This window comes from Bacillus sp. FSL K6-3458 (assembly GCF_038005045.1).
GTDB lineage: Bacteria > Bacillota > Bacilli > Bacillales > Bacillaceae > Bacillus > Bacillus altitudinis.
On the sequence record NZ_JBBOSI010000001.1, the window covers coordinates 1324357 to 1382027 of the forward strand.

Here is a 57671-nt window from a genome sequence, read left to right on the forward strand (position 1 = left end):
GCAAATGAAGGGCACTCCTTCAAAGAGATCGCCAAACCGCTAGATGAAGAAACGGTCATACAAAAGAAAGTCAACAGCAGCTTTATAGGTACAAACTTAGAGGAACAACTAAGATCAAACGAGATCGACACTGTTGTGATTGCTGGACTCACAACACCGCACTGCGTATCTACAACAACAAGAATGAGTGGAAACCTAGGCTTTGATACATACCTCATGTCAGATGCAACAGCCGCCTTTGGTTTAACAGATCAAACCGGTACATATTATGATCCAGAAACGATCCATCGCCTTTCACTTGCAACACTGCATGACGAATTTGCGACTGTCCTGACAACAGAGCAGCTGATCACAAATTGGGCAAGCGAAAGCTCCTAGAATCATTTCTAGGAGCTTTTTGCTTGTTCATCCAGCGGCTGTTTTCGTTGTTCAATACTTGAGTAGATGAGATCAATTCCAATAAATAAGAAGCTGACAAAGAAAGATAAAATGAGTGTGCCGTGCTCCCAAATGGAGACATTGACTATGTTCATATTAAGTACAAACTTAATTGAGAAATGCACAACGATCCATGAGAGTAAAAATTCAAAGATAAACGTGAACCATTGAGGAAATCTTAGCAAAGAGGAAATTCCTTTACCAATGAATACTAAAAAGATCGACCAAAAAAGAACAATCCCACTGACGAATAGACAGAAGGTCAATAATGAAAGAAAGGATGCATAGGTAATATATTCTCCAAAAAGAAAATTCACTCCTAATGAAACAACATAAAGTACAGAACTTGGAATGATGATGACAAAACTAATCGAAATAAAGATGAGTAAAATGAGGAGAATTTCAGCGATAGCTCCAGGCGCTTCATCGACAACTTTTGTCTTTCTCAAAATCGTATAGATAATAATTGAAATGAGTATAAGTGCTAACATAAATGAAATAATCGACAAATTGCCTTCCTCCTTAACGTTCCTTACAGTATTGTCTTAAGTTGTGAGTTATCCATTAAATGTAATTGTAAGAGGAAAACAAAAAAGAGTAAAGAGTAATCGGTGTTCTAATTTTCTTGTGTGCAAATAAGTTATTTGTAGCTAGAGAGTATCATACAAAAGACCAAACAAAAAACCCTAGAAATCCTTGAACAATCAAGGTCTCTAGGGTTTGTTTGATCACTCTCTGAGAGAGTCATGAAATTAACGAGAGTAGAACTCAACGATTAGTTGTTCGCTGATTTCAGGCGCTAATTCAGAACGCTCTGGAAGACGAGTGAAAGTTCCTTCAAGCTTTTCAGCATCGAAAGTAAGGTATTCAGGTACGAAGTTGTTCACTTCAACTGATTCTTTCACAACTGCAAGGTTTTGAGATTTCTCACGAAGAGCAATCGTTTGACCTGGTTTCACAGAGAAAGATGGGATGTCTACACGGCTTCCATCAACAAGGATGTGACCATGGTTTACTAGCTGACGAGCTTGGCGGCGCGTACGAGCAAGGCCAAGACGGTATACTAGGTTGTCAAGGCGAGTTTCAAGAAGGATCATGAAGTTTTCACCTTGTTTACCAGGAAGTTTAGCAGCTCTGTCAAATAGTGTACGGAATTGACGTTCGTTGACACCGTACATGTGACGAAGCTTTTGCTTCTCTTGTAATTGTAAACCGTATTCAGATAGTTTTTTGCGTTGTCCTGGACCATGTGGGCCTGGAGCGTAAGGGCGTTTTTCAAGTTCCTTACCTGTTCCGCTTAATGAAATGCCTAAACGGCGGGAAATCTTCCAACTTGGACCTGTATAGCGAGCCATAATGTGACTCCTCCTTATTGTTTTTATTTGTGAAAAATAAAAACCGTCTGTTCTTTGTCTTTTCCGTCATTATGTTTTCATGCATCCTCGCTCCAGCAGCAGGGAGTTACAAGATGCACCTCCATATAGAAGGAACAAAATGATACAAAAAAGCCGAACAAAAAGGCTGCCATATTTCACACAAAATCTATTATATGACGCCAGATAGGAGAAGTCAACCTATTTAAAGAGGAGAATGTCAAACGTGGTCGCATTCATCCGGGAAGAAAGCAAAACAAAAAAGCAGACATATTGTCTGCTTTTCACGCATCATGACGCATCAGTAGAGGCTGATAACGCATTTTGGAGAACCTCTGTAAATTGAACTAAGTACGTTTCATCCACTTCATTGAAACGATCTTTCACTGGACTGTCAATATCGAGTACCCCAATGATTTGTCCATTTACTTTAAGTGGGATCACAATTTCAGATTGCGATGCTGCATCACATGCAATATGACCAGGGAATGCATGGACATCAGCGATACGCTGTACATCACCTGTCGCAAAAGCTGTACCGCAAACCCCTTTTCCAGAAGGAATGCGTACACATGCGGGCAGTCCGTTGAATGGACCAAGCACAAGCTCTCCGCCTTTTGCTAAATAAAATCCTGCCCAATTGACTTCAGGAAGCGAGTGATAAAGCAGCGCCGCAGCATTGGCTAGGTTGGCAATGAGATCAGGTTCACCATCCGTAATCGCTTCTACTTGCTTGATGAGTAATTGATAGTCTTTCGATGGATCACCAGACTGTTTTTCGACATGAAACATGAAAATCTCCTACTTTCTATCTCAAAAATACATAACTTGCGCTTCGCATGTGGGATTTGTCGAGCAATGATTAAAGGAACTTCTGCCTTCACCTTGAAGTATGTACACATGAAGAGGGGTGAGCGGATGAAAACATCAACAACCGTGCAAACAAAAGACCGTATTATTGAAGCTGCCATCAGACTTTTTAACCAAAAAGGATTTTCTGGAACCTCTGTCCGTGAGATTGCAAAGGAAGCAAACGTCAACGTTGCCCATATATCTTATTACTTTCAAGGAAAAGGAGGGCTGCTCGAGCAGCTCGTATCCGATTTTTATGAAGGCTATATTCAGATGATTGAATCGCACATCCAGCACATGGAAACCCGTCATGCAAAAGAATGTTTACTTCATGTGGTTTTTGATATTTTATCTTATCAGCATGAAAATCGTCAATTAACCCGTTTCGTTTATCGAGAGGTGACCATTGATTCAACGCTGATCAGGGAAATCATGTCCACCTATTTAACAAAGGAAAAATACTTGTTTCAGCTCATCATTGAAAAAGGAAAAAGCACCCATGTGATTTGTAAGCAGCTGTCACTCTCATCATTTATGATCCAGCTAAAATCACTTCTGATGATGCCATATTTACAGCCGCAATATTTAACAGAGGTGCTTTATATCAACCCAAACGAGCCTTACTTTTATCAAACGTACTATAAGGAACTGAGCCGGTCGCTTCATCACCTGTTAGAACCAAACGAACCCGCACTTGATCCTCACCTGAAACTCATGATGTCTTCAAATTGATCATACGCAAACCCGAGATCTTCCGCTTGATGGGCATCAGACCCGAATATGAGCGGAATTTTTTTCTGTTTTGCAAGATCAATCATCCATGGATCTAAATAGATACTTCTGGCATATGTTTTACGAAGACCTGATGTATTAAAATCTAAGGACATGCCTTTTTTTGCCGTTTCTTCAAGACAAAGGGTGACCCTTTGACATAGTTCTGGCGACATTTCGTATGGGAAAAGTTGTTTGAATTTCTGGACAAGGGTGATATGACCGATTCTCTTTGGCTTATATGGACCTAAAGATGATAGAATAGAAGAATGAATTTGGTCATAGTAGCTTTGATAGACGTGTTCGGTGCTGCCATAGATGCTGATCAGCTGCTTGAAGGCGTGCTCATCAAAATCAAGACAAATATAATCATTGCCAGCAGGAAGAAAGTGAACAGATAAAATGCTATCGTCTAGTTCAGGACCGTAGCAGTCTAAAAAGGCACTTGTTTCCTCTTCATACTCTTTGATATAGTCGACCTCAAGCCCAGTTTTTACTATTAACTGTCCTTTGTATTCCTGTTTCAGCTGATCCAGCTTCGTCAAATAGGCTTCCAGGTCTCGAAGCTTCATGGCGCTATCCTGCTCAGGCGTTGGATCTCGAAACGAAGGAGGCAGCGGGGCATGCTCGGTAAAGGTGATGGAATCAAATCCCTTTTTCATTGCTTTTTCAATATAAGAATGAAAAGGATCAAGCGTACCGTGCGGGCAAAATGGCGTATGTAAATGTGCATCTTGTTTCAACATGTCGTCACCTCTTGTCGATATTTTGAAAAACGTCATGTTTATCAGCGAAAATAATGAAAAATCATGACCAAAAATGCTGGTTACATGGTATCATAATAACAATGAAAACGACAGCTTCCGCATACATAAAAACAGGTCACATCAACACATGTGATCAAATGATAGAAAGCCTGAATGACTTTCTTGAAAAAACATACATAAAACCGTGAATGGATCGTATTGGGAAAAATACAATCCTGCTTATAAAAAACAAATGCAAAGCGGACACGAAAGGGTTCTCAGGTCTACTCGGGACACTACCCTGACATCACTTAGATCACAACAAGGGGGCTCATTATGGAGTTTATCATCGGTTTAATTGTCATTTTGCTTGCTTTGTTTTCAGTCGGTTATTTCCTCAGAAAAAATATATATAAAGAGATTGACCGATTGGAAGCATGGAAAATTGAAATTTTAAACAGATCAATTGTAGAAGAAATTTCAAAAATCAAACATTTAAAAATGACCGGAGAAACAGAGCAGTTTTTTGAAAGATGGCGTGCAGAGTGGGACGATATCGTCACAGCCCATCTTCCAAAGGTAGAGGAGCTATTATATGATGCAGAGGAGTATTCTGATAAATATCGATTCTCCAAAGCGAAGCAAGTTCTTGCACATATAGGAGATCTGCTCACCGCTGCTGATTCAAACATCGAAGACATTTTAAAAGAGATTGCAGACCTTGTCACAAGTGAAGAGCAAAACCGAAAAGACATCGAGAAGGTCAAAGAGCAATATCAAACGGTACGAAAAAATCTACTTGCTTACAGCCATTTATACGGCACCCTTTATGACAAAATGGAGCAGGACTTGGACGAGGCCTGGGAAGGGATTAAGCAGTACGAGGAAGAGACAGAAAACGGAAACTACATGACAGCAAGGAAAATTTTGCTTGAGCAAGACCGCAGACTCGATCAGCTACAATTATATATCAATGATGTACCGAAGCTCATCGCAGACTGCAAACAAACGGTGCCAGGTCAGCTAACGAAGCTGAAAGACGGTTATAAAGAAATGACAGACAAAGGCTACAAGCTAGAGCACATCCAGATCACAAAAGAGCTGGAGAACTTGAATAAACAGCTGACCCGGGCGGAGAAACTGCTGATTGATGAACTCAACTTAGATGAAGCATCAAGCATTCTGCAAATGATTGATGATGCGATTCAGACGCTGTATGATCAGTTAGAAGCAGAAGTAGAAGCAGGTCAGGAAATCAAGAGCAAAATGCCTGAGCTGACCGAAGCATTTGAAAAACTTGAACAAGACCACACGCAGACTAAGGCAGAAACGGCTCTTGTGAAAGAAAGCTACAAGCTGACAGCGGGAGAGCTGGATCAGCAGAAAGCCTTCGAAAAACGATTAGAAGAAATTGAAAAGCTCATGAAGCAAATACGAGAGAAGCTTGATCGTGACCATGTCGCATACACATTATTAATGGATGAAATCAATCAGCTTGAGACCTTTATTGAGGATGCAAAAACGCTTCATGAAGCGTTTAAAGATCACCTTCAATCGTTACGAAAAGAAGAATTACAGGCAAGAGAAACATTGGCTGAACTTAAAACCATGCTGACAGATACAGTGCGCCAGCTGCACAAAAGCAACATTCCAGGTGTACCTGCTGACATCAAAGACCGTGCTGAAAAAGCGCAGGAGATGATTCAGCAAGTGCAGGAGCAGCTAGAAAATTTGCCGCTGAATATGCCAGCAGTGAACCAGCAATTAAAAGAAGCCTCTGAAACAGTCAGACATGTCGTTGATGAAACACATGACATGCTTCGTAAAGTGGATCAAATTGAACGGATTATACAATACGGCAACCGGTTTAGAAGTCAAAACCACATTCTTTCAGAGCAATTAAAAGAGGCAGAACGAAGATTTTATGCCTATGATTATAACGATTCATTTGATGTGGCAGCAGCAGCTGTCGAAAAAGCATCACCTGGAGCCGTTCAGAAGCTTTTAACTCAGCAAGAAAAAGAATATCAGCATCAATAAAAAAGCTGAAGTCCATTTTAGGACTTCAGCTTTTTCCATGTTATGAAGCTTGCTTTTGGCGTTCTTCTGAAGCAGAAGAAGTGAATAGAGAGATAACAAATCCAATTACGATTCCGAGTATGGCAGGTACAATCCAGCCAATGCCAAGGTCATATAGCGGCAAGATCGTTTGAAAGAGATCTTTCACAGGACCAATCGGCAGTTTCGCCGCTGCTAAGCCGTCAAACAGACTGACGCAGCCAGTTAAAATCAAAGTAAGGACATACACAGGTCTTCTATGACCAAGCCATTTGTCAGCAAGTGATAAGACGATAATCACAATCGCTAACGGGTAAATCGCAGTTAACACAGGTACTGAAAAAGCGATAATATGAGCAAGTCCAAAATTTGAAATGATAAAACTGAATAATGTGACGAGTGTAACGACCATTTTATAAGAAAGTTTAGGTAATAAATTTGAGAAATACTCTCCGCACGATGTCACGAGACCGATACTTGTGGTTAAACAGGCAACCGTAATCGCCGCGCCTAACACAATATTACCTAAACTGCCAAAAAGAAATTGCGAAGACTGAGCCAAGATCTTACTGCCATCTCCAACAAAACCAATGGCGTGTGTACTTGAAGCACCTAAATAAGCAAGTGATAGATAAACAAATGTTAATCCGCAAGCTGCAATGAGGCCTGCTTTGATACAAGCAGATGTGAGTGCTTTTTTACTTGTTACACCACGTCCTTTAATGGCGTTGATGACAACAACTCCAAACACAATAGATGCAAGAGCGTCCATGGTTTTATAGCCTTCTAAAAACCCTTTGAAAAATGATCCATTGCTATAGGACACATCAGGTGTGCCAATGACGCCCATCGGTGTCAAAATGGCTTTGACGATAATAATTAAAATGATCGTAAATTTAATCGGTGTTAACACTTTCCCTACACGATCCACAATTTTCGTTGGATTTAGTGCAAGATAATACGTAATACCAAAAAAGGCCAGTGTAAATAAAAGAAGTGAGAGCCAAGCTGGTACACCAGCTAAAAAGGGTAGTGCGCCAATTTCATATGAAACCGTTCCTGTACGAGGAATAGCGAAAAGTGGCCCGATAGATAAATATAAAATGACGGTAAACGCTGTTCCAAAAGCTGGGTGAGCTTTATCAGCTAATCCTTTCGCATCTCGACCTGTCAAAGCGATTGCAATAATCCCTAGAAGAGGTAAACCGACACCTGTTAATAAAAATCCGCCCATTGCTTTCCACACATTTTGCCCAGCATATTGCCCAAGCTCTGGTGGATAAATCATATTACCGGCGCCGAAGAATAGAGCAAACAGCATAAAACCTATGATAACCGTATCTTTCGTCGACAAAGTTGCCTTCATTGCATTTAAAGCCTCCATTATTATGTTGAAATATTCTGTTAATTAGTTGCTAGGTAACCGTTCATCATTAACAATCACTAATTATAAAGGATGTATGCCTGATGTCAACATGTGTTTTCGTACAAAAGTCATGATTTTTTCTATTTTAGTATATGGAGGACAATAAAAAAACATCCCCTTCATCTTTGGAAGGAGATGTTTGAAGCTTGATTATGAAGCGAGCTGTTTAGGCGGGCTCATGAAGATGGAGATGAGAAGACCGACTATGGCTCCAATAACGGCAGGAATGGCCCAGCCGATTCCAAGACTGTATAACGGGACAGTAGCTTTTAACAAATTAGGTAACCCGCCAAGCGGAATTTTGGCAGCCACAAGTCCATCGATGACGGCAAAGATACCAGTGAAAATGAGGGAAACAATATAAATAATCCGCCTCCCATTAATCCATCGGTCAAGAAATGATAATAGAATGATCACAATAGCTAATGGATAAATAGCCACAAGAACTGGGACAGACAATGAAATGATTTGTGCCAGACCAAGGTTCGCTACAAATGTACTAAACAAAGAAACGATTAAGACAACCGTTCGATAGGAAAGCCTTGGGAATAGCGTAGAGAAATATTCTCCGCAGGAAGAAACAAGACCAATACTTGTTGTTAAACAAGCAAATAAAATAGCTGCTCCTAGCACAATATTCCCAGCAGAGCCAAATAAAAAGTTAGCGGCAAGGGAAAGTAGTTTCCCGCCATCATTTGCTCCGACCATACCCGTTGCATTAGGGCTTGATGCGCCTACATAAGCAAGAGATATATACACAAGTGCTAGTCCAACAGCTGCCACAAGTCCAGCTTTAATACAGGCTGCAGCAAGTGACTTACGCTCTGTAATGCCGCGTTCTTTGACAGCCGTGACCACAACAATCCCGAAAACGATCGAAGCAAGAGCGTCCATCGTTTTATAGCCTTCTAAGAAGCCAGTAAACAGAGGGCTTGTTTCATAGGAAGGATGAGGACTGCCAATTCCGCCCATCGGTGTTGCAATCGCTTTTATCACAATTAAAGCAATGACAGCGAGTAAAATTGGTGTTAAAATTTTACCGATTCGATCAACAAGTTTCGATGGATTTAACGCAAGGGCATAGGTAATCCCGAAAAAGGCAATCGAAAACAAGAATAATGGAATCCATGAATCAGACTGAGCTTCTGAAAGGAACGGCGCCAGTCCGATTTCATAGGAAACGGTTCCTGTACGAGGTATTGCAAAGAATGGCCCGATGGATAAATATAAAATGACGGTGAAAATCGTACCAAATGTGGGATGTGCTTTATCTGCAAGTCCTTTGGCACCTGTTCCTGTCAAGGCAACAGCTATGACACCTAAGAGCGGCAACCCAACGCCTGTTAGTAAAAAACCACCAATTGCAAGCCAAACATTTTCACCTGCGTATTGTCCGAGTACAGGCGGAAAGATCATATTGCCCGCGCCGAAAAAGAGTGCAAACAACATCAAGCCGATGGCTAATGTGTCTGACTGACTTAACTTATTGTTCATAAGAGGACCCCCTTATAGTTCTATTTTTCCGCCATGTTTAAATATTCTGTCAATTAAGAATGAAATATGACTATGGCACTATGCATGATATAGTGAATTGATTTGGTTGTCAATATACCGCTTTATTTTGAAAAAATAGGAATGAAATTCATGTCCTTTAAATGCAAGAAGAGAAGGAGTTCCGATATGATTTATCTTGATAATAGTGCCACAACAAAGCCTTATCCAGAGGTTTTACAAGTACATCAGCAAGTGAGTGAGCGTTTTTTTGGGAATCCGTCTTCGCTGCATCAACTTGGAATTGATGCGAGCCGTCTATTAAGTGAAACGCGAAAACAAATCCTTCACTATACAGGCTTTACACAATATGAGATTATTTTTACTTCAGGTGCAACAGAAGCAAATAACATTGCCATCAAAGGGGCTGCTCTTGCCAAGATGAACCGAGGCAGACATATTGTCACAACAGCGATTGAGCATCCATCTGTCATCGAATCGTTTGAACAGCTGAAAACATTATTTGGCTTTGATATTTCCTATATTCAAGTAAATGAGCATGGCCGTGCAGATATGACGCATTTAAAAGAAGTGCTTCGCCCTGATACAGTGCTTGTCAGTCTCATGCATGTAAACAATGAAACAGGCGCGATTCAGCCGATAGAGGAAGCGGCCAGCATCATTCGGAAGTATGCCAAAGAGGCGATTTTTCATGTTGACGGCGTACAAGGAATTGGCAAGGTTCCGCTGCCTAAAGAGATGGATATTGATCTTTTAACGATGTCAGGCCACAAGATTCACGGCCTGAAGGGAACAGGTGCCCTCTTTTTAAAGAAAGAGATCGTACTTGCACCTTTTATCACAGGAGGAGAGCAAGAACTTGGCCTTCGCTCAGGGACTGAGAACCCTGCTGGAGCTGTCAGCTTAGCAAAAGCCATAAAGCAATCATTTGAACATTTAAACAAGCATCATGATGAGATGATCGCTTTAAAAACGGAGCTAGAGCAGCAGCTTGGAAAGATAGAAGGCGTCGTCATAAACACACCGCTGACGCATAGCGCACCGCACATTGTGAATTTTTCAGTGCCAGGTATTCAAATCGAAGTCCTTCTGCATATGCTTGAAAAAGAAGGCATTTACGTTTCGACAACGTCTGCTTGTTCTGCTAAGAAAAAGGAACCAAGCCGTGTCCTGCTGGCGATGGGGAAATCAGAAGAAGCAGCCAAAAGCAGCATGAGAATCAGTTTGACATATGGACAAGGACCAGAGCTAGCGCCGCAAATCATCACATCGATCGCACAAAGTGTGAAAAAATTAAAGGGAATGAGATAACAACATGAAGTATGACCATATTTTAGTCCGTTTTGGTGAGATTTCAACAAAAGGGAAAAATAGAAAGAAATTTATCGAAAAACTAAGACAGCATATCCGGTTTGTATTAAAAGACTTTGAAGCATTAAAGTATGCATCTGATAGAGACCGCATTACGATCATGCTAAACGGAGAAGACCCTGAACCGATTTCAGAACAGCTTAAAGGTGTATTTGGCATTCAAAGCTTTAGCCTGGCTGTAAAATGTGAGACAAATCTTGATGCCATCAAAGAAGCGGCACTCTCAGCGGTTCAGGAAGTGTATGAACAAGGAAATACATTTAAGGTCTCAACGAAACGCTCTTATAAACAATTTGAGCTTGATTCAAATGAAATGAACCGAGAAATTGGTGGACATGTTTTAAGGAATACAGACAACTTAACCGTTAATGTGAAACAGCCAGATGTTCACTTGCGAATTGAAATAAGAGAACATGCGACGTACATTACATTTAAAGATGTAAAAGGTGCAGGCGGACTGCCAGTTGGTTCAAGCGGAAGAGCGATGTTGATGCTCTCTGGCGGCTTTGACAGCCCAGTGGCCGGCTATCAGGCAATGAAACGAGGCATTCAAATTGAAGCGGTTCATTTCTTTAGCCCACCTTATACAAGTGAACGTGCCAAGCAAAAGGTCATTGATCTAGCGGAATGCTTAGCTGCCTATGGAGGCGAAGTCAAGCTTCACATCGTTCCTTTTACGAAAATTCAAGAGCTCATTCACAAACAAGTACCAGAAAACTATACGATGACTTCAACGAGAAGAATGATGCTCAAAATTGCAGATAAAATAAGAGCCAAGCGTGATGCGCTTGCCATTATTACAGGGGAAAGCCTTGGGCAAGTGGCAAGTCAGACACTTGAAAGCATGTATGCCATTAATCATGTCACAAACACACCGATCATTCGCCCGCTGATTGCCGTGGATAAGAATGACATTATCGAAGAAGCGAGACGAATTGGCACATATGAGACGAGCATTCAGCCATTTGAGGATTGCTGCACGATCTTTACGCCGCCATCTCCAAAAACAAAACCAAAGCTTGAAAAAGTAGAACGCTACGAAAGCTTTGCTGAATTCGAGCCAATGCTTGATGAGGCAGTGGAGCAGATCGAAACAATCGTTGTCACAAATGAAAAGAAAGCAGCTGACAAATTCGCTGATTTATTCTAAATAAAAAATTTCATAATAATTACCATAAAATCAATCGCATGAAGTCATGTGTTTCTACACATTCTATATTCACAAGGAGGTGAGAACACATGGCTCAACAAAACAGACAAAGCAGTTCTAATCAATTAGTCGTTCCAGGCGCTGCACAAGCGATCGACCAAATGAAGTACGAAATCGCTTCAGAATTTGGCGTAAACCTTGGACCAGAAACAACAGCTCGCGCTAACGGATCAGTTGGTGGAGAAATCACTAAGCGTCTTGTATCTTACGCTCAACAACATATGGGTGGCGGATCTTTCTAAGACACACAATTAAAAAGCTATGGCTTATGAGCGGGTTCATTCCCGCTCTTTTTTTTGTGCATAAATTGTTAGAATATTTTTAAAAAAGGAGACGAAATGAAAAAATTATGGCATAATACTAGGAGTAGGTCCTAATTCAAGCATTTTTCAGTTATGAGTGTTAGAATAGGTAAATTGAAACATGATTCGTTTCATAGAAAGAGGCTAAAAGGAGCTGTACCATGAAAAGAGAAGACTTAATTGCACCAGAACAATATAACTTAGTCAGTGAGATTGAAGCGTTCAGTCATGACCAGGAGAAAATCGCCCTGCACTGGCAGGACGGAAATGGCCATGAAGCGCATGTGACATATGCAGCATTAGTGGAAGAGGCGAATAAAATTGGTCATGTTCTATTAAATGCAGGCTTTAAAAAAGGCGATAAAATCATTGTGATGGTGCCGCGTATGCTAGAGGCATACAGCATTTATTTAGCCATTTTAAAAACAGGAATGGTTGTGATTCCTTGTTCAGAAATGCTTCGCGCTAAAGATATAGATTACCGAATTGAACATGCAGAAGCAAAAGGAGCGATTGTTTACGCATCATTCATTCAATCGTTTGAAGGAACCAACCAGCCAAAAGATTTCAAAACATTCTCGATTGGTGAGAATGATCATGGCTGGACAAACATTGTTGCGCAAAAGGAAGAGCAGTCAAGCGAGTTGAAATTGGCAGACACAACAAGTACGGACATGGCGTTTCTCTCTTATACATCAGGCACAACAGGTAACCCAAAAGGGGTTGTTCATACACATGGCTGGGCGTATGCACATTTACGTACTGCGGCCAAAGCATGGCTCTCCATTAATGAGGGGGATAAAGTATGGGCAACAGCAGGACCAGGCTGGCAAAAATGGGTGTGGAGTCCTCTCTTATCTGTTTTAGGAAGCGGAGCAGAAGGTTTTGTTTATGGAGGGAAATTTAATCCGAATACGTACTTAGAGCTGCTTCAAAAAAATGAAATCAATGTTCTATGCTGTACACCAACAGAATATCGATTTATGGCAAAAGTGGATGACCTCAGTCAGTACGAGCTACCCAAATTGCATAGTGCTGTTTCTGCGGGAGAGCCGCTCAACCGTGAAGTCATCGATACGTTCAAAAAACATTTCGATATCGAAGTGCGAGATGGTTACGGGCAAACAGAAAGCACGCTGCTAGTCGGGGTGCTGAAAGGAATGGACATCAAGCCAGGCAGCATGGGCAAACCAACACCAGGCAATGAAGTAGAGATCATTGATGAGAATGGCCAGATCTGTGCTCCAGGAGAAATAGGTGACATTGCCGTTCATCTTGAAACGCCGGCTTTATTCAAGGAATACTACAAAGATGCAGAGCGTACAAAGGCGCAGCGCCGCGGGGATTACTTTATTACCGGTGACCGTGCGAAAAAAGATGAAGACGGGTATTTTTGGTTTGAAAGCCGCAGGGATGACATCATTGTCAGCTCAGGTTATACAATTGGTCCATTTGAAGTCGAAGATGCACTGATTAAACACCCAGCAGTGAAAGAATGTGCGGTTGTGGCAAGTCCAGATGAAATCAGAGGATCAATCGTGAAAGCATACGTCGTCCTGCGTGATGCATCTGCACAAAGCGATGAGCTGATTAAAGAACTGCAAACACACGTGAAAAATACAACAGCACCGTACAAATATCCAAGAGAAATCGAATTCATTGACGAGCTACCAAAAACTCCGTCAGCGAAAATTCGACGTGTTGAGCTGAGAGAAAGAGAGCTTGCACGAAAATCATCATGACAATAGAAACAATAAGCGTCTGGATGGAAAATCATCCAGCGCTTTTTTATTGGACAAATCAAATATGTAAAATTCGTTCATGATGTTTTATGTTAAAATGTGTAAGGATGACTTGAAAAGGAGAATGTTCTGAAAATGTCGATTGCGATAATTCATGGGATTGTGCTTGCCTTTGGTCTTATTTTACCTTTGGGCGCACAAAATGTATTTGTATTTCAGCAAGGAGCCCTTCAGCCTCGATTATATCGCGTACTGCCTGTGGTCATTACAGCTGCTCTCTGCGACACACTTTTAATTACTTTAGCTGTCATTGGGGTTTCGGTTGTTGTACTCACCATTCCTATCTTGCAAATGGGTCTTTTTATCATTGGATTTTTCTTTTTACTTTATATGGGATGGTCAGTTTGGAACACGAGCTCCGCAACAGGTAATCAAGAAAAGATGGACTTGATGCCTGTGAGAAAACAAATCATATTTGCCTGTTCCGTTTCACTTTTAAATCCTCACGCGATTCTCGATACAATAGGAGTGATAGGAACGAACTCTCTTCAATATCATGGGGCGGAAAAGGTGGCATTTACCACAGCCTGTATCATTGTCTCGTGGTTATGGTTTATGGGTCTTGCCCTTCTCGGGAAAATGTTAGGAAAGCTAGATACAAACGGCAAGTGGATGAACCGGATCAATAAAGCCTCTGCGGTCATGATCTGGCTAGTTGCATTATATATCGCCTATCAGCTTATTGGATAAAGGATACATAGAGCAAAAGAGACGTGATGTTGAACATGTCATTTGAAGAAGCGTTGGATGGAAAGCATCCGGCGCTTTTTTGTTGTCTACTGTCTCGGGGCAAGCATCAGTTACACCCCGTTCATTTATCTCAGACATACTGACGATTCAATTACCTGAAGGAAATGATATCAAGTAGGAGATATGCTACATTATTTATAGTGGTTTTTTTTGGTAAATAAGCCTCTTATGCCATTTTCCATAAAAAGGTATAATTTTTATGGGATTTATTAAAGGAGGCTACATAATGAAAGTAAGGAAGATGCTTGTTGTTTTATTATTCATTTCACTTCTATGCGGACAATATCCTGTGGGGAAAGCTGTTAGCATAGAAGAGGATATGCCTTTTGAAAAGATACAAAACAATAAAGTGGCTGAAAAGCTCATAAAAAAAACAAAAAAGAGCTTTCAATTTTTACAGGCAAAAGAAATAGCCTACAAAAAAGGGTATCAATTAAATGGAGAAAGTGTAGCAGTTCATTTGAATGATGCTAAAGCGAATGTTGTTTATTTTTATCTAACAAAGAAGAAAGCAGATAATCAGCTAGTAAGCACAGCATCATTTATTTCAATTTCACTAAGTCAGATAAAGTCCCATTATATTCAACTTGCGGAATACGATGAGCAAGGTAATTTACACTCATATTTCATTCAAAATGGAAAGTTGAAGAATGAGTTTCATATCAATCCAAATGGGGAGTTTTTAAAAGGATCTTTTACCTATGGTGAAAACGGTGCGAAAAAAGATATGATGGAATTAAATAGAAAAATTATGAATGCTGAAGATTCGGAAATTCAAACGAGCTTTAATTGGAACAAATTTTGGAGTTGTTTAAAAAAGAAAAGTGGCCCGAATGAATCTCTTCCGCTTCGTTCAATGGTTCTTGGGGCTTGTTATTATGTTTGTTTAACAGGACCTGTTGGTTGTATAGCATGTACAGTCATTAATGCAGGAATATCGGCTGGGATAGCAGGTTATTGTGTGAAAAAAGTTTGGTGAATTGGAGGTTTTCAAATGGCTCATAAAGAACAGCGTAAAGGGGCAGTGCTTGCTGTCTTTGATACATTGACGTTTGGTGTACCAGTCTTGTTGTGGAATTTATATAAGAATACGAATAAAACATTGAAGCTGATGATCCCGATTATTCCAATAGTAGGTTTCATCACGTATCTTTTAGCATCTCTTTACTAATGTGTTCAAAAATCATTTGCATGAGCGATACGCTCATGCTTTTTTCATTCGATCATTTTTTGAAGATGGTTTGATTTAATAGACGGAGAGCTTGTACGATATCATCCATTTGATTTTGGTCAGAGGAAGAAAGGCTGTCCATGAGCATGGATTCAATTTGTTGAAATGCTTTGTCCATACACGCACGGCCTTTTTTAGACAGCATAATGACATGTTTTCGCTTGTCATCTTTATCTTCTTGTCTATCAATGAATTGTTTTTCGTGAAGCTTTTTCAATTCTCTGCTGACATTCGGAAGAGACATGTGCTGACAATCGGCGATTTCACTAGGTGTTAGCGGCTCACTGACGGCTAACTGCTCCAGAATCAAATATTGTAGAGTGGTTAGATCAGATGGTTTGACCTTGCTCATCATGGCGTGTTTCAGCTCAGAAAAAGTAGAAGCAAATGTGACAAACTCTTTGAAAAAATGGGGGTTTTTCATCATTTTCACCTCCTACGTACCATACCAAATTTATTATCAAAAAACAATTATCATTTGACAACTAAAAAAGAGGGGTGTATGCTTTTTGTTATCAAATGATAACTAAAGGAGATAAGCCATGAATGTACTCATTATTTATACTCACCCCCATCACAATAGTTTAAATGGTGCTTTTTTTAAAGAAATCCTAAAGGGCAGTGAAGAAAATCCAAACGTTCAAGAAGTGAGAATCATAGATTTATACCAAGACAAATTTGATCCTGTACTTATTTTTAATGAAGAGAAAAAAAGACGTGATATGCATAAGGACCCTGAGATTCAAGAATATCAAGAGAAAATCAAATGGGCAGACAACATCGTGTTTGTTTATCCGATTTGGTGGGGGCGGCCGCCAGCCATGCTGCTTGGTTTTATTGATCGCATGTTTGCAGCGAATTTTGCTTACCGTCAAACAGGCGGGCTGCTTCCAGAAGGCTTGTTAAAAGGAAAGAGGGCTGTATGTGTATCGACAATGCAAGGACCGACCCACTACCCTTTCTTCTTTTTGCAAAATGCCCACAAGGTGTTAATGAAACGAGCTCTTTTACAATATGTCGGGATTAAACCGGTGAAGTTCTTTGAATTTGGCATGATGGAAAGTCCGAAAGGGAAGCATGACGTGAAATTAAAACGGATATACAACTATTTTCGGAATATCAGCTCATAAAACCACATTCCTTGAGTCACTTTTCTTCTAATTTGAACCTGTTATGTCTTAAAATGACAGAGAGAGTGAGTGACTCATTCTCTTTATTTGAAAAGGGGGATATGGATGAAGAAAACATTGTTTAAAGATGCGGCTCTTATCACACTTGATCCATCTTTAGGTTTTCTGGAGAAGGGAGATCTATTAATTGAAGGGGCACATATTTTAGAAGTCGGACCTTCGATTGAAGTAAGCGGTGCTGATGTTGTTGATGCGTCTGACATGGTCATCATGCCAGGGCTTGTGGATACCCATCGTCATGTGTGGCAGTCTGTCATACGGGGAATCGGAACAGATTGGTCTTTGCAAACGTATTTGAGCAAAATTTATTATGGCAATTATGGGGCGATGAGACGTCCATCAGATGATCGAATTGCTAATTATTTAGGCGCATTAGAGGCATTAGATGCAGGAGTAACCACATTTTTCGACTGGACGATGATCAATTCTATGGATCATACAGAAGAACTCATTGGAGGTTTAAAAGATGCGGGTATTCGAGCGGTCTTTGGTTTTGGTACCTCTGGAGATGCAGCGTATTGGGACAGAGAGAGTACGCTCACGAATATGGAAGACGCAGCCCGCGTGAAACAAAAACATTTTCAATCATCGGATCAGCTGTTGACGATGGGACTTGCCATTCGTGGACCTGAATTTTCTTCATGGGAGACGACCGTCTTTGAAATTGAAACAGCGAGATCACTAGATGCATTATGCAGTATGCACATTGGCTTTGGAAATTGGGGAGCAGCGGATCGATCGATTGAGCGGCTTCATCAAGCAGGGCTGCTCGGGCCTGATTTGAATATGGTGCATATCAATGCAATTGATGCAGATCAAATGAAGATGTTAGCTGACAGCGGAAGCTCCATCTCTATTACACCTGAGATTGAAATGATGATGGGACACGGATATCCTGTCACAGGGCTCGCCATTGAAAATGGTGTTCTGCCAACGCTTGGTGTTGATGTGGTGACAGCGACAGGCGGAGATTTATTTACCCAAATGAAATTCGGACTACAGGCGGAACGAGCGATTCAAAATCAATCTTTATTGATGGAAGGGACGATGCCAGGGCCTGAACTTGGATTGTCTGCACAGCAAATGCTTGAAGCAGCCACTATAAACGGGGCTCGTGCCTTGAAGCTTGATGACAAAATCGGCTCACTCACACCTGGAAAAGAAGCTGATTTTATCTTGATCGATCGGACAAGCATGAATCTTCTTCCGATGACAGATCCAGCTGGGGCAGTTGTGCAAACGGCACACCCTTCAAATGTTGATTCTGTCTATGTGGCTGGAAAAGCAGTGAAACAAAGTGGGAAGCTAGTTGGAGTGAACGTAGAAGAGATCAAACAAAAAGCTTATGCGGCAAGAGATCATATTTTATCGCATCAGTTTGAATCAACAAAATGACGTGCAATATCCCCATAGGCCACTGCCTATGGGGAATACTTTACAACGATTCTTTAATGACTTTTTTATAATATTGGACAGATAGGAATCCGAAGACGGAGTATAAAACGGTATAAATCGCCATGACAATCAGCATAGGTGTCCACAGTTCGCTGCCAAATAAAAACCAGCCAGATTGTACAGCAAAGTAGCTGTGCAAGAGCCCGACGAGAAGCGGAATGCCAAAGTTGAAAAGCTGTTTGAGCCGAATGCCTTTTAAGAGGTCTGTCTCAGTAAAACCAAGCTTACGCAGAATCGTGTATGAGCTTTGTTCCTCTTCGCTCTCATTCATCTGTTTGAAGTATAAAATACAACCTGATGTCACAAGGAAGCTGAGGCCTAAAAATCCAACTACAAACATCATCAGTCCGATGGTTTGTTTTTGCTGCTGAGTGGTAGCAAATCTAGACATGCTTTCATCACTCAATTTCGCAGACATAAAGACGTCATTGGCTTGTTCAACTTTTCCCTCATCTTTGATATTGATCGCAATATATTGGTTATTCTCAAGCTGCAGTTTAGGGTCTTTGTTTTGATCGAGCTGCTCAAAGACGTTTTGACTGACGACAGCAACAGGTAGGCCGCCAGAAGTAAACTGGTAAGAGATTAAATGATCCTTTTTCATATCAATTACTTTTAAATCAATTGGTTTTTTTATTAAAAGTTTCACATCACCAGAGCTTTTAATCGGCATGAATTTTTTCAATAAATCATTGTAGCCGCTTAGCATGACTTCGTTGTTCTCCACATGAATATTTGGTACGTTTTTCTCGCTGATTACAGGTAGTGTCAGAACTCCTGGAGCTTTATTCACACTGCTTAACTTTGTATCGATGATCTGATTTGCATCAAAATCGGCTTGAATGACCTCGAACTGCTTTTTCTCATAGGCAATATGCTGATTAGAAAGTGCACGAGTGAATGTGCCAGCATCTTTCTCTGATCCCATGACAAAATGTGCTGGAATTTGCTGTTCAGCTGTTTTTTCTGCTGAGTAGTAGGAAATATAGCTGAGTGATAACAAACCGATGGCAAGTGCAGATACGGTAGTAATAATCGTTAACAGCAATGCATTTGATTTTAAACGGAACATGATCGACGATAAAGACAAGACTTCATGAATGGCAAGGTAGCCATTTTTTCTTTTTCGTACGATATTGGCAATAAATGAAACAGAGCCTTTATAGAACAGGAAAGTACCAATAATGACAGAAGCTAAAATATAGATCATGGCTAAAGATAACGAAAACATCGATGTGTATGAGCCACTAAAAAGCTGAGAAGAAATGTAATAGCCTGAGCTGATAAAGGCAATGCCTAGAACCCCGATGATGATTTCAAAGACAGAGATTTTTTTAATACGCTGCTCTGTAGAAGAGGTTGTTCTAAACAAAGCTAAGATCGTTTGCTTCTGAATAAAACGTCTATTTCTTAGCATGATGACAACATAAATCAAGAGAAACACGATGATTGTTTGCAAAAGAGCCGTGCCAGAAAAATGAAGATTGGCAATTGCATGAACACCTGTCACTTTAAATAGAACCATCAGCATCAGCTTTGAACCGATAAATCCGGCCAATATTCCAATAGCCATCGAAATCATATAGAGGATAAAATTTTCTGCATGGAGCAGCTTGGCAATTTTTTGTTTCGTCATTCCAATGAGCTGCAAGAGACCGATTTCTTTTCCTCTACGTTTGATGAAAATGCTATTTGCATATAAAAGGAAGATGCCGACGATGGCGATCAGCAGAATAGAAGCGGCTTTAATGGATGCGCCGCCTTTAATAGACCCTTTCACATCATCAAGTGCTGGTGAGTACTGCAAGGTGACAAAAGAAAAGTAGAGCGCCACACTAAATACAAGTGCAAACACGTATAAATAGTAATTTTTTAAGTTTTTCTTCAGATTGCGGAAGACGAGCTGATTAATGTTCATGCTTCACACCGCCTAAAACACCTTGCGTTTTCATAATATCCTCGAAAAACATCTTTCTCTCTAGTGCGCCTTTATTCAATTGTGTATAGATCTGTCCATCTTTGATAAAAATCACTCGTCTTGAATAACTGGCTGCAACAGGGTCATGCGTCACCATGACAATGGTTGCTTTGCGCTTGTGATTGAATTCTTGCAGCTTGTTCAGTAAGTCAGACGCAGATTTGGAATCAAGTGCTCCGGTTGGTTCATCAGCAAAAATAAGGCTTGGTTCATGAATAAAGGCACGTACCGCAGATGTCCGTTGCTTTTGTCCACCAGATAGTTCATTTGGATATTTGTCTCTTAGTTCATAAATCCCCATATCTTCTGCAAGCTGTTGAAAGCGTTCAAAAGCTTCTTTTTTAGGCGTTTTGGAGATGGATAATGGCAAGAGGATGTTCTCTTTAACCGTGAGTGTATCAAGTAAGTTATAATCCTGAAAAACAAAGCCAAGCTGTTTCTTTCTAAATTCAGCGAGCTGCTGATCTTTCATTTGCGTCATTTCTGCATCTGCGATCCGAATCGATCCGCTGGACACATGATCAATCGATGACAATACGTTCAAAAGGGTCGTTTTCCCCGAGCCTGATGGCCCCATGATGCTGACAAATTCTCCAGCTTCTATCGTCAAATCAATGCCTTTCAGCACCTCTTGTTTATTGAATTTATTTCCATAGCTTTTATATAATTTACGAGCTTCTAAAATGTTCATCTGTCGAACCCCTTTTTTATTTAATTGATATCTCTAGTATAAAAAGAAGCCGATCAGACTTCCTGCGATTTGGCGAACAAAACAGACGTGCATGTGACATTGTTGTCACATGCTTGTTTTATATGTCAAAGCCTTATGTAGAATTCAGATGGATATTCAATTATTTTATCTGTTTTTCGCTATGATGTATCAAATTTCTTGTTTTTTTCTGATGAACCTTTACAGAGTATGTGATTTCATGTAAGATATGCATATCAAATATATGCATAGTAAATCTATGTATTAGAGGTGACGATGGATGAAAGTGAGTAAAGAGCTTCTAAAGGGGAGTACTGCTACCCTTATTTTAAGCTTGTTAAGTGAAAAACCAATGTATGGATATGAAATGATTAAGCAATTGGAGTCGAAATCCGAAGGAATTTTTAGCTTTAAAGAGGGGACGATATATCCTATTTTGCACACTTTGGAGGGGAAAGGATTCATTGTGTCTTACTGGGGCGAAGGGAATGGCAATCGAAAAAGAAAGTATTACAAGATTAATGAACAGGGCAAAGCGTTTATGAAAGAAAAGAAGGAAGAATGGAATGTCTTCAAAGATGCAGTAGATGGCGTTTTGAATGGGGAGAAAGTCGTATGGGACTAGAGAAAAAATTTGAACAATATATCAAAAATGTGTGTAAACGAATCAAAAATAAAGACGTACATGCAAGTATAAAGCTTGAGCTTCGTGATCATTTATACACACTGAAAGAGGAAGCGGTCAGTGCGGGCATGTCAGAAGAAGAGGCGATAGATCAAGCGCTCAATCAAATTGGAGATGCAGCCATACTCGGAATGCAGCTCCATGAAACACACAAAACTCAAGTGGACTTTAAAACGATACTTCTTGTATTAGCTACTTGTTCATTTGGGCTGTTTGTGATGTATTATTTTCAGTTTCATTCTCATTTACTTCATTTTCAAGACACGAATATCTTTTATAAAAGTCTCATTTACTATGTATTTGGTCTTGCGTTGATGCTTGGGCTGTTTGCTTTTGATTATCGGCGCTTTTTACCCTATTCATGGCATTTATACATAGGAACGATTGGAATGCTGATTCTTACAATGATGATTGGGACAAGAGTGAACGGTATTCTTTTTTTAAGCTTAAATAATGGATCGATCAATCTGACTGAAATTTTTCCATTTCTGATGATTATTTCGTTAGCGGGCATTTACCAATCTTGGAACTGGAAGAATGGTTTCAAGTCTTGGTTAGGATTAGCGATTGTCACTTTACCTATTATTTTATTACATATAGTCGGATCTCTTTCTGCAACCATCACCTTTATGGTCATATGCATAACGATGATGTATGTATCTCATGCAAGAATGAGACAGCTTATTCCGTTTACAGCAGCAGGTATTGTCTATCTCATTGTTCAATTATTTTCTCTTTATCAAGCTGGTATGTCCCACTTTTACCAATACTCACTTCATGAATTTAGCTCAAATGGTTTTCAGATAAACCCGTACGCATTGTATGATGTTCACACTGATTGGATGTTGACGTATATCATTTATTCATTCGGATGGTTTGCAGGATTGGCCGTTTTTATTTTGTTTGTGACTTTGATTTATAGAGTAGTTCATACAGCGAAACGAGTTCAATCTGCTTATGGCAAGATGTTAATGATTGGTTTGGCAACCACATTTGCAGCAAAATTTATCTTAAGTATTTTCACAAACTTTGGATTATTGCCTATATCAGGAGTTTCCATGCCTTTTATGAGCTATGGGGGATCTCATATTCTTCTAGAAATGATGTCAGTCGGGCTGCTAATGAGTATTTATAGAAGGAAACAGCTAGGAGAAATGTGTCGTGAAGTAGCGTGATATGGCTGTATAAAATAACCCAATCTCTTCAATGCATCGTTGGATGAAGAGATTGGGTTTCTTGAACTGCATGTTCACATGCTTGCAATATGCACAAAATCATTCTTTTTCGGAAAGATAAAGGTGAAAGTTGTCCCTTGATCTAATGTGGAGTTGACCTCGATTGTGATATGAAGAGCGTCAGCTCCCTTTTTTGTTAAATAGAGCCCCATGCCTGTGGAGGCCGTGTCATTGTGATGTCTTGTGGAGGTAAAGCCTTTTTCAAAAATACGGGACACGTCTCTTGGGTCAATTCCTCTGCCTTGATCTGTGATGGTGAGCACCACTTGTTCGTTCATTTGTTTGCTTTCGATGATAATGTCAGATGATTGGCTGTACTTGACGGCGTTTGTCAGCACTTGTCTGATCATAAAGGATAACCATTTTGTATCACTTAATACATCTCGCTCTTCTAATAAAAGGTCAAAGCCAATTCCTTTTTGCATACACCACGATTGGAGCGCTTTGATTTCTTTCGTTAGCATGTTTTGGAGATCCAGTTTTTCAATAAATAAATCATTTTCAATATGTTGGATCCTGCTTTGATGCAGCTGTGCATCAAGGAGTAAATGTATTCTAAGCCATTCATATGTCATATTTGATTTGAGCGGCTGTTCTGTTATGCGGTCAATCATTAAGTGCATCGCCGTAAGCGGCGTTTTCACCTCATGTATCCATGAGAGTAGTTCATCTTTTTCTTCTTCCAGCGCAGTCTTTTGCTTAGCCGTCATCTGGCGGTATCGGTCAATTTGCTCTGACGCTGCCTCCTGTACAATTTGTTCAAAGGGGGAAGAGGGTTTGAGACGTATTTGATGGTCTATGTTTTCATCCCATTCTTTCAGTTGCATGTAATAAGCAGTTTCTTTCCGATAACGAAAAAAAAGAAAAACAATGAAGAGTAATGTAGACAAAAGCACGATATAAAAAAGAGAAGCGAGTGGAATCGTTGTATCCAAATATGCAACAAAGAGAATGAGAAGCTGCAAACTAAGAAAGAACAAGATCCAGCTTCGTCGTTCTTTTAGAAATGCTTGCAGCATCATTGATCATCCTTTTCTTTTGCAAGATAACCTTGACCCACCTTTGTTTCAATGAAGGCGCCAAGAGAGATTTCGTCTAGTTTTTTTCTAAGGCGGTTGACGTTTACAGTGAGTGTATTGTCACTCACGAATCGTTCATCGTCCCATAAAGCTTGGATGAGAGATTCCCTTTTGACAATATGGTTTTTATGCTGAATTAATTCTTTGAGAATAAAAAACTCATTTTTTGTTAATTCAATCTCACCGTTTTCATTTGTCACTGTATTATTTTCGAGGTCAAGGGTAGCGCCGCACCAGACTTTTAAGTTGGCTGGTTCCGCATTATAATCATGGACTCGGCGAAGAACAGCACTTACTTTGGCGATGAGAACGTCAAAGTGAAAGGGCTTTTGTACAAAATCATCAGCTCCAAGCTGCATCGACATGACCATATCAGCAGGATGATCACGAGAGGAAAGAAAGATGATGGGCACATTAGAATGATGCCGAATCATCCGGCACCAATGAAAGCCATCGTACTTTGGCAGCTGAATATCAATAATGACTAAATCAGGCTGGGTGGAAGTGAACTCCTGCATGACCTGTTGAAAATTGTTGATCCCATACACATCATAAGACCAGTTGACTAAACGTTCTTTGATTTCTTGGAAGAGGGTTGTATCATCCTCAATCAGCAAAATTTTAAACAAAACGAGCACCACACTTTTTGAATTACTTGTACATCATTGTAGCGGAAAATAGGCACTCCCGCTAGAAGCAGACAGCAAAAAAGCAAGGGAAGAGATCCCTTGCTTCGGTTTATTTACCTAAAAAGTGCTTTTTAAAGAATGATAATTGATATTCAAGTGTGAGTGGGTCATTAAAGTAAAACTCTTCCGCATTTGCTTCATACACACGATGCTTTTTCACAGCAGGAATGGACTTATAGATTTCACTGTTTTGATAGGAATTGTCCATCTCGCTGTTTTTGCTAATGATCATATAGTCTCCGGCAAATTCAGGGATGACCTCTTGTGATACCGCATAATAACCAGCTTTTAATGCTTTTTCTTTTACTTTTTCCGGCATTTTTAGTTTCATTGCTTGGTAGAGGATTTCTGTTCCGCGTCCCCACGCATCTCCAAAGACGTAAAGGTCTTTTGTGCCGCTCTCAAAGACAGATACGGTTGCATCTTCACCGATCTTTGCTTTGATTTCTTTGCCAGCTTCAGCTGCACGCTGTTTGAAATCCTTGACCCATGCTTTTGCTTCTTTTTCTTTGTTTAAGACTTTTCCAATTTCAATATGCTGCTGAAGGTAATCGACTTTGTTATACGTGAATAAAACGGTAGGGGCGATTTTTTTCAGTTTTTCTACATTTTTTGCACCGCTTAAACCGATGATGACATCAGGCTTTAGCTTCATGATTTTTTCTACATTTTCATCGGATACTTCTTCCACATTTTTTAATTTCTTTTTGAAACGTGGATTCTTTTTTGACCAAGAGTCAACGCCCACAAGGTTCACACCAAGTGACAAGACATTTCCTGTATAAGAGGCGAGAACAACAACACGTTTTGGATTTGCTGGCAGCTTCACAGGTCCATTTTCAGATTGATATGTAATCGTGTCTGATGACGTTGATTGCTTTCCTTTATTTGAGGAAGAGTTGCTGCTATTGCCACATGCGCTCAACGCAAGTACGAAGATGAGCATCAGAGGGAACAATATTTTCTTCATGAATGTAAACTCCTTTGAAATCGGCACATCAGCCGTGTATTTGGTTGTATGAGTGATAATGATAATTATTATCACTCAGATATCATACCATAGAAGTGAGGTTTGTTGTCAATGATATTTTAGCAGTGGATAGAGGAATTCTGATAAAAAGAAAAAAAGATCAAGGCAGTGTATGACCTGATCTTTTTTCTTATTTAAACCAGCCTTTTTCTTTTGAACGTGTGATAGCTTCAATTCGGTTTTTGACTTCTAGTTTATCTAAAATAACGGATATGTAGTTTCGGACAGTGCCGCTTTTTATGCTGAGTTCCTTGGCGATTTCTTTTGTGTTTTTTCCATCTGCGACGAGTTCTAGAACCGACTTTTCTCGTTCAGTTAAAGGATTTTCGTCGCTGTACAAGTCTTCCATTAATTCAGGGGCGTACACCTTTTTCCCTTTCATCACGCTGCGGATGGCACTTGCCAAATCTTCGCTTGGGCTGTCTTTTAACATGTAGCCGCTAACGCCAGCTTTCAGTGCTCTTTGAAAATAGCCAGAACGGGCAAAGGTTGTTAAAATGATGATCTTCACATCAGACTTTTTGAGTTCTTCAGCGGCGTCGAGCCCAGATTTCCCGGGCATTTCAATATCCATTAAACAAATATCGACCGGGTGTTTTTGAGCAAAATCAATCGCGTCCTGGCCGTTAGTGCCTTTTCCAACAACCGTCATATCGTCTTCTAAATCAAGAAGAGATCCAAGAGCACCGAGCAACATTTGCTGGTCCTCTGCGATAAAGATGTTAATCATTTTATTTCCTCCTTATCTTTCGCTGCTGAATCATTTGGAATACTCATGATCAGCTTCGTCCCGTCTTTTGTTTCAATGTGCAGGCGTCCATTTGCAAATTCCAATCTTTCTCTAATTCCTAAAAGGCCATGTCCCTTCGTTTGAGAGGATGGATCACCGCCTTTAAATGTGCCGTTATCCTCAACTGTAATGACAACTTCCTTTGACTTTTGATGAATGGTGATTTGACAGACAGTGGCATCGCTATGTTTGACGACATTCGTTACGGCTTCTTTGATGCACATGCTCACAATGTTTTCGTTCAGAAGAGAGATGTGTTTCGGCGCTTCCTTTTCATCATAAATCATGTCAATATCGGCGGCTTCAAGGATTTGCTTGATGTTCAATATTTCATCTTTGATCCGAATACCTTTCATGGAAGAAACAATTTTCCGCACTTCATTTAGAGACGTTCTAGCTGTCTGCTGAACACTCTTTAGTTCGGCACGAGCCTGTTCAGGATCTTTATACACGAGTTTACGGGCAAGGTCACTCTTTAAACCAATAAGAGAGAGTTTTTGTCCAAGTGTATCATGCAGATCACGAGCAATGCGCTGTCTTTCTTCAAGTTTGACAAGATCGGCGATCCGTTCATTGGCATTTTCTAATTTCTCTTCAAGGCGTTCACGTTCTTTTCGGCTTCGAATGCTGAGAGGGAGGAGAATGGCGCTAATAAGTGTGATCACAACAAAAGGAATTTGTGTGAGAAACCATCCCTTTTTTAAAATCAAGCTAAAGTTCACTGCTACGGCGGCGCTCCCTAGATGAATATAGTATAAGATATAAAAAGGGACTTTTCTTTTAATGTGCCCATTGAAATAGGCGATGCAAAAAGCGAAATAAATATAGCTGTAGAGCATCACATAGCCTGTAGAAATCGCAATCAATAAAAGACCGAAGACATATAAAGACCAGCCTTTTGCGACAAAGGCAAAACGATACACTCCGAAAAAAACCACGTTCAAAATAATGCCAATGACAATACCTAAAGTCGTAGGCGTCTTTAAGATAAAATAGAAGGGCAGGATGAAAAAAATGGCCCATATATAGGGGGAAATCCCATGCAATTTTTGAATTTTAAACTGTTTTTTCATCCGTGTGCCACCTTTTCCGTTTTCGTTCTTTCCTTACTTTATCAAATTCAACTTACGGTTGCATCCTGTAAATGGCAACAAGCTCCTTCTAGAGTAAGAAAGAGCTTGCGCCAATTATGCATTCTTCTTCAGAATGTCTCCTTTAATGACAGGTGCGGGCATCTTCTTAGATTGCCGTGCTTCTTTAAAGGTAACGAATGCTTTCGTTTCTTCATCCCAAAGTCTAAATTTCATTGATTCGATACTTGTTTTTAAAGTGATGGTTGGCACATTTTGAAGCGGCTCACTATGATCATGTGCATGCTCCAAGTGATAATTCGGTACCCTCGGGCTTAAATGATGGACATGATGGTAACCAATATTGCCTGTTAACCACTGAAGAAGCTTTGGCAATTTGTAAAAAGAACTGCCTTCTACTGCCGCCTGCACATAATTCCAATGTTCATCTGCTTCAAAGTAAGAATCTTCAAATGTATGCTGCACATAAAACAGCCATACGCCGATTGATCCTGAGATCAGGAAGATTGGACCTTGGACAAGCAGGAACTCCTGCCAGCCAAAAAGAAGACACGTTGCAGTTGCTAGCGCAATGATGCTCACGTTTGTGAAATACGTGTTCCAGCGCTCTTTTTTACGAGCATTTTTGACGTTGAAACGGTTTTTTAAAAGAAAAACAAATATCGGTCCTAAAATAAACATCACAAAAGGATTACGGTAAAATCTGTAGCGGAATTTCGTCCAAGCTGATGCTTCTTGATATTCTTTGACTGTCAGGAGCCAAATGTCGCCAGTACCTCGTTTGTCTAGATTACTGCTAGTGGCATGGTGAATTGAATGATCTCTTTGCCATTGAAGATAAGGGAAAAGGGTGAGTACGCCCGTTACAAAACCGAACAGGTGATTCAGCGGCTTCTGTTTAAAAAAGGATTGATGGCAGCAGTCGTGAAAAATAATAAAGACACGTACTAAAAAACCAGCTGCAATCACCGCAAAGAAGAGGGTTAAAAGGTAGGAGATGTTCAGGCTATAATAGGCAAGAAACCAAAGCCCCAAAAATGGAATGAATGTATTAAAGAGTTGAATGATACTTTTTTTCGAATTAGCACCAGAGAATTGGCCAACTTGTTTTCTTAAAGTGGCTTGCTGCTGTGTGTTTGTTGAAGTCGTCATGAACGTTCAAGTCCTTTCCGTTTCTTTCTACTTCAAAGTATAGAAGGAAAGGTGTCATGCTCATAGTAGCACCCATCATGTATTCAATATGACATTTGTCATGTTGGATGCGGGGAAGGCTGATGGTTCAAGGGTTGTAAGCTTATTTTATTTTAAATAAAAAAGTAAAGGCGCTTAGCCTTCACTTTTTATGCACGTGCTTCATGTACTTTTAACTGCTTGCCTTTAATCGTTGTGTGGCGCATGGCTTTTAGCACAAGAGGGCCTTTGCCATTTAAAATATCTACATATGTTTTCGTTTCCTGAATGGTAATAATCCCAATGTCATCAAGGGCAACGCCTTCTATTTTGGCAATGGTCCCAACGAAATCAACTGCCCGGAGTTTCTTTTTCTTCCCGCCGTTAAAATAAAGCTTCATAATATCCTTTTCAACGCCAGCTTGTTTATTTTCCTTTTGAATCGGCGTTTCAATCTTTTCTTCAAAGCTTTCTACATGCTGTTCTGCGTCTTCTTTTGTAGGATAAGGCTGAGTCTGAAAATGAATGCCAGCTTCCTGCTTTAATTCTTCAATGAGCTGCTGCCCGTGCCTTGTCATAAACGCAATCGTTTTCCCGCTTTTACCCGCTCTGCCAGTTCTTCCGGTCCGATGAATATAGCGTTCTTTTTCATAGGGCAAGTCGTAATGAATGACATGTGTCATATCACTGACATCAATTCCTCGGGCTGCAATATCTGTTGCGATCAAATAACGGAATTCTCCGTTTTTGAATTCATCCATTACAGCAAAGCGGTCTTCCTGCCTCATCCCGCCATGAATCTTATCACAAGGAACATCCCACTCATCTAGCTTCATCGTCAGCTCATTCACTCGCTCCTGCGTATTGCAAAAAATGATACAGCTATCTGGATTTTCAATGACAATCGTTCGTTGAAGTAATGAAAACTTGCCTTCTTCCTCGGTTTCAATCAACGTGTGGGTGATTTGCTGCTTCGTCGTTTCCTCCCGAGCAATCTCTATCACTTTTGGCGATTGTAAAAACTGCTCACTCAAATCCTTCATTTCATCAGACATCGTCGCTGAAAATAACATCGACATCCGCTTTGGCGGCAGATGCTGAATAATAGAAGAGACTTGATCAATAAATCCCATGTTCAGCATTTCGTCTGCTTCATCTAACACGAAAAATGACAGATTGTCTAAAGAAAGTGTCCCTTTTTCAAGGTGATCCAATATTCGTCCTGGCGTTCCGCACACAATGTGGTTCTTTTGTGCAAGCTCTATTTTTTGTGCTTGAAATGGAGCTTTTCCATAAATGGCGGCCGCTTTAATTCGTTTAAATCGTCCGAGGCTGGTCAGATCCTGTTTGACCTGCATGGCAAGTTCTCTTGTTGGGACGAGGATGAGGGCTTGAGGTTTATTCTCAGCCCAATCTACCATTTCACAAATTGGCAGACCGTAGGCTGCTGTTTTGCCACTGCCTGTCTGAGATTTGACAATGAGGTCCTGCTTTGAAAAAGCAACGGATAATGTCTCGTGCTGGACGGGTGTAGGTGTATTGAAATGAAGCGCTTCTAGCGCTTGTTTCAATTCATCGCTTAATGGATATTGATCAAAATGTTGTAATGGCATCGTGTTCTCCTTTTCGTACATGTATACTTGTGACATCATACCATATCTTTTCAAAGACACCATGACCTTGAATGAAAAGGCATGAAAAAAAGCCCCGTAAAGGAGCTTTCAGCGTGTAGACAAACCCTCGCATTCGGTGTCAGATTTGCGCTCCGGTACTCACGAATGTCAAATTCGCTCCGTTCCGGTGCTCACTCTTCCTAGACTTCAAAGGTTTTCTATCACGCTGAAAAGAAAACAAAAGCCCCTTAAAGGAGCTTTTTGATTAAAGGAATCTGCGTTTTACTTTTTCCCAATAGGAGTTATCTTTTAATTTGACCGTTTTGATCACTTTACCAGAAAGGCCAATATCAATTTGTTTGACATGTTTTGTACCTAGCGCTTCGTTATCAAGACCGATAATCGGATGGTCGTTACCGTCCTGAACAACCTTTAGTGTCAGCTTGCGGTCACTGCTTAAAATGAAAGGAGCTCCAAGTGTACGGTATGAGTTGTTATTCAGCGATGCCAGCTCGGTTACTTGCATACACGGAAGCATCGGATCCACCACGGCGCCGTTGACCGATTTATTGTAGGCCGTTGAACCGGTTGGAGTGGAAATAATCATTCCGTCTCCTCTAAATGTTTCAAAATGGAAATCATCTATATACACATCGATGACAAATGTTTTAATGATGCTAGAGCGGATCGACAGTTCGTTTAAGCAATGGAACTGGTTTGTACTGTCAACGCTTACATCGATGATCGGATATTTTCTCACTTCAATCTGTTCAGTGTTCATAGCATCAATCATTTTATCAAAATGTTCTAACGAAAAATCGCAGTATAGGTGCGAATTCTCTGTTTTTGATACCCCTACATACAAGCAGTCATCCCGGAAGTTCGTTTTGCGAACGGCTTGAAGAAATGTACCATCTCCACCAATTGAAGCAATGATATGGGCATCTTCTGCACGCTTTACGACGTGAAAGCCTTGATCGGTAGCGAGCTTCTCCAGAGAAGAAATGTGTCCATCCAATTCATGATCTTTTTTGTAAAAGAAAAATACATTGCGACGATTGTCTGTCATTGACGTTCTCCCCTTTGTTGTCAAAAATAGATTTCGAGTAATAAAGGGCTTACATAGAAAACCCTTGTTCACATTTTACACTTTTTTCATATGAAAGTAAAAATATTAGAAAGACGCTTCATTTTGATAGAGGCTTCCATTTGAGAAATGAGTCATTGTAAGTGATTAGACAACGCTGACTTTGAGCATAATTTAATAGCTCATTTTGGAGGCTAGAGAGGTCTGGGTGTTTCGTTGTGGAGATGAGCTGATCTATTAGATGTAGAAAGAGGATAAAATAACCAATTTTTCGTCATGATGAGTAAATGATAGAAGATGTAAAGTTGATCGTCATTTCACATCGGTGCTATCATATGTTGAAATGAAATGTAAAAAAACCACAGTTCCTGTGAAACATTTCATGTGTGTATTCGTATGAACGAAGTGAGACAAAAAGGAGGAGAAAGAAATGAATGCGAAAAGATGGGTAGCCTTAATCATTGCACTTGGTGTTTTCGGCTTTTCGATTGTGATTAGTATCACGACGGCCTTGTATGAAAGCTTCAATGATAATAAGATGAGCTATCAATTCGGGGATGAAATCGAAGAAAAGGTACTAGAAGATGGAAGCGGTGCGAGTAAAATTGCTGTACTTGAGATTAATGGCACGATTCAAGATAACGGCGGTGCATCCAGCCTTCTAGGCGGGGAAGCATATGATCATCGTGCGTTCTTAAAAGAATTAGATAAAGCAAAAGACGATGCGTCTGTGAAAGGTGTCTTGCTGCGCGTCAACTCTCCTGGCGGCGGTGTCTATGAAAGTGCTGAAATACATAAAAAATTAGAAGAAGTAAAGAAAGCGAAGAAGCCAATTTATGTTTCTATGGGTTCAATGGCGGCTTCTGGCGGCTATTATGTATCCACTCCAGCGAAAAAAATCTTTGCTTCACCTGAAACGTTAACAGGGTCTCTAGGGGTCATCATGCAAAGTTTGAATTATGCAAAGCTGGCAGATAATTTAGGCATCAAATATGAAACCATTAAAAGTGGAAAATTCAAAGACATCATGTCACCAAATCGTGATATGACAAAAGATGAGCGAGACATCATGCAAAGCATGGTTGACAACTCCTATGAAGGCTTTGTGAAAGTCATCTCAGAAGGACGTGGCATGTCTAAGCAGGACGTCAAGAAAATTGCTGACGGCCGAATCTATGACGGAACACAGGCGAAATCGAACGGATTAGTGGATGAGCTTGGGTACTATGAAGATGCTCTAAAAGCAATGAAGAAAAATGAAAAAGGGTTAAAAGGAGCGACAGTGATCAGCTATTCACAAAGCTTTGGCTGGAACTCTCTTTTCAATATGAGTGCAAGTAAGCTCTTTAAAAGCGAAATTGATTTTCTGAACTTAAAAGAAACACTGGCTGGCTCCAATGGGTCTAAACCGATGTATCTCTATTCAAAATAAAGGAGGGATCATAGATGGATTCTACATTCGATGAAGTAACGGAAAGTCGCAGCCAAGAGGGAGAATCAAGGCCGACTCTTGCGAAGCGCACTTCAATTGAAGCGCAGGCTTTTGCAGGTTTCTGGATTAGATTCTGGGCATTTATCCTAGATTGGCTCGTCGTATGGGGTGTTAACCATTTGACGGTTTCTCCAATCTTTAGTCTCTTTGGCTGGTCAAAAGGTGGAGGCTGGTTTTCCCCATTTTCCATCACAACGACAATTGTTTTTCTGCTTTATTTTGCGATCATGACGAAGATTTTCCAACAAACACTTGGAAAGATGGTGTTTGGAATCAAAGTCGTCTCACTTCAGCCGGAGAAGAAGCTGCCATGGGATGTCATTTTCTTTAGAGAAATTGTGGGGCGATATATTAATACGCTTTTTGTTCTCTATGCCGTGGTTGGGTTTACGCCGAAAAAGCAAGGGGTTCATGACTACTTTGCAGATACGGTGGTTGTTCATGAACATTTATATGAAAAAACAGAATCAAACGCATAATCAAAGAGAGTTTGGCCGGGTACCGGTCAAACTCTTTTTTTTGGTGATTGGGTATAAAATCCAGAAGGAGAGCCATAATCGTAGAGGAAGCATCATTTGTTATGGAGGAAGTGAGCACAGTGCTGTACGTTTGGATCGCAGCTTTTTTGTTCCTTGTGATCTTATTGATCTTTATGAAAGTGACCATTTCACTGGACTATTCACATGCAAATGACAATGACCATATTGCGGTGAAGATCATCACCTTATATGGAATCGTCAGACTGAAGAAAGACATTCCGATGGTGAAAGTGAATACGGAAGATCAAACGATTGATATTCGTGAAAAGAAAATGGCCAGCACCAAAACGCCTAATCAAGAAAAAGAAACCATGCATAAAAAAGTGGGAAAACGTGATGTAAAGGAAATCCTTCATCAAATGGAGCGTATTACAAAAGAAATTGTCGATCTAAACCGGATCATGCGCAAGTTTTTCATTCATATAAAAATCGTCTCATTTCACTGGTCCACATGGATTGGTTTTCATGACGCAGCTTTAACAGGTGTAGCAGCCGGTGGTGTGTGGTCAGTCAAAGGAGCACTTCTTGCCTTTATGCAGGAGCACCTCACCTTTAAGCACAAACCCGTCTATGAAGTGATTCCCGCTTTTCAGCACAATGTGTCACAGACACACTTTGCATGTATAGCTTATTTTCGGATTGGACATGCTATGCTTGCAGCCATTCGATTACTTGTCCATTGGTTAAAAGGGAGAAAGGCGAGAAAGAATGCCTCTCTTCAAGCAACGAAGAATGAATCATCTGTTTAAGGAGGAACCCGAAAATGGCAGATCATCCAATCCAAGGTCTGATGAAGACAGCGATGGAAAACTTAAAAGAAATGATTGATGTGAACACGATCATCGGCGATCCAGTCGAAACCCCTGACGGCAGTGTCATTCTCACTGTGTCAAAGGTTGGTTTTGGATTTGCAGCCGGCGGCAGTGAATTCAATGGTAACCAAAAGAAAGAAAAACGGTCTGATGAACAAGAACGAAAAGAACCGAGACTCCCATTTGGAGGCGGAAGCGGTGGGGGAGTATCGATTACACCAATCGCCTTTTTAATTGTGGGAACAAATGGCGTACGAATGCTTCATTTGGATGAACACACACATCTGCTCGATAAAATATTGGATTCTGCTCCTCAAGCAATTGAACGTCTTCAGCACATGTTTAAGAAGGATGAACGGGAGCATCGTCACAAAGAACGAAAACTAGATGACATAGACCTTTAAAAAGTTAGCTGCCCTGCAGTTAACTTTTTTTTCAAAATGGACGATTAGGCTTTGCAGTTTTTTGCTTTCTCTACTATGATAGAACCATACATTTGATAAGGGAGGAATTGTTTTGGCATCGATCACATTTAAAGGGAGCCCAGTAACGCTTGTAGGAAATGAAGTGAAAGTAGGCGAGCAGGCTCCAGATTTCACGGTATTAACGAACTCACTAGGGGAAGTTTCACTTTCTGATTTAACAGGAAAAGTGACGATTATCTCAGTGATTCCTTCTATTGATACAGGTGTGTGTGACGCACAAACAAGACGTTTCAATGAAGAGGCAGCCGGTTTAGGTCCGGTCAATATCTATACCATTAGTGCAGACCTACCATTTGCACAAGCACGCTGGTGCGGAGCAAACGGAATTGAAAATGTCGAAACATTATCTGATCATAGAGATATGTCATTTGGTGAAGCGTTTGGTTTATATATGAAAGAATTGCGTTTATTGGCGCGTGCGGTCTTCGTATTAGACCCAAGCGGAAAAGTGGTTTACACTGAGTACGTAAGCGAAGCAACCAATCATCCAAATTATGAAAAAGCCATTGAGGCTGCGAAATCACTGTTATAAAAGCAGCATCGACAAGAGCTCCGGCTTCATACTGGGGCTCTTTTCAATGAGAACATATAGCTTTTAACAAAGCGAGGAGAGAAAAGCATTGCAGAAAGATCAAGTGAGTACGATTTTTGAGCTGCTCGATACAGCTTCAATTCGTTTAAAAAAGGAACAGAACATTTCCTATATTGAAGCATTGGCAGAAGCAGGAGAAGCCTTTTTCCAGGCAAATGATCGAAACGGTTTACTAAAAGATTTAATAGAGAAAGCAGATTTCGCCTCTTATGATCATGAGCAGATTCGTAAAGCGTTTCAGCTCGCCGTATTAAAAGGACAAAAGGATATTTCACATCCAAACCGGCAGATGACACCTGATACAATTGGTCTGTTTGTCAGCTATTTGGTCAATAAATTTTTAGAAGGACAAAAAGAACTGGTTGTCTTTGATCCAGCAGCGGGAACAGGGAATTTACTGCTTGCGGTCCTCAACAATGTAACAGCAGAAACAACACGCGGTTTTGCCTCTGAAATTGATGACGTGCTCATTAAAATTGCGTGGGCACAAGCGAACTTAGAAGAAAAAGAAGTAGAGCTTTTCCACCAGGATAGCCTTGAGCCGCTTCTTATCTCACCAGCAGATGTTGCTGTATGCAGTCTTCCTGTCGGGTATTATCCAAATGATGAGCGCGCTAAAGACTATGAATTAAAGGCAAAAGAAGGTCATTCCTTTGCGCATTATTTATTCATTGAACAAAGTCTTCGTTACACGAAAGAAGGCGGCTTCTTATTCTTCATCATTCCAAATGATTTGTTTGAAGGAAAAGAAAGCGTACAATTAAAGGATTTCATCAAAGAACATGCATATATGAATGCGTTAATTCAGCTGCCAGTCTCTATGTTCAAAGACAAAAAGCATGCCAAAAGCTTATTTGTGATGCAAAAGAAAAAAGAGGGGCTCGAAGCACCGAAACGTATGCTATTTGCCAATCTGCCATCTTTCTCACAGAAAGAAGCAATGGTTGGCGTCATGAGAAAATTAGACCAATGGTTTATAGAAGAAAAAGAAACGAAAGAATAGCCAGAGTGATGTCTGGCTATTTTATTATTCAGAAAATAACGACTTATTGATGTAAGCGGTAACAGTTCGAAGGTGTACTTGAAATGCAAAGTTTTCAATGTTTAAATGAAAAAGTCAGATATTTTTCGGACTTATCGTTAAACTATAAAAGACCCGTTCAAACAGGTTGAATATAGCACCGAAAAAACGTGAAACCTTATATAACAACTGAGTAAAAGGAGCGACAGTAATGTCCAAAATTATTGCAATCAACGCAGGAAGCTCATCTCTTAAATTCCAATTGTTCGACATGCCAGAAGAAACCGTTTTAACAAAAGGTCTTGTTGAAAGAATCGGAATGGACAACAGTATCTTCACGATTTCTGTAGATGGAGAAAAGAAAACAGAAGTCACAGATATTCCAGATCATGCAGTAGCGGTTAAAATGCTGCTTGAAAAACTAATTGAATTTAACATCATCAAAGACTTTAATGAAATTGATGGCGTAGGACACCGCGTCGTTCACGGCGGAGAAAAATTCAGCGATTCTGTTGTTTTAACAGATGAAGTCATCAAAGACATTGATCAGCTTTCAGAGCTTGCACCACTTCACAACCCTGCAAACGTTGTAGGAATCAAAGCATTCAAACAAATTCTGCCTGACGTACCAGCGATTGCTGTATTCGATACAGCGTTCCACCAAACAATGCCAGAGCAGTCTTACCTATACAGCCTTCCGTACGACTACTACAAAAACTTTGGTATTCGTAAATACGGATTCCACGGGACAAGCCATAAGTTCGTAACAGAGCGTGCAGCAGAGCTATTAGGCCGTCCTCTTGAAGAGCTTCGTTTGATTTCTTGCCACCTTGGAAATGGTGCAAGTATCGCAGCAGTTGAAGGCGGAAAATCAATCGATACGTCAATGGGCTTCACACCACTTGCGGGTGTTGCAATGGGAACACGTTCAGGTAACATTGACCCTGCCCTTATTCCATTTATTATGGAGAAAACAGGACATACAGCTGAAGAAGTACTTTCTACTTTGAATAAGAAGAGTGGTCTTTTAGGTGTGTCTGGTCTTTCAAGTGACCTTCGTGATATCGAAGAAGCGACAGAAGAAGGAAACGACCGTGCTGAAGTAGCACTAGATATTTTTGCAAGCCGTATTCATAAATACATCGGTTCTTATGCAGCGAGAATGAATGGTGTAGATGCCATCATCTTCACAGCTGGAATCGGTGAAAACAGCTCAGAAGTGAGAGCACGTGTACTTCGTGGTCTAGAATTCATGGGCGTATATTGGGATCCATCTCTTAACAACATGAGAGGCGAAGAAGCATTCATCAGCTACCCTCACTCTCCTGTAAAAGTCATCGTGATTCCAACGAACGAAGAAGTTATGATTGCAAGAGACGTTATGCGTTTAGCGTAACATCCTTTTGAAGCTCTTTTCCTCAGCGGAAAAGGGCTTTTTTCTATTGAAATCAGCATGCTATAATGTGAGGCAATATGAAAGGAGCGGTGTGAAGATATGAGCGTCGAAGAACATAAACGCGAAGCGAAAACGAGGCTTCATGTAAAAGTCATTACCGTCAGTGATACAAGGACAAAAGAAACAGATAAAAGCGGCCGTCTGATGATTGATTTGCTCAAAGAACAAGGGCACCTTATTCTTGCATACGATATTGTGAAAGATCATATTGGAGCGATTCAAGACGCCGTTTTAGAAGGAACAAGTGAAGCGAAGATTGATGCCGTCTTGTTAAACGGGGGAACTGGTATTGCAGCAAGGGACGTCACGATTGAATCCATTACTCCTCTTTTCTCAAAAGAGCTGCCGGGCTTTGGAGAAATTTTTCGCATGCTGAGCTATACAGAAGATATTGGATCAGCCGCTATCTTATCTAGAGCGACGGCAGGGGTGATTAACCAAAAAGCCGTTTTTGCCACACCAGGCTCTACCGGAGCAGTTCGGTTAGCCATGACCAAACTCATTATTCCAGAGCTTCCTCATGTCTTGCGAGAGCTTGAAAAAGATCAAAAATAGCCCAAAATGACTCTGCCAAGAAAATTTGGCAGAGTTTTTTTCATAAAGGGGTTGAAAAAACAATTTTTCCTTGTTACAGTGTATACATACTAAATGCATGTTTATAAATTAAAACTTATTTTTATGCAAAAAACATTCACAGAATCAAAACAAGCGAGAGGAGCTTTTCAAACATGTCACAAAATAAAAAAGTCGTATTAGCATATTCCGGAGGTCTTGATACCTCTGTTGCAGTTAAATGGTTACAGGAGCAAGGTTACGAAGTTGTTGCTTGCTGCCTGGACGTAGGTGAAGGAAAAGATTTAGCATTCGTTCAACAAAAAGCACTTCAAGTCGGAGCTGTTCAATCTTACATGATCGACGCAAAAGAAGAGTTTGCTGAAGAATTTGCACTTGTTGCACTGCAAGCACACACGATGTATGAAGGGAAATACCCACTCGTGTCTGCACTATCTCGTCCGCTCATTGCCAAAAAGTTAGTGGAAGTCGCAGAGAAAGAAAATGCCGTAGCCGTTGCACACGGATGTACAGGTAAAGGAAACGACCAAGTTCGTTTTGAAGTATCAATCAAAGCATTGAATCCAGACCTAGAAGTTCTTGCACCAGTGCGTGAATGGAAATGGTCTCGTGATGAAGAAATCGACTATGCACAAAAGCACGGGATTCCAATTCCGATTAACTTAGACAGCCCATATTCAATTGACCAAAACCTTTGGGGCAGAAGTAACGAATGTGGTATTTTAGAAGATCCTTGGGCAGCGCCGCCAGAAGGTGCTTATGATCTGACAAATCCACTTGAAAAAACACCAGACACACCTGAAATCATTGAAATCACGTTTGAAAAAGGAAAACCAACAGCCATTGACGGAATCCAGTATTCATTATCTGATCTCATCCTTCATTTAAATGAAGTTGCTGGCCAGCATGGTGTAGGCAGAATCGATCATGTTGAAAACCGTCTTGTTGGAATCAAATCTCGTGAAGTGTATGAGTGCCCAGGTGCAGTTACCCTATTAAAAGCACACAAAGAACTTGAAGACTTAACGCTTGTTAAAGAAGTAGCACACTTTAAGCCAATCGTTGAACAAAAAATGGCTGAATTAATATACAACGGCTTATGGTTCTCACCACTTAAATCAGCACTAGATGCATTCTTACAAGAAACGCAAAAGAACGTAACAGGTGTTGTGCGTGTGAAACTATTTAAAGGCCATGCCATTGTAGAAGGACGTAAATCACCATATTCACTTTATGATGAAAATCTAGCAACTTATACAAAAGCAGATGAATTCGATCATGATGCAGCTGTAGGATTTATTAACCTTTGGGGTTTACCAACAAAAGTAAACAGCATCGTGAACAAAAAGGAGCAGGTTAAAGCATGAAAAAGCTTTGGGGAGGCCGATTTCAAAAAACACCAGAAAAATGGGTCGATGAGTTTGGTGCATCCATTCATTTCGACAAACAATTAGTCAAAGAAGATCTGACCGGCTCCCTTGCCCATGCAAGTATGCTGAATAAATGCGGTATCATCGGCGATGAGGAGGCCGCTGCAATCAAAGACGGACTGAATACGCTCATGAAAAAGGCAGAGGCGGATGAACTCGATTTCTCAGTAGATTATGAGGACATTCATTTAAACCTTGAAAAAATGCTCATTGATGAGATTGGTCCGCTTGGCGGCAAATTGCACACAGCGAGAAGCCGGAATGATCAGGTCGCAACCGATATGCATTTATATTTGAATAACCAAGTAGAGCATATCATTGAGCTGATCTCTTCTTTTCAAACAGTGCTTGTAGAAAAAGCTGAACAGCACGTTGAAACGATTTTTCCAGGATATACGCACTTACAGCGTGCACAGCCTATCTCCTTTGCTCATCATATGCTCGCCTACTTTTGGATGCTTGAGCGGGACAAAGCGCGTTTTCAAGATTCATTGAAGCGGATTAATGTGTCACCACTTGGGTGCGGGGCGTTAGCAGGAACGACATTCCCAATTGATCGTGAATATACAGCAGAGCTTCTTGGCTTTGACCATATTTACGAGAACAGCCTTGATGGCGTGAGTGATCGGGATTTCATTTTAGAGTTCTTGTCTAATAGCAGTCTTGTGATGATGCACCTCTCACGTCTTTGTGAAGAAATCATTTTATGGTGCTCTCAAGAATTCAAATTCATTGAGCTTGATGACACGTATGCAACAGGCAGCAGCATGATGCCGCAAAAGAAAAACCCGGATATGGCTGAATTGATCCGCGGAAAAACAGGCAGGGTATATGGCAACCTGATGGGGCTGCTCACGATAATGAAAGGCTTGCCGCTTACGTATAACAAAGACTTGCAAGAAGATAAAGAAGGCATGTTTGATACGGTGAAAACGATCGCTGGTAGCCTGCAAATCTTCACAGGCATGATTCAAACGATGACAGTGAACGAAGATGTCATGAAAAAAGCAACAAAAGAAGATTTCTCAAATGCGACCGAAGTGGCAGACTACCTTGCGAAAAAAGGTATGCCATTCCGTGAAGCACACGAAATCGTTGGGAAGCTTGTGTATACATGCATTCAAAAAGGCATCTATTTAAGTGACCTTCCATTTGAAACATTTACAGAAGCAAGCGGCCTCTTTGAACAAGATATTTACACTGTTCTTGATCCGTATGTTGCTGTTGAAAAAAGAACAAGTGCAGGTGGAACTGGATTTAAACAAATTCAGCTCGCTTTAGAAAAAGCAAAAGCCTGCCTAGCATAATTCGCCAAAACCATTCGTTTATACGGATGGTTTTTTCATGGGAAAAAGGAGATTGATCTTCACTGGAGAAAATGAAAGCATACCAGTGTCAAGCTGAATAAGGAGTGACAACAGTTCATGAAGAAAACGCTTCAGGCTTTGTTTGATCAGCCTATCGTATCAGTGAAAACGTTAGGAGAACCATACGACGGCCGGGCTAATGATGTGTGGCTGATTTCCTTACAAGACCAGACGGAATATGTAGTGAAATCTCCTAAAACTGCAAGAGAAGAAAGTGAATTTGTGTATGGGATCAAGATGATTTATGGAGTAGATGCCCGTACTGTACAGGAGCATCTTGATGAAATCAATAAAAAGCTGGCTCATGCGAATTCCTTTCATATTCCGAAAGTTGTTCGTAAAGTGAAGAAGGCGGGGAAACACTTTTATGTCATGGAAAAAGTAGAAGGAATCCCTTTAACATCTTTTGAGGGCCGTTCAGCACAATTCTATAGGGATTACGGGAGGAAACTAGCGCATCTTCATTCATATCAAACAAATTTTTTCGGTGCAGTATACGGGGGAGAAAAGAGACATTTGAGAGAATTCCATGCGCTGTTAAAAAAGGCAGTTTCCAAACTCATCAGCCACTATTACGCTGATCAGCCTGAATATCAGAATTATGCAGAAAAGGTGCAGCAAAAGCTTGAAAAGCTAAGTCCTCCTGATGCAGCCAGTCTCATTTTAATTGATTTAGACCCATCGCAATATATTGAAGACGATGATCAAGTGACAAGTCTAATTGATACGGAATATGTCGTATTTGGACCAGCTGCGTTTGATTTGATTGCACTCGAATACCTTTTGACGAAAGAAGCTGCACAAGCGGTTCAATTAGGGTATGAAGAGATTTGCCCGCTTCCTCGCCAGCTTCATGAGGTGAGAGAATGCTATCGGTTTGTTTCGCTGCTTCTCGATATCCATGGTTCATGGGATATGAAAAAGTGGATGAATCACCCTATACGTTTTTCCCCTCACTGTTAAAGGGTTCAAAAGTGCGAAGGGAGCCGGTTTATAGTAAAGTAAAGATAACAAAAGAAACACATGAACTTGCAACCTTTGCTTTAGGAGGAGATTGTGTGCGACACGCATTAATAACAGCGGGTTCTAAAGGACTTGGCAGGAAAGTCACCGAGTCTTTACTGAATATGGGGTATTCTGTGACAGTGAATTATCGAAGTGATGATGAAGCTGTCCGGCAGATGAAAGAAGAACTGCAAGAATACGAAGAAAAGCTTCAATTTGTCCAAGGCGATGTAACAAACAAAGAAGATTTAAAAAACATGGTCGAGCTAGCAGCAGAGCGATTTGGGCGGATTGACGCCTTGATCAATAATGCTGGACCTTATATTTTTGAACGAAAAAAACTCGCGGATTACTCTGAAGACGAATGGTATCAAATGATGGAAGGCAACCTATCCGCAGTGTTCCATTTGTTCCGAATGGTGATCCCTATGATGAGAAAACAAGGCTTTGGCCGGATTATCACATATGGCTTCCAAGGAGCAGACCATGCGCCAGGCTGGATGCACAGATCAGCTTTCGGAGCGGCAAAAGTGGGCCTTGCGTCATTGACGAAAACCATTGCGATTGAAGAAGCCGAAAACGGCATCACCGCTAATATGGTGTGTCCAGGCAAAATCGTTGGAGACATGAAAGAATCAACGATAGAGGAAGCACGTCAGATAAAAGACGATGAAACACCGATTGGTCGGTCTGGGACAGGTGAGGATATCGGTCGTATCATTTCATTTCTATGTGATGACCGTTCAGACCTCATTACAGGAACCGTCATTGAAGCAACAGGTGGTCTTAATGTAATTCACAGGCACTAAGTTTTTCAGCTTTTTATAGAGGGAATAGACAAAATGAGATCAAATTCGAAAGGTGGATTTATTTACATGAAAGCTACATATCATGGACATTCAGTCGTACACATTGAAACAAACGGATACCATATTTGGATTGATCCATTTTTAAATGGAAATAAGCACACGGATATCAAACCGCAAGATGTGAAAGCAGATGTGATTTTGCTCACGCACGGGCATGGAGATCACGTCGGAGACACGATTGAAATCGCTAAAAACAATGACGCACTCGTGATTGCGCCATTCGAACTTGCCACTTATTTAGGCTGGCAAGGGGTGAAAACACACCCGCTTTCTATTGGCGGCGGACGTGAATTTGAATTTGGTAAAGTCAAGCTGACGCAAGCGTTCCATGGCTCAGCGGTCATTGATGAAGAATCCAAAACGATTACGTATACAGGTATGCCATCCGGTATTTTATTTACTGCTGAAGGCAAAACAATTTATCATGCTGGAGACACGGCTCTCTTCTCGGATATGAAACTCATTGGGGAGCTGAATCATATTGAGCTCGCCTTCCTGCCAATAGGTGATAACTTCACAATGGGACCAGACGATGCAAGAATCGCAGCAGAGTGGCTTCGTGCGAAACAAGTCGTACCGATTCATTACAGTACATTCCCGCCGATTGAGCAAGATCCTCATGCGTTTGCAGACAGCTTGCATGGCGGCGTGGGTCACGTATTAAACAGCGGAGAATCCATCGAGATATAATCAATAGAAAGAAAAGCCGGCACTCTACCGGCTTTTTTATTTGCCTGTATCGTGCTCGTGTAAAAGACAAATTGCTATTAAAAGCCTCCTGCCTTTATAATGAAATATAGATGAAAACGCTGAAAACAAAAAGGGTGAACGGGATTGGCGACAAAGCATGAGCAAATTTTATCGTATATTGATTCATTGGATGTCGGAGAGAAAATTTCTGTCCGGCGTATAGCGAAAGAAATGAAAGTCAGTGAAGGCACGGCTTACCGGGCTATTAAGGATGCTGAAAATAAAGGGTTCGTGAGCACCATTGAACGAGTCGGTACCATTCGAATTGAACAGAAGAAAAAAGAAAATATTGAAAAGCTGACATATGCGGAAGTCGTCAATGTCATTGATGGTCAGGTACTTGGCGGACGAGCCGGCTTACATAAAACGTTAAATAAATTTGTCATCGGTGCAATGGAACTGGATGCGATGATGCGATACACAGCAGCAGGCAACCTGTTAATCGTCGGAAACCGAATCAATGCTCACCGGCAAGCATTAGAGGCGGGAGCGGCTGTGCTGGTCACGGGCGGATTCTCAACAGATGATGAAATTATTCAGCTCGCAGATGAGCTTGAGCTGCCCATTTTATCAACAAGCTACGATACATTTACCGTAGCGGCTCTCATTAACCGGGCCATTTATGACCAGTTGATTAAAAAAGAAATTGTGCTTGTGGAGGATATTTTAACGCCAATTGAACGGACCGTCTATTTATCGCCAGAAGACAAACTTGAGAAATGGTATGAAAAGAATTATGAAACCGGGCACGGCCGGTTCCCGGTAGCAGACGATCAAATGAAAATTCACGGCATTTTGACCTCAAAGGATATTGCAGGCCATGACCGTTCTACACCGATTGAAAAGGTGATGACAAAAAATCCGCTGACCGTTATTGGCAAAACATCTGTCGCTTCAGCTGCACAAATGATGGTGTGGGAAGGTATTGAGGTACTGCCAGTTGTAAATGATCATGCGAAGCTGATTGGGATGATTAGCCGTCAGGACGTGCTGAAGGCGCTGCAAATGATTCAAAAGCAGCCGCAGGTCGGTGAAAAGTTGGATGATGTCGTGTCACGAGGATTTAAGGAGACTGAGACAGAAAAACCAAAAACAGATGCGGTGTACCAATATGAAGTCTCACCACAAATGACAAATCAACTTGGTAATATTTCGTATGGTGTGTTTACACAAATTTTAATCGAATCAGCCAACCGCTTCTTAAAGTCTCATAAAAAAGGCGAACTAATTGTAGAAAGTCTTTCTGTCTATTTCTTAAAACCGGTTCAAATGGAATCCACGATACAGATCAAACCGAATATTTTAGAAGTTGGGCGCAAGTTTGGAAAGCTGGAAGTGGAAGTTTACCATCAGTCAAATATTGTAGGCAAAGCGATGTTGATGGTGCAGCTGATGGAGAGAGGATAAATGGCAAAAAAGGGCGGCATGAATGCGCCCTTTCAGCGTGTAAACAAACCCTCGTATTCTTTATCAGTCCTGCGTGCTGGTGCTCACGAATGACAAATTCGCTCCGTAAAAGTAGCTGTCCTTCCTAGACTGCAAAGGTTTTCTAACACGCTGAAAAGAAGAGAAAGGGCTAAAATCAAGTTCATTTTAGCCCTTTCTCTATTATGCGTGGTCTTTTTCGCCTTCCTTTAAAAAGAGCGGAAGATAGTGCTTATAGGCTTTATATCCGGCCCATGTACTGCCGATACCAACTGCAACAAAAATAAACCCAATGACAAATGCGAGTGACGAGCGGTTTAAAAATAATTGATTCACACCGAAGAGCAGGACAAAGCAGCCAAGTGCCATACTTGATTTGGCAGACCAGAATTTCTTTTCGACCGGCCGGTTCGTACGGACATTCTTTGCTTTGTAGTATAAATAAAACATGGCAGAACAAATAATAAACACAATCAAAACAAGCATGTGCCAAGCCTCCATTGTAAGTGGTTACAACCCTATTTTAAACGTAAATAGGCTTGCTTACTAGAATAAATTGTCTATTCCTCACTTTTCTGTCTGGGTAGATTATGATTTAATAATAAAAAGAGTATCGCATAAGAAGGAGTATTTATGAAAAAAGAACTGATTAGAACCATATCATTATATGACACCATCATCATTCATAGACATGTAAGACCCGATCCAGACGCATATGGATCGCAGTGCGGCCTTACGGAAATCTTGCGTGCCACCTATCCAGAAAAAAATATTTATGCAACAGGAACCCCTGAGCCATCTCTTTCATTTTTATATGAATTAGATGACGTGCCGGATGAAGTGTACAAAGGTGCCCTTGTCATTGTCTGTGACACTGCGAATCAAGCAAGAATTGATGATCAGCGCTATTCAATGGGCGATAAACTGATGAAAATTGATCATCATCCGAATGAAGATCCGTATGGTGATTTGCTTTGGGTTGATACAGAAGCAAGCTCTGTCAGTGAAATGATTTATGAGCTGTATTTAGAGGGGAAAGAAGAAGGATATCAGCTGAATACAAAGGCGGCAGAACTCATTTATGCCGGCATTGTAGGAGACACAGGCCGTTTCCTTTTCCCAAACACAACGAAAAAGACACTCAAATATGCGGGTGAACTCATCGAATATCCGTTTTCATCATCAGACCTTTTCAATCAATTGTATGAGACGGATTTGAATGTCGTGAAATTAAATGGCTATATTTTTCAACATATCTCTTTATCAGAGAATGGCGTAGCTTCTGTTTTTATTAAACGTGACATTTTGGAGTCGTTCCAAACAACAGCGCAGCAAGCCTCACAGCTTGTTGGGACACTTGGAAATATTGCAGGGATTAAGGCATGGGTCTTTTTTGTGGAAGAGAACGATCAGATTCGTGTGAGATTCCGCTCAAAAGGCGTCGTCATTAACACCATTGCTAAAAAATATCATGGCGGAGGTCACCCGCTTGCAGCCGGTGCGTCCATATATGATTGGGCAGTTGCAGATGAGATTTTGCGTGATTTAGAAGAAGTATGTAAATCATCATCGTGAGAGAGGGGCTTCAAGTCCCCCTCTCTTTTTTTGAGCTTTGAGAAAAGGGTTACTTGGATACAGGGATAAACCAGCAGCCGATGTCAGTTGAATCTTCATAGGCTTGGAGATTTTGATGCTTTAATTCTTTTTTAATTAAATGGGCCATCATTTCTGTCTCAGCATAAGCACACATGCCGTCTTTAATCCGGCTTGCTTTGTCTCGTGCCATTTGACGATAGCTGTAAACCTCCATTGTTCTCACCTCTTTCTTATGATCATCTCGTTCTTCTTTTAGTGTATAAAAATAACAAGTGAAAAGCGATCATTGAGTGCAGAAATTCATAAAAATTCCACATCATCTATTATTCAGCAAAGGAAATACGTACTTCAAGCGAAAGCTTTGTATAGATGGTCAGTTCGGTGACTTTGGCCCGGTATGCCTTTTCTCTAATCGTATATTCTTTATTTTCCACGGTCCGTTTTAAGAGCTCTTTTGTTTTATAGACACTTTCAATATCCTTTGTGATCACCTCTGAGATATCTTCTTTCACCTGATCTTCAAATTTCAAGGTATCTGGCTCCGGGATTTTGTACTGCTCACGGTTGACGAGGTGAACGTCTACGCTCTGAATAAGCAGACGCTGCTTATTGTCTTCATTTAATTTATGCAAATCTTCCCGATAGAGTGTGATTTGTTCTTTCAGACTGTCCATATGGTGCTGCTGGCTTCTGAGCAGTGTCACCTGCTTCTCCTGAAAGGTGCCATACGTAAAGAGAAAAATCAGCCAGCTGATAATTGCGCCGAACATCATCCCAGCAAAAAAACGCTGCCAGCCTGGACGTTTATACAGCTCAGGCACCCTCATGATGATACATGCTCCTGTGTGAGCCACGTAATCAGGAGATACCCCGTTTGCGCACCGCCCATAGCAGAGATAATGAGCAAGATCTGCTTGAAAATATCACGTGTGTTCCCTTCGAAAATCCCTCTTTCAAAACTATAGACCGCATCAAAAGTTCCACCGATTGCCGCAACAAGTGCCCAAATTTTTAAGCGGTTGGCAAGACTTGAAATAATTGATAGCGGCGGCTGACCAGATAAATATGCACCTACCCCGCCTATAATGGCACCGCCCAAAATAACCCCTAGTGCGATAAAATAACAGCTAATAAAGTTTGGAATAAAGGCTTCCTTCACATCCATTTTTCCCACCTCACTCTATTCAATATATGGCGAATGCTGGACAAGTATGAACGAGCGGAAAAGAAAGAACATTTGTTTCTCACCGCATCGCGTTTTATAATGAAAGAATGAATTTAGACGAAAGGAGTGGATTAAGCATGTCCTATGTTCATCTTCAGGTCCACAGTGGATACAGCTTGTTGAGCAGTGCAGCGAAGGTCAAGGAGCTCGTATTAAAGGCGAAAGAACTTGGCTATCAAGCGCTCGCTCTTACCGATGACCATGTGATGTATGGAACGGTTGAATTTTATAAGGAATGTAAAACACATGGCATCAAGCCGATTATCGGTTTAACAGCTTCTGTCTTCATAGATGAACAAGAGACAGAGGCTTATCCTTTGATCCTCCTTGCCAAAAACAATGAAGGCTATCAAAACTTGATCAAAATTAGCAGTGTCTTGAAATCAAAGTCAAAAACCGGCCTGAAAGAGAAATGGCTGAAAGCCTATCATCATGGCCTTATTGCCATCACACCAGGCGTATCCGGCTATATTGAAACGCTGCTGCAACATGATCAGCTAGATGAAGCAAGGGATGCAGCCAGCCATTTAAAAGATCTTTTTGGTGAGGAACATGTGTATTTAGCCGTTCAGCCGTTTCAGCAGGACGAAGAGCTGTCTCATAAGCTCAGGGAACTCTCAAAAAGGGCGAACATCCCGCTTGTGGCAACAGGTGACGTCCACTATATCCATCAAGAGGACAAAACCGCATATACATGTTTAAAAGCCATTAAAGCAGGCCAGCAGCTATCAGAAATTGAGGAAGACCAAGTAGACAAGCATTTCAGATCGATCGAAGAAATGATGAAGTGGTATGGTGATGATCCAGAATTGCTGGCAAGAACGGTTGAGATTGCAAACCGCTGCGAGGTCGATTTAAATCTTGGCCAGACGAAACTGCCAACCTATCCGACGCCTGATCAATCAACAGCTGATCAATTTTTACGAAGAGTGTGCCAAGAAGGCATGAAACGAAGACAGATTGCTTCAAATGACACATATATCAAAAGGCTTGAGTATGAGCTGAGCATCATTCAAAAAATGAATTTCAGTGATTATTTCCTCGTTGTGTGGGATTTTATGAAGTATGCTCATGATCATGGCATTGTCACAGGTCCTGGCAGGGGATCAGCAGCAGGCTCTTTAGTTGCGTATGTTCTGTTTATTACAGATGTCGATCCGATCCGTCACGGGCTTTTATTTGAGCGTTTTTTAAATCCTGAACGCATCAGCATGCCAGATATAGATATCGATTTTCCTGACACGAGAAGAGATGAAATCATTTCATATGTAAAAGACAAATATGGGGATATGCATGTGGCGCAAATTGTCACGTTTGGAACACTTGCCGCTAAGGCAGCTTTAAGAGATGTCGGACGTGTGATGGGAATTGATTCAAAAGCAGCAGACCGCCTTGCAAAGCTCATCCCATCAAAGCCAGGGACGACACTGAAAGAAGCGGTGACAGTCTCCTCAGAATTAAAAACACTGCTCCAGCAATCTGAAGAGCTGCAAAGAGTGTTTCAAACCGCTTTAAAGGTAGAAGGATTACCAAGACATACGTCAACACATGCAGCCGGCGTTGTCCTAAGTGAGGAGCCGCTCACACAAGTCGTGCCTATTCAAGAAGGGCATGATGGAGTGTATTTGACGCAATATGCGATGAATTATTTAGAAGATCTCGGTCTTTTAAAAATGGATTTTTTAGGTTTGAGAAACTTAACATTAATTGAATCCATTAAAAACCAGATTGAAAGACAGGAAAACGTCCACATTAACTTTAGTGACATTTCATATGAAGATCAGAAAACGTTTGATTTGTTATCAGCAGGAGATACAACGGGGATTTTCCAGCTGGAGTCACAAGGTATGCGTCAGGTGCTGAGGCGACTGAAACCTTCTAGTCTAGAAGATATCGTGGCTGTCAATGCCTTATACCGCCCGGGGCCGATGGAGAATATCCCGCTCTTTATCGACCGAAAGCATGGCAGAGTGAAAGTCTCCTACCCGCATCCAGATTTGTATGACATCTTAAAGGATACATATGGGGTCATCGTCTATCAGGAGCAAATCATGCTGATTGCAGCAAAGATGGCAGGCTTTAAGCTGGGCGAGGCCGATCTACTAAGAAGAGCCGTTTCAAAGAAGGATAAAAAGGTGCTTGATGAAGAGCGAAGCCATTTTGTTGAAGGATGCCTAAAAAAGGAGTATCCTGTTAACATTGCAAATGACGTTTATGACTTAATCGTCAAATTTGCAAACTATGGTTTTAATAGAAGCCATGCTGTTGCATATAGCATGATCGGCTTTCAGCTTGCTTATTTAAAAGCGCATTATCCGTTATATTTTATGTGCGGTCTTTTAACGAGTGTGATTGGAAATGAAGACAAAGTGGCTCAATATTTCTATGAGGCAAAGGAAAAAGGGATATCGGTGTTGAAGCCTTCTATTAATAAGAGCGAATTTCCATTCACGGTTGAAAAAGGGGAGATCCGCTACAGCTTAAGAGCGATTAAAAATGTCGGAGTGTCAGCTGTAAAGGATATATACAGAGCAAGACAGGAAAAGCCATTTGAAGATTTATTTGATTTTTGCGCAAGGGTATCAACAAAGAGTGTCAACCGAAAAACGATTGAAGCCCTCATTTTCTCAGGGGCAATGGATGAGCTTCATCCAAATCGTGCTTCGTTATTAGCATCGATAGATATTGCGTTAGACCATGTGTCATTTTTAACACCTGAGGATCAGCTGGACTTTCTTGGGGATACAACCTTCCCACTTGAGTTAAAATATGCGGAGATAGACGAAATGCCGCTTGTCGATCTTTTGCAATTTGAGAAAGAAGCACTCGGGTTATATTTATCAAATCACCCAGTACAAGCGTATCGAGATCGCTTAAGAGAGAATGGTGCAGTGGAAATCATCAGACTTTCTTCCTATATAAAGCGAAAGATCTCAATGGGTGGCCTTTTGACAAAGGTGAAATCGATTCGGACAAAAAATGGACAATCGATGGCATTTGTCACATTCGGGGATGAAACGGGAGAAATGGAAGGTGTCGTCTTTCCAGAGCAATTTAGAAAGCTGTCCCCCTTACTTGAGGAGGGCGCAATGCTTTATGTTGAAGGCAGAATAGATGTCAGAAATGAGAGCAGTCAAATCATCGTACAAGAAGCTGTTCTACTGGAAGAGATGGGCTCTAAAAGAAAAGAATCTGTCTACATTCGAGTCAAAGAAGAGAACCATACGCAGGAGCTGCTAGAACAAGTGAAGCGAGTAATCTCCATGCACAGGGGAGAAGCAGATGTCTATTTGTATTATGAAAAGCAAAAAAAGACGATGAGACTTCCAGATGCATACAAAGTTCATGCAGATCATGCGGTCATTTTCCAGTTAAAAGAGCTGCTAGGTGAACAAAACGTTGTGATTAAATGATGACAAATCGTCTGAATATGTTTTACAATTTCACCTATTGTGTTATCATTTTAAAGATTCTGTGTATTTAAACTGCCAAGTATGTGCTTATCAACTTAGCAATTCATTAAATCATTTTCCACTTGAAGGAGTGTTCATCACATGTCATTAAGAGAAGAAGCATTACATATGCACAAAGAGAATCAAGGCAAACTCGAATCAAAATCAAAGGTACAAGTGAAAAATGCGAAAGACTTGAGCTTGGCTTACTCACCAGGTGTGGCAGAGCCATGTAAAGATATTTATGACGACACAAGCAAAGTGTATGATTATACAATGAAAGGCAATATGGTCGCTGTTGTCACAGACGGAAGTGCTGTGTTAGGGCTTGGAAACATCGGGGCAGAAGCATCTCTTCCAGTAATGGAAGGAAAAGCTGTCTTATTCAAAAGCTTTGCAGGTGTTGATGCATTCCCAATCGCACTTGCAACAAACGATGTAGACAAAATCGTTGAAACAGTGAAGCTTCTTGAGCCGACGTTTGGCGGCGTGAACCTTGAAGATATTGCAGCACCAAACTGCTTTATCATTGAAGAGCGTTTGAAAAAAGAGACAAACATTCCTGTTTTCCACGATGATCAGCACGGGACAGCGATTGTAACAGTGGCAGGACTTGTGAATGCACTGAAGCTGTCTGGAAAATCAATGTCTTCAATTAAAGTGGTTGCAAACGGCGCTGGAGCAGCAGGAATTGCGATTATCAAACTTCTTTATCATTTCGGTGTACGTGATATCATCATGTGTGATACAAAAGGCGCTATTTATGAAGGCCGTCCGAATGGTATGAATGCAGTGAAAAATGAAGTAGCTAAATTCACGAACCAAGATCGTAAAGAAGGTTCTTTAGAAGAAGTGATTGAAGGCGCAGATGTCTTTATCGGCGTTTCAGTAGCAGGTGCTTTAACTAAAGAAATGGTTGGAAAAATGGCAAAAGATCCTGTCATCTTCGCAATGGCGAATCCAAACCCAGAGATCATGCCAGAAGATGCACATGCAGCAGGTGCAAGTGTTGTAGGAACTGGTCGTTCTGACTTCCCGAACCAAGTGAACAACGTCCTTGCATTCCCTGGTATTTTCCGTGGAGCGCTTGATGTACGTGCGACACACATTAACGAAGAAATGAAAATTGCAGCTGTTGAAGCGATTGCTTCCCTTGTATCAGATGAAGAATTGTCAGCGGAATACGTTATCCCTGCACCATTTGATGCACGAGTAGCGCCAGCGGTAGCCAAAGCAGTGGCAAAAGCAGCAATGGAAACGGGCGTTTCAAGAATCAAAGTAGACCCAGAAGCTGTTGCAGAAAAAACAAGAAAATTAACGATTATCGGCGAGTAATCGAATTGGAAAAGTGTGCACGTTCTTTCTGAATTTGGAGGAAAAACGTGCACCATTTCCTCTCTTACACGAAATTTTTTTCATCCTAAATGAGATTTTTTTGTAGACGTTCACAATTCACATATACCAACTACTCAGCGCCCCAAACCTATACTCATTTCTCATCAATTCCCCACTGAAAAAATTGAATGAAGGATGACAGCGTTTGACAAAAAAAGTACAATAGTTTCGGTACAGTTATGACATGTCCTATAATAGTGGATGTGCGTGTAAAGAAAAAACCCTTCAAAAAGGGAGGTAGTCATTTGTCAATCAAGAATATTTTCAGTAAAAAGAAAAAATATGCATCTGTACCCTCTGAACAGGCAAGTCAAGATGTGCCTGAAGGCATCATGACCAAATGTCCGCAATGTAAAAAAATAATGCTCACCAAAGAACTAGATAAAAATTTACGTGTTTGCATGAATTGCGGCAGACATTTGCAAATGAATGCAAAACAACGTATTGAAAGCCTTGTAGACGAAGGCACATTTGAAGAATTTAACGGTCACCTCATTTCTGAGAACCCGCTCGGTTTCCCAGGCTACGAAGAAAAGCTTCAGAAAGACAGAGAAAAAACATCTTTGAATGAAGCCATCGTAACAGGAAAAGGTGAAATTAAAGGTCAAAGTGCTGTCATTGCTGTCATGGATGCCACGTTCCGTATGGGCAGCATGGGCTCAGTCGTTGGTGAAAAGATTACATTAGCTATTGAGAAAGCAAAAGCGGACAAGGTGCCATTTATCATCTTCACTGCATCTGGAGGAGCAAGAATGCAAGAGGGGATTCTTAGTCTGATGCAGATGGCAAAAACAAGTTCAGCATTAAAGCTGTTCAGCGAGGATCAAGGTCTGATTATCTCTGTGATGACCAATCCGACAACTGGCGGTGTATCAGCTAGTTTCGCATCTCTCGGTGATTACAACTTTGCAGAGCCTGGTGCATTAATTGGTTTTGCTGGTCGCAGAATCATTGAACAAACCATTCGTGAAGACCTACCTGAGGACTTCCAAACGGCTGAATTTTTAATGAAGCATGGTCAGCTAGATGCTGTGATTCACCGTGCAGAAATGAAAGAAACATTAGGCCAAATCTTAGCATTACACAGCACAGGAGGTGAACGAGAGTGGCTGGAGAACTAGAATTTGAAAAACCTGTCATTGAACTTCGAGCGAAAATTGATGAATTGAAAAAGTTCACACAAAACTCAGAGATGGATTTAAGTGCGGAAATTGAGCGCCTTGAAACGCGTCTGAGTAAGCTTGAAACAGACATTTATACAAATTTAAAGCCGTGGGACAGAGTACAAATTGCTCGTCATGCGATGCGCCCAACAACTCTCGATTACATTCAAGAGCTGTTTGATAACTTTTTCGAATGTCACGGTGACCGTTTTTATGGCGACGATGAAGCCATCGTTGGAGGAATTGCCACGTTTAAAGGACTTCCTGTCACAGTCATTGGTCATCAGCGCGGAAAAGACACAAAAGAAAACTTGCGCCGTAATTTCGGGATGCCGCATCCAGAAGGTTACCGTAAAGCATTGCGCTTGATGAAACAAGCAGATAAATTTAATCGTCCAATCATTTGCTTTATTGATACAAAAGGAGCTTATCCTGGTAAAGCAGCTGAAGAACGCGGGCAAAGTGAAGCAATTGCGAAAAACCTTTTCGAAATGGCAGGACTTCGTGTACCGGTTGTCTGTATTGTCATTGGAGAAGGCGGAAGTGGCGGAGCACTAGGCTTAGGCGTAGGAAACCACCTATTTATGCTAGAGAACTCAACATATTCAGTGATTTCACCTGAAGGTGCAGCAGCACTGCTCTGGAAGGACTCATCACTTGCGAAAAAAGCTGCAGAATCAATGAAAATTACCGCTCCAGACCTAAAAGAATTAGATATTATAGATGATGTTATTAAAGAAGTGCAAGGTGGAGCACACCGAGACGTGAAACAACAAGCAGCCTACATTGAAAAAACATTAAAACAGTCACTTACATCTTTGCTCAAACAATCGCCTGAAGAATTAGTCGAACAAAGATATCAAAAATACAAAGCAATCGGCAAAGTATCGATTGAAAATCAATATATTGGGGTAAACTAAATAAACGTACAGCCTTTTGGCTGGCGTTTATTTTTTCGTCTTTTTTCATCAAAACGATCTGATGTAAGCGCTATTTGAAAATAATTTTCTTTTGTTTTCATAAAATTTGAAACGTCTGAAAACGTTGATTTGACAAGGTTTAGAGCTCTTGAATCAACTGTTTTTTGAACAAAGTGCTTTCATGACTTTCTTAACTTTTGTTTAAAAACATTTTATTTAATTGTATAATAAGTACGGTTTTAGAAATTCGTATTGAAAACATCCGGTTTTGCTCATGATTGTTTTCAAGCAGTGGAAATGGTATGTTTAATTCATATATGGTCTCTGAGGTGAAAAAGATGAAGCGTATAGGAGTTTTAACGAGCGGTGGGGATTCCCCAGGAATGAATGCAGCTGTGCGCGCAGTTGTAAGGAAAGCAATTTACCATAATGTAGAAGTTTACGGTATTTATAATGGATATTCAGGTCTAATTAACGGTAAAATTGAGAAACTCGAAATAGGTTCAGTAGGCGATATCATTCATCGTGGAGGAACAAAACTTTACACGGCAAGATGTCCTGAATTCAAGACAGTTGAAGGTCGTGAAAAAGGGATTGAGAACTTAAAAAAATTCGGTATTGAAGGACTTGTTGTCATCGGTGGAGATGGCTCATTCATGGGAGCGAAGAAATTAACAGAGCTCGGTTTTCCATGTGTAGGTGTCCCTGGCACGATTGACAATGACATTCCTGGTACTGATTTCACTATTGGCTTTGATACAGCACTAAATACAGTCATTGATGCCATTGATAAAATTCGTGATACAGCCACATCTCATGAACGTACATACGTAGTGGAAGTAATGGGAAGACATGCTGGGGATATTGCCCTTTGGTCAGGTCTTGCAGGCGGAGCTGAATCGATTTTGATTCCTGAAGCAGACTATGACATGGACGAAATTATTGCCAGATTGAGAAGAGGACATGAGCGCGGCAAGAAGCACAGTATCATCATCGTCGCAGAAGGCGTAGGCAGCGGTGTCGAATTTGGTAAGAGAATTGAAGAGGAGACAAGCCTTGAAACGCGTGTATCTGTCTTAGGACATATTCAACGTGGAGGTTCTCCAAGTGCGTTTGACCGAGTGCTCGCAAGTCGCCTAGGAGCGTATGCAGTAGAACTTCTTCTTGAAGGAAGAGGCGGACGTTGTGTAGGTATTCAAAGCAACGAACTCGTTCATCACGATATTTTAGACATCTTAGATAAAAAGCATACAGTCGATCAAAATATGTACCGACTTTCACAAGAGCTCTCTATATAAAACGAGAAGACCTTAGGAGGAACAGTAATGAGAAAGACAAAAATCGTTTGTACAATCGGTCCAGCAAGTGAAAGCATTGAAAAGCTGACTGAATTGATTGAAGCAGGAATGAATGTAGCCAGACTAAACTTCTCTCATGGAGATTTTGAAGAGCATGGTGCACGTATTGAAAACATTCGCAAAGCAGGTAAAACTTTAGGCAAGGACATTGCGATCCTTCTTGATACAAAAGGTCCAGAGATCCGTACACGCACAGTTGAAAACGGCTCAATTGAGTTAGTTGCTGGTGCTGATCTTATCGTGAGTATGGAAGACATTGTGGGAAACACTGAAAAAATCAGTGTGACGTACGAAGATTTAATTCATGATGTAGAAGTGGGCTCAACCATTTTATTAGATGATGGTCTGATTGGTCTAGAAGTAAAAGAATTAAATAAGGACCGAAAAGAAATCGTCACAAAAGTGATGAATACAGGTACACTGAAAAACAAAAAAGGTGTCAACGTACCAGGTGTGAGTGTGAACTTGCCGGGTATTACAGAAAAGGATGCCAATGATATTCTGTTTGGAATTGAACAAGGTGTCGATTTCATCGCAGCTTCTTTTGTGAGACGAGCTTCTGATGTTCTTGAAATTCGTGAGCTACTTGAAAAGAACAACGCAGCTGACATTCAAATCATTCCGAAGATTGAAAACCAAGAGGGCGTTGATAACATCGATGAAATCCTTGAGGTATCAGATGGACTGATGGTTGCGCGTGGAGATCTTGGTGTAGAGATTCCGGCAGAAGAAGTACCACTTGTTCAAAAAATGCTGATCAAAAAATGCAACCGTTTAGGCAAGCCTGTCATCACAGCAACTCAAATGCTGGATAGCATGCAGCGTAACCCGCGTCCAACACGTGCGGAAGCAAGTGACGTGGCAAATGCTATTTTTGACGGTACAGATGCGATCATGCTATCTGGTGAAACAGCAGCAGGAACATATCCAGTTGAAGCTGTGCAAACGATGCACAACATTGCCTCACGTTCAGAGGAAGCACTTAACTATAAAGCAATCCTTTCTCGCAGAAGCGAAGAAGTAGAGGTCAGCATTACAGATGCAATCGGTCAATCTGTTGCACACACAGCTATGAAGCTTGATGTGGCAGCGATTGTGACACC

56 protein-coding genes (2 of these 56 only partly in view) are annotated in these 57671 nt (G+C 40.9%); 35 read left to right on the forward strand and 21 right to left on the reverse strand.

Going from position 1 to position 57671, the window contains the following annotated elements:
• On the forward strand, positions 1 to 378 hold the 3' portion of the coding sequence (locus MHH23_RS06945) for a cysteine hydrolase family protein (protein ID WP_268431015.1). The gene continues 222 nt to the left of window position 1, outside the view; only the last 378 of its 600 coding nucleotides appear in the window; its start codon lies off the left edge, out of view; its stop codon occupies positions 376 to 378.
• Positions 379 to 386: 8 nt separating this feature from the next.
• Here MHH23_RS06945 and MHH23_RS06950 read toward each other — a convergent pair whose 3' ends face one another.
• The 3 genes from MHH23_RS06950 to MHH23_RS06960 all read right to left on the reverse strand — a co-directional run bounded on the left by MHH23_RS06950 (position 387) and on the right by MHH23_RS06960 (position 2603).
• Complete coding sequence (locus MHH23_RS06950; protein WP_178896954.1) at positions 387 to 947, reverse strand: hypothetical protein; 561 nt, start codon at positions 945 to 947, stop codon at positions 387 to 389.
• A gap of 243 nt (positions 948 to 1190) precedes the next feature.
• Positions 1191 to 1793 carry a 30S ribosomal protein S4 gene (gene rpsD / locus MHH23_RS06955; protein WP_007501777.1) on the reverse strand — a complete coding sequence of 201 codons (603 nt, stop codon included), beginning with the start codon at positions 1791 to 1793 and terminating at the stop codon, positions 1191 to 1193.
• 309 nt (positions 1794 to 2102) lie between these two features.
• On the reverse strand, positions 2103 to 2603 hold the full coding sequence (locus tag MHH23_RS06960; protein ID WP_041092574.1) for a GAF domain-containing protein: 501 nt from the start codon (positions 2601 to 2603) through the stop codon (positions 2103 to 2105).
• Between the two features lie 126 nt (positions 2604 to 2729).
• On the opposite strand from MHH23_RS06960, the gene refZ reads away from it, so the two are divergent.
• Positions 2730 to 3395 (forward strand): forespore capture DNA-binding protein RefZ, encoded by a 666-nt coding sequence (gene refZ, locus MHH23_RS06965; RefSeq protein ID WP_008343081.1) that lies wholly within the window; start codon positions 2730 to 2732, stop codon positions 3393 to 3395.
• Here refZ and hisJ read toward each other — a convergent pair.
• Positions 3365 to 4180 carry a histidinol-phosphatase HisJ gene (gene hisJ / locus MHH23_RS06970; RefSeq protein WP_340959143.1) on the reverse strand — a complete coding sequence of 272 codons (816 nt, stop codon included), beginning with the start codon at positions 4178 to 4180 and terminating at the stop codon, positions 3365 to 3367. The two genes, refZ and hisJ, sit on opposite strands and share 31 nt — an antisense overlap.
• A gap of 336 nt (positions 4181 to 4516) precedes the next feature.
• Between hisJ and ezrA the strand changes: the two genes are divergently transcribed.
• A complete protein-coding gene (gene ezrA / locus MHH23_RS06975; RefSeq protein WP_259253256.1) occupies positions 4517 to 6220 on the forward strand; it encodes a septation ring formation regulator EzrA in 1704 nt (567 codons plus the stop codon).
• 40 nt (positions 6221 to 6260) lie between these two features.
• Here the strand turns inward: ezrA and brnQ (MHH23_RS06980) are convergent, their stop codons facing one another.
• Positions 6261 to 7604: a branched-chain amino acid transport system II carrier protein gene (brnQ, locus tag MHH23_RS06980; protein WP_024718689.1), complete on the reverse strand. Its 1344-nt coding sequence runs from the start codon at positions 7602 to 7604 to the stop codon at positions 6261 to 6263.
• 210 nt (positions 7605 to 7814) lie between these two features.
• Positions 7815 to 9158, reverse strand: coding sequence for a branched-chain amino acid transport system II carrier protein (brnQ, locus tag MHH23_RS06985; protein WP_096881740.1), 1344 nt, complete (start codon positions 9156 to 9158; stop codon positions 7815 to 7817).
• Between the two features lie 186 nt (positions 9159 to 9344).
• Here brnQ (MHH23_RS06985) and MHH23_RS06990 point away from each other — a divergent pair, with 186 nt between their 5' ends.
• From MHH23_RS06990 to MHH23_RS07020, 7 genes are all read left to right on the forward strand, one after another.
• The gene (locus tag MHH23_RS06990) at positions 9345 to 10487 is read left to right on the forward strand and encodes a cysteine desulfurase family protein (RefSeq protein ID WP_268417956.1); all 1143 of its coding nucleotides are present in this window, start codon (positions 9345 to 9347) and stop codon (positions 10485 to 10487) included.
• Between the two features lie 4 nt (positions 10488 to 10491).
• Positions 10492 to 11697, forward strand: a complete 1206-nt coding sequence (thiI, locus tag MHH23_RS06995; protein ID WP_007501769.1) for a tRNA uracil 4-sulfurtransferase ThiI — start codon at positions 10492 to 10494, stop codon at positions 11695 to 11697.
• 89 nt (positions 11698 to 11786) lie between these two features.
• Positions 11787 to 11999 (forward strand): alpha/beta-type small acid-soluble spore protein, encoded by a 213-nt coding sequence (locus MHH23_RS07000; protein ID WP_003216385.1) that lies wholly within the window; start codon positions 11787 to 11789, stop codon positions 11997 to 11999.
• Positions 12000 to 12220: 221 nt separating this feature from the next.
• Positions 12221 to 13801, forward strand: coding sequence for an acyl-CoA synthetase MbcS (gene mbcS / locus MHH23_RS07005; RefSeq protein WP_072367434.1), 1581 nt, complete (start codon positions 12221 to 12223; stop codon positions 13799 to 13801).
• 135 nt (positions 13802 to 13936) lie between these two features.
• Positions 13937 to 14551 carry a LysE/ArgO family amino acid transporter gene (locus tag MHH23_RS07010; protein ID WP_268431024.1) on the forward strand — a complete coding sequence of 205 codons (615 nt, stop codon included), beginning with the start codon at positions 13937 to 13939 and terminating at the stop codon, positions 14549 to 14551.
• A 286-nt stretch (positions 14552 to 14837) separates the two neighbouring features.
• A complete protein-coding gene (locus MHH23_RS07015) occupies positions 14838 to 15590 on the forward strand; it encodes a hypothetical protein (protein ID WP_024718683.1) in 753 nt (250 codons plus the stop codon).
• A 15-nt stretch (positions 15591 to 15605) separates the two neighbouring features.
• Positions 15606 to 15782 (forward strand): hypothetical protein, encoded by a 177-nt coding sequence (locus MHH23_RS07020; RefSeq protein ID WP_008356320.1) that lies wholly within the window; start codon positions 15606 to 15608, stop codon positions 15780 to 15782.
• A 52-nt stretch (positions 15783 to 15834) separates the two neighbouring features.
• On the opposite strand, the gene MHH23_RS07025 is transcribed toward MHH23_RS07020, so the two are convergent.
• Positions 15835 to 16266: a MarR family winged helix-turn-helix transcriptional regulator gene (locus MHH23_RS07025; RefSeq protein ID WP_144667388.1), complete on the reverse strand. Its 432-nt coding sequence runs from the start codon at positions 16264 to 16266 to the stop codon at positions 15835 to 15837.
• A gap of 118 nt (positions 16267 to 16384) precedes the next feature.
• Between MHH23_RS07025 and MHH23_RS07030 the strand changes: the two genes are divergently transcribed.
• Together MHH23_RS07030 and MHH23_RS07035 are read left to right on the forward strand one after the other, a co-directional pair.
• A complete protein-coding gene (locus tag MHH23_RS07030; protein WP_017358293.1) occupies positions 16385 to 16972 on the forward strand; it encodes an NAD(P)H-dependent oxidoreductase in 588 nt (195 codons plus the stop codon).
• A 105-nt stretch (positions 16973 to 17077) separates the two neighbouring features.
• Positions 17078 to 18427, forward strand: a complete 1350-nt coding sequence (locus MHH23_RS07035; RefSeq protein WP_268431034.1) for an amidohydrolase family protein — start codon at positions 17078 to 17080, stop codon at positions 18425 to 18427.
• A gap of 40 nt (positions 18428 to 18467) precedes the next feature.
• On the opposite strand, the gene MHH23_RS07040 is transcribed toward MHH23_RS07035, so the two are convergent.
• Both MHH23_RS07040 and MHH23_RS07045 read right to left on the reverse strand, forming a co-directional pair.
• On the reverse strand, positions 18468 to 20405 hold the full coding sequence (locus MHH23_RS07040) for an ABC transporter permease (RefSeq protein WP_268431037.1): 1938 nt from the start codon (positions 20403 to 20405) through the stop codon (positions 18468 to 18470).
• A complete protein-coding gene (locus tag MHH23_RS07045; RefSeq protein ID WP_007501759.1) occupies positions 20395 to 21156 on the reverse strand; it encodes an ABC transporter ATP-binding protein in 762 nt (253 codons plus the stop codon). The genes MHH23_RS07040 and MHH23_RS07045 overlap by 11 nt, the downstream gene beginning before the upstream one ends.
• 298 nt (positions 21157 to 21454) lie before the next feature.
• On the opposite strand from MHH23_RS07045, the gene MHH23_RS07050 reads away from it, so the two are divergent.
• Both MHH23_RS07050 and MHH23_RS07055 read left to right on the forward strand, forming a co-directional pair.
• Positions 21455 to 21799: a PadR family transcriptional regulator gene (locus tag MHH23_RS07050; RefSeq protein ID WP_045034159.1), complete on the forward strand. Its 345-nt coding sequence runs from the start codon at positions 21455 to 21457 to the stop codon at positions 21797 to 21799.
• Positions 21790 to 23034: an FtsW/RodA/SpoVE family cell cycle protein gene (locus MHH23_RS07055; RefSeq protein WP_268431039.1), complete on the forward strand. Its 1245-nt coding sequence runs from the start codon at positions 21790 to 21792 to the stop codon at positions 23032 to 23034. The genes MHH23_RS07050 and MHH23_RS07055 overlap by 10 nt, the downstream gene beginning before the upstream one ends.
• A gap of 74 nt (positions 23035 to 23108) precedes the next feature.
• On the opposite strand, the gene MHH23_RS07060 is transcribed toward MHH23_RS07055, so the two are convergent.
• From MHH23_RS07060 to MHH23_RS07095, 8 genes are all read right to left on the reverse strand, one after another.
• Positions 23109 to 24113, reverse strand: a complete 1005-nt coding sequence (locus MHH23_RS07060) for a sensor histidine kinase (protein WP_025207788.1) — start codon at positions 24111 to 24113, stop codon at positions 23109 to 23111.
• Positions 24113 to 24802: a response regulator transcription factor gene (locus MHH23_RS07065; protein WP_217967916.1), complete on the reverse strand. Its 690-nt coding sequence runs from the start codon at positions 24800 to 24802 to the stop codon at positions 24113 to 24115. Before MHH23_RS07065 ends, MHH23_RS07060 begins: the two co-directional genes overlap by 1 nt.
• A 109-nt stretch (positions 24803 to 24911) precedes the next feature.
• A complete protein-coding gene (locus tag MHH23_RS07070) occupies positions 24912 to 25832 on the reverse strand; it encodes an iron-hydroxamate ABC transporter substrate-binding protein (protein WP_025207786.1) in 921 nt (306 codons plus the stop codon).
• A gap of 190 nt (positions 25833 to 26022) precedes the next feature.
• Complete coding sequence (locus tag MHH23_RS07075; RefSeq protein ID WP_007501749.1) at positions 26023 to 26622, reverse strand: response regulator transcription factor; 600 nt, start codon at positions 26620 to 26622, stop codon at positions 26023 to 26025.
• Entirely contained in the window at positions 26619 to 27755 is a 1137-nt protein-coding gene (locus MHH23_RS07080; protein WP_024718676.1) for a sensor histidine kinase, read from the reverse strand. Before MHH23_RS07080 ends, MHH23_RS07075 begins: the two co-directional genes overlap by 4 nt.
• 114 nt (positions 27756 to 27869) lie before the next feature.
• Positions 27870 to 28925 carry a fatty acid desaturase gene (locus MHH23_RS07085; RefSeq protein WP_007501745.1) on the reverse strand — a complete coding sequence of 352 codons (1056 nt, stop codon included), beginning with the start codon at positions 28923 to 28925 and terminating at the stop codon, positions 27870 to 27872.
• A gap of 188 nt (positions 28926 to 29113) precedes the next feature.
• A complete protein-coding gene (locus tag MHH23_RS07090; RefSeq protein ID WP_340959152.1) occupies positions 29114 to 30556 on the reverse strand; it encodes a DEAD/DEAH box helicase in 1443 nt (480 codons plus the stop codon).
• A 265-nt stretch (positions 30557 to 30821) separates the two neighbouring features.
• Positions 30822 to 31625 carry an NAD kinase gene (locus MHH23_RS07095; RefSeq protein WP_008343132.1) on the reverse strand — a complete coding sequence of 268 codons (804 nt, stop codon included), beginning with the start codon at positions 31623 to 31625 and terminating at the stop codon, positions 30822 to 30824.
• A gap of 448 nt (positions 31626 to 32073) precedes the next feature.
• Here MHH23_RS07095 and sppA point away from each other — a divergent pair, with 448 nt between their 5' ends.
• The 14 genes from sppA (at position 32074) to MHH23_RS07165 (ending at position 45441) form a co-directional block, all read left to right on the forward strand.
• Positions 32074 to 33075 (forward strand): signal peptide peptidase SppA, encoded by a 1002-nt coding sequence (gene sppA, locus MHH23_RS07100; RefSeq protein WP_024718673.1) that lies wholly within the window; start codon positions 32074 to 32076, stop codon positions 33073 to 33075.
• Between the two features lie 14 nt (positions 33076 to 33089).
• Positions 33090 to 33614 (forward strand): RDD family protein, encoded by a 525-nt coding sequence (locus tag MHH23_RS07105; RefSeq protein WP_178896965.1) that lies wholly within the window; start codon positions 33090 to 33092, stop codon positions 33612 to 33614.
• A gap of 101 nt (positions 33615 to 33715) precedes the next feature.
• The gene (locus MHH23_RS07110; protein WP_008343138.1) at positions 33716 to 34423 is read left to right on the forward strand and encodes a DUF2953 domain-containing protein; all 708 of its coding nucleotides are present in this window, start codon (positions 33716 to 33718) and stop codon (positions 34421 to 34423) included.
• Positions 34424 to 34437: 14 nt separating this feature from the next.
• On the forward strand, positions 34438 to 34890 hold the full coding sequence (gene ytfJ, locus MHH23_RS07115) for a GerW family sporulation protein (RefSeq protein WP_007501733.1): 453 nt from the start codon (positions 34438 to 34440) through the stop codon (positions 34888 to 34890).
• Positions 34891 to 35002: 112 nt separating this feature from the next.
• On the forward strand, positions 35003 to 35503 hold the full coding sequence (gene tpx, locus MHH23_RS07120) for a thiol peroxidase (RefSeq protein ID WP_007501731.1): 501 nt from the start codon (positions 35003 to 35005) through the stop codon (positions 35501 to 35503).
• Positions 35504 to 35591: 88 nt separating this feature from the next.
• Entirely contained in the window at positions 35592 to 36566 is a 975-nt protein-coding gene (locus tag MHH23_RS07125; protein ID WP_050827548.1) for a class I SAM-dependent methyltransferase, read from the forward strand.
• A 229-nt stretch (positions 36567 to 36795) separates the two neighbouring features.
• Positions 36796 to 37980 carry an acetate kinase gene (locus MHH23_RS07130; protein ID WP_024718669.1) on the forward strand — a complete coding sequence of 395 codons (1185 nt, stop codon included), beginning with the start codon at positions 36796 to 36798 and terminating at the stop codon, positions 37978 to 37980.
• A 99-nt stretch (positions 37981 to 38079) separates the two neighbouring features.
• Entirely contained in the window at positions 38080 to 38595 is a 516-nt protein-coding gene (locus MHH23_RS07135) for a MogA/MoaB family molybdenum cofactor biosynthesis protein (RefSeq protein WP_024718668.1), read from the forward strand.
• A gap of 173 nt (positions 38596 to 38768) precedes the next feature.
• Positions 38769 to 39980, forward strand: a complete 1212-nt coding sequence (locus MHH23_RS07140) for an argininosuccinate synthase (protein WP_243824399.1) — start codon at positions 38769 to 38771, stop codon at positions 39978 to 39980.
• Positions 39977 to 41350 (forward strand): argininosuccinate lyase, encoded by a 1374-nt coding sequence (gene argH, locus MHH23_RS07145; protein ID WP_008343150.1) that lies wholly within the window; start codon positions 39977 to 39979, stop codon positions 41348 to 41350. Before MHH23_RS07140 ends, argH begins: the two co-directional genes overlap by 4 nt.
• A 117-nt stretch (positions 41351 to 41467) precedes the next feature.
• On the forward strand, positions 41468 to 42373 hold the full coding sequence (locus tag MHH23_RS07150) for an aminoglycoside phosphotransferase family protein (protein WP_340959159.1): 906 nt from the start codon (positions 41468 to 41470) through the stop codon (positions 42371 to 42373).
• A 95-nt stretch (positions 42374 to 42468) separates the two neighbouring features.
• A complete protein-coding gene (locus MHH23_RS07155; protein WP_008343153.1) occupies positions 42469 to 43224 on the forward strand; it encodes an SDR family oxidoreductase in 756 nt (251 codons plus the stop codon).
• A 66-nt stretch (positions 43225 to 43290) separates the two neighbouring features.
• Complete coding sequence (locus tag MHH23_RS07160) at positions 43291 to 43974, forward strand: metal-dependent hydrolase (RefSeq protein ID WP_024718665.1); 684 nt, start codon at positions 43291 to 43293, stop codon at positions 43972 to 43974.
• Between the two features lie 144 nt (positions 43975 to 44118).
• Positions 44119 to 45441: a CBS domain-containing protein gene (locus tag MHH23_RS07165; RefSeq protein WP_017358275.1), complete on the forward strand. Its 1323-nt coding sequence runs from the start codon at positions 44119 to 44121 to the stop codon at positions 45439 to 45441.
• Between the two features lie 201 nt (positions 45442 to 45642).
• On the opposite strand, the gene MHH23_RS07170 is transcribed toward MHH23_RS07165, so the two are convergent.
• Entirely contained in the window at positions 45643 to 45945 is a 303-nt protein-coding gene (locus MHH23_RS07170) for a YtpI family protein (protein WP_003216665.1), read from the reverse strand.
• Positions 45946 to 46092: 147 nt separating this feature from the next.
• On the opposite strand from MHH23_RS07170, the gene MHH23_RS07175 reads away from it, so the two are divergent.
• Positions 46093 to 47034, forward strand: a complete 942-nt coding sequence (locus MHH23_RS07175; protein ID WP_025207776.1) for a DHH family phosphoesterase — start codon at positions 46093 to 46095, stop codon at positions 47032 to 47034.
• Positions 47035 to 47083: 49 nt separating this feature from the next.
• Here the strand turns inward: MHH23_RS07175 and MHH23_RS07180 are convergent, their stop codons facing one another.
• From MHH23_RS07180 to MHH23_RS07190, 3 genes are all read right to left on the reverse strand, one after another.
• Positions 47084 to 47269, reverse strand: coding sequence for a hypothetical protein (locus MHH23_RS07180; RefSeq protein ID WP_008346082.1), 186 nt, complete (start codon positions 47267 to 47269; stop codon positions 47084 to 47086).
• 109 nt (positions 47270 to 47378) lie between these two features.
• Complete coding sequence (gene ytrI, locus MHH23_RS07185; RefSeq protein WP_007501718.1) at positions 47379 to 47882, reverse strand: sporulation membrane protein YtrI; 504 nt, start codon at positions 47880 to 47882, stop codon at positions 47379 to 47381.
• Positions 47879 to 48220 carry a YtrH family sporulation protein gene (locus tag MHH23_RS07190; protein ID WP_007501717.1) on the reverse strand — a complete coding sequence of 114 codons (342 nt, stop codon included), beginning with the start codon at positions 48218 to 48220 and terminating at the stop codon, positions 47879 to 47881. Before MHH23_RS07190 ends, ytrI begins: the two co-directional genes overlap by 4 nt.
• Positions 48221 to 48357: 137 nt before the next feature.
• Here MHH23_RS07190 and dnaE point away from each other — a divergent pair, with 137 nt between their 5' ends.
• The 6 genes from dnaE to pyk form a co-directional block, all read left to right on the forward strand.
• Positions 48358 to 51693: a DNA polymerase III subunit alpha gene (gene dnaE / locus MHH23_RS07195; protein WP_340959161.1), complete on the forward strand. Its 3336-nt coding sequence runs from the start codon at positions 48358 to 48360 to the stop codon at positions 51691 to 51693.
• 141 nt (positions 51694 to 51834) lie between these two features.
• Complete coding sequence (locus MHH23_RS07200) at positions 51835 to 53067, forward strand: NAD(P)-dependent malic enzyme (protein ID WP_007501712.1); 1233 nt, start codon at positions 51835 to 51837, stop codon at positions 53065 to 53067.
• A 305-nt stretch (positions 53068 to 53372) separates the two neighbouring features.
• Complete coding sequence (gene accD / locus MHH23_RS07205; RefSeq protein ID WP_008346077.1) at positions 53373 to 54248, forward strand: acetyl-CoA carboxylase, carboxyltransferase subunit beta; 876 nt, start codon at positions 53373 to 53375, stop codon at positions 54246 to 54248.
• Positions 54233 to 55210 carry an acetyl-CoA carboxylase carboxyl transferase subunit alpha gene (gene accA / locus MHH23_RS07210; RefSeq protein WP_008346075.1) on the forward strand — a complete coding sequence of 326 codons (978 nt, stop codon included), beginning with the start codon at positions 54233 to 54235 and terminating at the stop codon, positions 55208 to 55210. The genes accD and accA overlap by 16 nt, the downstream gene beginning before the upstream one ends.
• A gap of 338 nt (positions 55211 to 55548) precedes the next feature.
• Positions 55549 to 56508 (forward strand): 6-phosphofructokinase, encoded by a 960-nt coding sequence (gene pfkA / locus MHH23_RS07215; RefSeq protein WP_017358271.1) that lies wholly within the window; start codon positions 55549 to 55551, stop codon positions 56506 to 56508.
• A 27-nt stretch (positions 56509 to 56535) separates the two neighbouring features.
• Positions 56536 to 57671 carry the 5' portion of a pyruvate kinase gene (pyk, locus tag MHH23_RS07220; RefSeq protein WP_024718661.1) on the forward strand. 625 nt of this gene lie beyond the right edge of the window, so 1136 of the gene's 1761 nt are visible here — the first part of the coding sequence; it begins with the start codon at positions 56536 to 56538; the stop codon falls past the right edge of the window.

Excerpts from the sequence above, each read along its gene's own strand:
- rpsD (WP_007501777.1), bottom strand. The coding sequence starts at position 1,793 with ATGGCTCGCTATACAGGTCCAAGTTGGAAGATTTCCCGCCGTTTAGGC.
- MHH23_RS07050 (WP_045034159.1), top strand. The coding sequence starts at position 21,455 with ATGAAAGTGAGTAAAGAGCTTCTAAAGGGGAGTACTGCTACCCTTATT.
- MHH23_RS07095 (WP_008343132.1), bottom strand. The coding sequence starts at position 31,625 with ATGACAGACAATCGTCGCAATGTATTTTTCTTTTACAAAAAAGATCAT.
- MHH23_RS07080 (WP_024718676.1), bottom strand. The coding sequence starts at position 27,755 with ATGAAAAAACAGTTTAAAATTCAAAAATTGCATGGGATTTCCCCCTAT.
- MHH23_RS06990 (WP_268417956.1), top strand. The coding sequence starts at position 9,345 with ATGATTTATCTTGATAATAGTGCCACAACAAAGCCTTATCCAGAGGTT.
- MHH23_RS07055 (WP_268431039.1), top strand. The coding sequence starts at position 21,790 with ATGGGACTAGAGAAAAAATTTGAACAATATATCAAAAATGTGTGTAAA.
- mbcS (WP_072367434.1), top strand. The coding sequence starts at position 12,221 with ATGAAAAGAGAAGACTTAATTGCACCAGAACAATATAACTTAGTCAGT.
- MHH23_RS07075 (WP_007501749.1), bottom strand. The coding sequence starts at position 26,622 with ATGATTAACATCTTTATCGCAGAGGACCAGCAAATGTTGCTCGGTGCT.
- MHH23_RS07110 (WP_008343138.1), top strand. The coding sequence starts at position 33,716 with ATGGAGGAAGTGAGCACAGTGCTGTACGTTTGGATCGCAGCTTTTTTG.
- MHH23_RS07020 (WP_008356320.1), top strand. The coding sequence starts at position 15,606 with ATGGCTCATAAAGAACAGCGTAAAGGGGCAGTGCTTGCTGTCTTTGAT.
- MHH23_RS07060 (WP_025207788.1), bottom strand. The coding sequence starts at position 24,113 with ATGCTGCAAGCATTTCTAAAAGAACGACGAAGCTGGATCTTGTTCTTT.
- MHH23_RS07000 (WP_003216385.1), top strand. The coding sequence starts at position 11,787 with ATGGCTCAACAAAACAGACAAAGCAGTTCTAATCAATTAGTCGTTCCA.
- MHH23_RS07015 (WP_024718683.1), top strand. The coding sequence starts at position 14,838 with ATGAAAGTAAGGAAGATGCTTGTTGTTTTATTATTCATTTCACTTCTA.
- MHH23_RS07035 (WP_268431034.1), top strand. The coding sequence starts at position 17,078 with ATGAAGAAAACATTGTTTAAAGATGCGGCTCTTATCACACTTGATCCA.
- MHH23_RS07090 (WP_340959152.1), bottom strand. The coding sequence starts at position 30,556 with ATGCCATTACAACATTTTGATCAATATCCATTAAGCGATGAATTGAAA.
- MHH23_RS07025 (WP_144667388.1), bottom strand. The coding sequence starts at position 16,266 with ATGAAAAACCCCCATTTTTTCAAAGAGTTTGTCACATTTGCTTCTACT.
- MHH23_RS07010 (WP_268431024.1), top strand. The coding sequence starts at position 13,937 with ATGTCGATTGCGATAATTCATGGGATTGTGCTTGCCTTTGGTCTTATT.
- MHH23_RS07180 (WP_008346082.1), bottom strand. The coding sequence starts at position 47,269 with ATGGAGGTTTACAGCTATCGTCAAATGGCACGAGACAAAGCAAGCCGG.
- MHH23_RS07175 (WP_025207776.1), top strand. The coding sequence starts at position 46,093 with ATGAAAAAAGAACTGATTAGAACCATATCATTATATGACACCATCATC.
- hisJ (WP_340959143.1), bottom strand. The coding sequence starts at position 4,180 with ATGTTGAAACAAGATGCACATTTACATACGCCATTTTGCCCGCACGGT.
- pfkA (WP_017358271.1), top strand. The coding sequence starts at position 55,549 with ATGAAGCGTATAGGAGTTTTAACGAGCGGTGGGGATTCCCCAGGAATG.
- MHH23_RS07200 (WP_007501712.1), top strand. The coding sequence starts at position 51,835 with ATGTCATTAAGAGAAGAAGCATTACATATGCACAAAGAGAATCAAGGC.
- refZ (WP_008343081.1), top strand. The coding sequence starts at position 2,730 with ATGAAAACATCAACAACCGTGCAAACAAAAGACCGTATTATTGAAGCT.
- MHH23_RS07135 (WP_024718668.1), top strand. The coding sequence starts at position 38,080 with ATGAGCGTCGAAGAACATAAACGCGAAGCGAAAACGAGGCTTCATGTA.
- MHH23_RS07040 (WP_268431037.1), bottom strand. The coding sequence starts at position 20,405 with ATGAACATTAATCAGCTCGTCTTCCGCAATCTGAAGAAAAACTTAAAA.
- MHH23_RS07190 (WP_007501717.1), bottom strand. The coding sequence starts at position 48,220 with ATGGATGTGAAGGAAGCCTTTATTCCAAACTTTATTAGCTGTTATTTT.
- MHH23_RS07045 (WP_007501759.1), bottom strand. The coding sequence starts at position 21,156 with ATGAACATTTTAGAAGCTCGTAAATTATATAAAAGCTATGGAAATAAA.
- MHH23_RS07150 (WP_340959159.1), top strand. The coding sequence starts at position 41,468 with ATGAAGAAAACGCTTCAGGCTTTGTTTGATCAGCCTATCGTATCAGTG.
- brnQ (WP_096881740.1), bottom strand. The coding sequence starts at position 9,158 with ATGAACAATAAGTTAAGTCAGTCAGACACATTAGCCATCGGCTTGATG.
- MHH23_RS07085 (WP_007501745.1), bottom strand. The coding sequence starts at position 28,925 with ATGACGACTTCAACAAACACACAGCAGCAAGCCACTTTAAGAAAACAA.
- MHH23_RS06960 (WP_041092574.1), bottom strand. The coding sequence starts at position 2,603 with ATGTTTCATGTCGAAAAACAGTCTGGTGATCCATCGAAAGACTATCAA.
- thiI (WP_007501769.1), top strand. The coding sequence starts at position 10,492 with ATGAAGTATGACCATATTTTAGTCCGTTTTGGTGAGATTTCAACAAAA.
- MHH23_RS07070 (WP_025207786.1), bottom strand. The coding sequence starts at position 25,832 with ATGAAGAAAATATTGTTCCCTCTGATGCTCATCTTCGTACTTGCGTTG.
- argH (WP_008343150.1), top strand. The coding sequence starts at position 39,977 with ATGAAAAAGCTTTGGGGAGGCCGATTTCAAAAAACACCAGAAAAATGG.
- MHH23_RS07160 (WP_024718665.1), top strand. The coding sequence starts at position 43,291 with ATGAAAGCTACATATCATGGACATTCAGTCGTACACATTGAAACAAAC.
- MHH23_RS07030 (WP_017358293.1), top strand. The coding sequence starts at position 16,385 with ATGAATGTACTCATTATTTATACTCACCCCCATCACAATAGTTTAAAT.
- ezrA (WP_259253256.1), top strand. The coding sequence starts at position 4,517 with ATGGAGTTTATCATCGGTTTAATTGTCATTTTGCTTGCTTTGTTTTCA.
- ytrI (WP_007501718.1), bottom strand. The coding sequence starts at position 47,882 with ATGAGGGTGCCTGAGCTGTATAAACGTCCAGGCTGGCAGCGTTTTTTT.
- MHH23_RS07105 (WP_178896965.1), top strand. The coding sequence starts at position 33,090 with ATGGATTCTACATTCGATGAAGTAACGGAAAGTCGCAGCCAAGAGGGA.
- MHH23_RS07140 (WP_243824399.1), top strand. The coding sequence starts at position 38,769 with ATGTCACAAAATAAAAAAGTCGTATTAGCATATTCCGGAGGTCTTGAT.
- sppA (WP_024718673.1), top strand. The coding sequence starts at position 32,074 with ATGAATGCGAAAAGATGGGTAGCCTTAATCATTGCACTTGGTGTTTTC.
- MHH23_RS07130 (WP_024718669.1), top strand. The coding sequence starts at position 36,796 with ATGTCCAAAATTATTGCAATCAACGCAGGAAGCTCATCTCTTAAATTC.
- brnQ (WP_024718689.1), bottom strand. The coding sequence starts at position 7,604 with ATGAAGGCAACTTTGTCGACGAAAGATACGGTTATCATAGGTTTTATG.
- dnaE (WP_340959161.1), top strand. The coding sequence starts at position 48,358 with ATGTCCTATGTTCATCTTCAGGTCCACAGTGGATACAGCTTGTTGAGC.
- MHH23_RS07170 (WP_003216665.1), bottom strand. The coding sequence starts at position 45,945 with ATGCTTGTTTTGATTGTGTTTATTATTTGTTCTGCCATGTTTTATTTA.
- ytfJ (WP_007501733.1), top strand. The coding sequence starts at position 34,438 with ATGGCAGATCATCCAATCCAAGGTCTGATGAAGACAGCGATGGAAAAC.